The organism is Desulfitobacterium sp. (genome assembly GCF_035539115.1).
Lineage (GTDB): Bacteria > Bacillota > Desulfitobacteriia > Desulfitobacteriales > Desulfitobacteriaceae > Desulfitobacterium_A.
Genome location: NZ_DATLJA010000110.1, coordinates 1 through 44,243 on the forward strand (window position 1 = coordinate 1; position 44,243 = coordinate 44,243).

The following is a 44,243-nucleotide window of genomic DNA, read 5'->3' on the forward strand; positions in this document are numbered from 1 at the left end:
AACAGAACCCCTTTAGCCCAGTAAAATCAATAGTTCGGAGAGGTCATTTTCCAATTTGGGACTACACTTTCGTTGGCAAACCCTAGAAGCCTTGATATTACTGCGTTTGGAATAAATTGTCGCCAAACTTGGGTTATATATTTAATAACCTGTTCAGCCGATTTTTTTATACTTACAAAAGGGGTATTATAAGCATCACCATGCCCATCAATAATCGGTGTAACAATACAATAATCCTTTTGTAATGCTTCAATTTGTGGTTTCCATGACCACCATGACAATCCGCCCCCATGAAGAAGAATAATAACTGGCATATTTTTATCGCCAAATTCTTTAAATATCATTTTATCCTCCATCTATATATCCCAGATTAAATAAGTAATCCTTACTTCGCATTTTCCTACTTAAGTATAGTTTACATATATTTCGATTATAACATCTATTTCAATAATATGTATTTGCTAATAACGTCTTTTCTGTTTAGATACAGCTAAGAATTCTGGGTCTGAAAACAGTTGTGACTTTTGGTTTGTCTTTGATTTTAGACATAAAAAATCCTCCCTTTTCGTTTGTAATCCAAACGGTTAAAAGGAGGATTCTATCGTTTATACCATACATAAATTGCTTCAGGTCTTCGCTGGTTTCCCGCAAGCTCTTGTCCCATAATCCTTGAGCCTAAGCCTGATGAAAGAATGGTGCGGGGGGGGGGATTTGAACCCCCACGGTTTCCCGCTGGTACCTAAAACCAGTGCGTCTGCCAGTTCCGCCACTCCCGCAACTTTGCCAGACTCATAGAGTCGAACAAATGATATTGTACCGCATTTTTTTCAAATTGACAAGTGGTAGTTAATCCCGGTTTCTCTTTTCCTTTTCTCCGTTTTTATTACTCTGATTTCGCTCTTGGTCATTATGTTTTTCAGAAGTAATATTTGCTGGTTGACTTACTTGGGGTTGATGAGTTTGATATTGTTGTTGTTCAGTTTTTTGTTCAGTTTGAGCCGAATCTTCTTTATTTTGATCTTCTTTATTTTGATCTTCTTTATCTTCAGCCTTTTTTAATCCCAAATCAGTCTGGAATTGTTTAAGTGCTTGTTTCGCTTGTTCTTTCAATTGTTCCTGATCCGTTGTTCCTGTAGTACTAGCTGCATTCGTTGTTCCTGTGGTACTAGCTGTATCAGTAGTAGCTGCTGTAAGTCCAGTCGTAGTCGCTGCAGAAGAGGTTTCTTTTGCAGCTTTGTTATCCATCTTGTCCGCTTTAACTACCGCTTTTTCAACCGATCGCACGATATTTAACGCGAGTTTTTGCGCCGCTTGCGGAGGAAGCTTTTCTAAAAGGCCACCGAGAACCACCATATTATTCGTATTGACTTTGGTTAAAGCCGCTTGAACCTTTTGTGCAGTTTCGGAATTTGGGTCCTTTAGTTGATCCAAGAACGTTTGCGCCTGTTCAATCTTGTTGCTATATTCAGCAAGAGACTTCTCTGCTGCTGTTGTATCTCCTTTATTAATCAAGGCCTGCGCTTCAGCCAGATTTTCTAAAGCCTGACTTTCAGTAAGGTCTGCTTTTTTAACCGGATCAAAGGTCAAGGCGACTTGAACCTTTTCAATAAGGGTTTGAAACCAATACCAAGGTGAACCCGGTAAAATCCCAGGATCAACGATATTACCATTCTTATCAGTGATCGTTATCGCTGATGAGGTTGTGGTTGTAGAATCTGTTGGTACACTTGTTGACAAAGTTGTATTCGGTGTCGGTGTCGTCGTGATCGATGTATCAACCGGTTGGGTAGTTGTCGATGTTGTAGTTGTCCCCGTGGCAGTCGTCGCTGCCATGACGAGGCTAGGAGTTACTGGAAATGCTAAAAGGGCTGCCGTTAATGCAAGTGCAAGCTGTTTCTTCAAAATAATATCCTCCTTTTAATTTGTGCTTATGTAACCCAACGGGCACTGGAATTTCGCCCTACATTTATTCAATACGACAAACATTTCAATATTTAAGGGGGGCTACATGAAACTTGAAATTTAACACACAAAAAAGGGCGTGAAATTACTTATTTAAGTAACCTCTCGTCCCTTTTTGGGTTTATCTATTTCTGATCTACGTTAACGTCAATTCTTCGGGATAAATGTCTCTTTTCTCTTACAACTTTATCGTTTCCACGGGAACGGGTCCACAAATACCGATGAACACGAAGCGGTCTTTACCCGTATTACGCATCCCGTGGGTCTGACCTACTTTCGCCAGGACAGCCATTCCTTTTTTAATGTGTATTTCTTGCCCGTCACCTGCAAAATAGAGTCCTGACTCCCCTTCAAGGCAGACCCAGACATCATCAGCATTAGGATGAGCATGCAGAAATACTTCTTGACCCGGCTCGAGGCACCACATAGCGCCTAACGTTTTATCGGTCTGGTAAACTGCTACTTTTTGAGGTGCTTTTTCATCAAAATGAGCCAGCCCGTCAGTCAAATTGAACACTCTGTCTTCCATTGTCCTTTCACTCCTCCAAATTTATGACTGTGCCACTGGAATTTGTGGTACGATTCCTGGCATAATATACGCTTGCAACAAAACAAAAACACCACCCACAAGGTTAGCTGAAACAGTTAAAATAGGGTTTAATCCGAGCTGCCCGGCTGTTACTTGTTGCAGTTTTCCAAACAACGCGGCCGAAGAGGTCACAGAACCTGTTAAGAAGACCCCTAACCAGCCCAGGACGGGTGAGAAGACCGGGAAAAGCACGCCCGTTGAAGCAAACGCTAAGCCCAATGAGAAGGACATCCCTGAATAATTGGCTAAATAAGCAAGACCCAAAACCGACATAATCGTGATAAGCGAATAACCCAGTTGTTTCATCGTGCGGCCAAATACGTTGACCGCTGTTTTAGGGCTAATCCGCAAGATTACCATGGTGATAATCGCGGATAGCAACATCGCTGTTCCAGCATAGCCAAAGAAATCCCATTTAAAGCTCGCAGCATATACCATTGGTTTGGCCACAATCGGTGCCGTTTGCATGACAAGACCATCAAGACCTGGCCAGTGTTTAATATTGACAAACCATTGAAGGTCATTAGCAACCCAGCTCTTGAAACCTGGGCTTCCCCAAAGTCCCATTAAAATCATCACAATCAGGAAAGGTGACCAGGCTTTAAAGATTTTTCCGCTTGTATATTTCGTATCGTTTGCTTTGACCCCCTCCTCATCGGGAAAACGCCAAATCGTTTTTGGCTTCCAAACCATCAGGAAGAGTGCCGTGCAAATAAGTGAAGTAATTAAATCACGCTCCCTTCTATACGAACATTTAAATTCTCTCAATCTATGTCTATAATAAGGCTGGAACTTTATGCTTATATAATTCTCTAATTTCAGGATTAACTCAACATTTTTTGAATTCAAATTGTTTTCCTTCAATATCGAGAATACCCTGAAGTTCTAGAATTATAGAAAGCTGATGTCTTTTTCTTCTTTTAGCGAAAAGAAATTTTTGAATTTAGAGCGCTCCAAAATTGGAACGCTCTAAATTCAAAGCAATATATCTTAGATATTGAGAATCTTACCTGGGTTAAATAGATTTTTGGGATCGAAGGTGTCTTTAATCTTCTTAAAGGCATCGACCTCCACTGGTTTAAATTGAAGATCAAGATATTTCTTCTTTAAGAGTCCGATTCCGTGCTCACCGGTAATCGTACCTCCTAGTCCAAGCGCCATCTTACAGATCTCTAATTCGGCCGCATGAACCCGTTTAACTTCATCTTCATCTCGTTGGTCAAAAATAACCAGCGGGTGGAAGTTTCCGTCTCCAGCATGCGCCAGAATTCCAATCAATAAGTTGAAATCCTTGGCTATTTTAAGGACCTCAGTAACTGCTGCTGGGAACGTGCTCCGCGGTACCGTGATATCCTGAAGGGAATAGGAAGGTTTCACCCGGGCAACTGAGCCGATAGCAACCCGACGTGCGAGCCAGAGTTGATCCACTTCAGCAGCCGTCGTCGCGACTTTGAAATCGCGAGCTCCAGCTTTTTTCGTTATCTCATCAATAACTTGAACTTGCTGATCCATATCCTCAGGCTCTCCATCAATCTCGATGATGAGCAGTGCGCCAGCATCTCGAGGAAGTCCGGCATGACAAGCATCCTCAGATGTATTAATCAAAAGGTTGTCCATCAGTTCCAACGTTGTGGGCACGATTCCGGCGGAAACGATAGCGGCAACAGTTAGCGAAGCTTCCTCAATTGTGTTATAGATCGCTAACATTGTTCTCGTGGTCACAGGTTTTGGCAAAACCCGTACCATGATTTTCGTAATGAAACCTAACGTCCCTTCTGAACCGACAATCAGCCGGGTAAGATCGTAGCCGGACTCACTCAGAAAGTCACGTCCGCCCGTTTCAATAACCTGACCATTTGGCAGAACGACTTCCAGACCTAAGATATAGTCCCGAGTCACGCCATATTTGAAGCAACGCGGTCCGCCGGAGCATTCTCCCAAGTTTCCGCCCATGGTCGAGGCCTTATAGGAAGCCGGATCCGGAGGATAATAAAAACCCTTCTTACCCAGTTCGAGTTGGAGATCAAAATTAACCGTTCCTGGCTCAACCACAGCCACGAAATTTTCTGTGTCAATTTCATGGATTTTAGTCATCCGACCAAAACCAACGATCACGGAATTCTCAGTGGGAATGGTCCCGCCGCTCAAGTTCGTTCCTGCGCCCCGTGGAATGAGCTTTATATTTTGTTCGTTCATGTACTTAACCACTTCCACGACTTGCTCCGTGGTTTGCGGAAAAACAATTCCTAAAGCTTGACCGGCGAGCAACGTAGCATCATAGCCATAAGCAAACAGGCCGACTTGGTCTGTAACCACGTTTTTCTCCCCAAGAATTTCTTTTAAGCGATTAATAACCGTTTGGGATAACATGTTCAGCCCTCCTTATTCTTAAGCCTGTAAGCTCACCCCAGGATTGAGAATCCCTTTGGGGTCAAATTTTTGACGAAGTCCCTGAATCAGTCCGATGGTCTGGTTCCACATTTCGGCATCATTATATACTTCTGATTTGAGATTATTCCCTAGAAGTCCTCTCACATTTCCACCGAAGGACATTGCCAATTTGTTGACATCAACTGCAAGTGCACGCTTATTTGTCCCCTCAGGGAGAGCTAACAGAACATGCCCAAGAAGTCCTTCCACGACCACACCTGGATAGTTTTCCAAGCCTCCCAGGAGCACTTCGAGTTGAGCCAGGGCCTGCGGCATCTTCATTGCACCGATAGTAAATTCCAGGACCGAATCCGGCTTCGCATTGAGCTCAGATCGAACGTTCAACCAACCATCGATGACTTGGTTATATTCCGCCTCATCTTCAATGATTTTCACATTTGTTGCCCCACCCACTGAAAGAAGAGAGGCAACCTTTTGGGCAAAATTAGTGCCCGAGGCTTTATAACCCTGTAAATCGATGAGGACAAGCTGCCCTTCTGTTCCCGGAATGGCTTTTGGGACAAGTGCAGCGTTAAGAAGATTCATCCGAGTCGGCAGGACATTTTGCTGAATCAAGGTATGGAAAACATCATTGGCCTTGCGCAAGGATGAAAACGTACCTAGGACGGCTAACTTAGCTTCTGGTGCCGGTAGAAGTTTGACGATAAGTTTGGTGAAAATTCCAAACGTCCCTTGACCTCCAACTGTAAGGTGAATAAAATCGTAACCTGCTACATTCTTAATGCATTTATTCCCAATCTCCATGATTTCCCCAGTCGGGAGAACCATTTCAAAGCCTAAGAGAAACGTCCGCGTAGGACCGTATTCGAAGGATTTGGAATCTGCATCGCCAATGGCGAAACATCCACCAATGGAGCTAGTTTCAACTTCATACGGTTCTGGAGGGAAGTTCAGTCCAACTTCCGCAACGTTAAGAAGAAAATCCTTATGAAGAAGTCCTGGTTCTACAACAGCTACGAGATTAGCATGATCTAACTCAATCATTTTATTCATGCGTGACATAACCATTGCGATCCCACCTGTGAGACCCTCGGTATCGACAACAGTTCCACCCACTGCTAATTTTACATTTTGCTCATTTGCCAGTTTTACAATTTCTGAGACTTCCGAGGTATTTCCCGGTAAAACTACAACTGCTGGTTGACCTTGTCCTTTGAGAAATTTAGCCATTTCAGAAGAGGTATCGACGACATTGGCATCACCGACGATCCCTTTTAAGTTGCTGATATTGACGTTACTCATGACGACCCGCCCTTCCACTCTGAAATATCATCAGATTAATCTTCGTAAGCCTTCGCTAATATATCGGCAACATGCACGACCTTTTGTTTTTGGCCGGCAGCGTTAATCCCACCTTGGATTCTCAACATGCACGCCGGACAGCTTGTTGCCACAATATCTGCATTGGTGTCGTTAATATTCTGTGTTTTTTGATGCGTAATATCGGTTGATATCTCATGGTAAAAAGCTTGAACTAAACCGGAGGCGCCACAGCAACGGCTGGCTTCATTCATTTCCACATATTCAACCCGAGGAATGATCTGTAATATTTGACGTGGTTGTTGCGTTACCCCAATACCACGCACCATATGACACGGATCATGATAGGTGACTTTGACAGGAATTGAATTTTGAAGCTTGGATTGATCGACGCCAATCTTAGCCATATATTCTGAGAACTCGACTACTTTTTCACTAAATTGTTGAATCTTTGGTAGAAAATGTGGCTCATCCGCAAAAAGCTTGGGATACTCTTCTCTAAGCATCGATGCGCAAGAAGCACAAGCCGTCAAAACAACTTCAGCATCTCTATTTTTATCCAGGAAAGTATCGATCGTCTTGCGGGCATTAGCTTTAGCGGTTTCAAAATCACCATAGGCATATTGAGGTAAGCCACAGCAGACTTGATCCTTCGGAATCGTGATGTCACAATCATTTTTTGTGAGCACTTTAACAACAGAATGAGCAGTACCATCTAAGGACTGATTAAGGAAACAACCTACATAGAACGCCACTTTATGCTTAGGATGCTGAACCGTAATCTTCTCAGGAACTTGTCCCAGAAAGGGCTTTTTCGCAACTGGCATGTTACGAATATCAATCCCGCGGAAGAAATCTAAACCATCAATTTTATTAAGTGTACTTTTTCCCATTCCTCTAAAAACACGAAAACCGCGGTCAAGTTTCTTCGGGTCGGCTAAAGTCTTTAAGGCGAAGGATTTAACAAAAGGTTTGATTCCTTTTCTCAATTTCAGATCGCGTCGTGCAGCCAATACGAGATCATTAGCTCGTACACCGCTCGGACACGCAACCGCACATTCTCCACATAAAAGACAGCTCATAATCGCATCCTCATAAGCTTCATCCGGTTCTAACTTCCCATCGGCAACTGCTTTTATGAGTTGAACCCTGCCCCGCGCAACCCTAGTCTCCGATCCATTCACCTTATACGTCTTGCATGATGAATGGCAGAAACCACACTTGTTACACGTGTTGAGCATTTCATAAACATCTGCCAAAACGCCCATTAAAATCTCCCCCTTCTCTATGTCGGATGGTTAGACCACCTAGGCAGATAATCTTAAATTATATAAACATTTATCTACTACGGCATATTATAACTTCTAATTTTTCTGAATTCAAGACTATTTTAAAAAGGTTTTGTCTTTTACGTAAATCTTCGAATTTTTGGATCTAATGGCTAATTCTTTTCAGGGGATTAGCATAATTCTTACAAAACGAGTTGAACCCAAAAACATAGCTCGCGAGTTTTTCTGGACGCAAATTAAACCACGTCTTTAGATCCACCTGTTCTCCAAATTGGTTTTTCGCAATTCCCTCTCTACTGATCCATCCATGTGGTCCATCTTCACATAGGAAAATCTCCCACCCTGTCGTTTCCTGATCCATTTCAATAGATCTAATATTTAACCCACAGCGAGCGTGAAAAATCTCGATAAGCTTAACCAACATCTGAAACAGCGGATCCTGGATGCCCTTATCTTCTAAATAAGGTAGAGCTAGGTCCTCAATAAGTTCCTCCTCTAGACGGGCTACACCTTTATTTGCATCGTAACGAGAAAGGAGATGAGTTCGTACAATACTATAGGTAAGCACACCTTCAGCAAGTTCAAAGCGAAGTGGAAAATCAACCCCGCATAAATGGATTTCTAGTTCCTCTTGAGTAATCCTCCAGGTTCCCGAATAACGGCGCAATAATCGGTCAGCAAGTTCAAAGGATAAAATCTGCGTGGATACTTTAGCCTCATCTTTTTCTCTACAACCTTGGCAGTCTTTAACCAGATTATCCATGGGTATCATTAGTCTCATTGCTTGCATTCCGTCACTCTCCTAAGAATTTATCTCTCATTTTATTTAAAAGGTCAACGTCCCGTCTGTCGAAACATCGTTTCATTTATATAAGAACAATTATCTATGAAAGTAAGCAAAACGTCAAGTGTGAATTCTTTGAGATTACTGACTTTTAAACTTGCCGACTCGGTTTACGATAATAAGTAAAGCCCAAATTCGCCGATATTTGTTCACCCACTTGTTTTAATGCTTCACCAATACTTTGAATTCCTTTTTCCTCCATGCGACTTGCTGGACCAGAAACACTAATTGCTCCGATGGCTCGCCCTGAATAATCAAAGATGGGTGTTCCCAAGCAAATAATACCTATCTCGTTTTCCTCTTCTTCCACCGCTACTTTGGTTTCGCTAATTTGGCGAAGATTTTCCAGCAGCTTCTTAGGCTCCGTAATTGTATTAATGGTTTGTTGTGGCATTCCCTTTACTTCGAGAATGTGGAGTACTTCATCTTCTGGCAAAGTGGAAAGAATGGCCTTTCCGACCGCAGTACAATGCATTGGAGCTCTTCGTCCAACCTTCGATTGCATGCTTACAACATGAGAGCTCTCCGTTTTATCAATATAAACGACTTCTCCATCGTCTGGTAAAACAAGATTGACGACCTCATCCATTGCCTTGGCAAGATCCACCAAATAAGGAGACGCTACTTTCCTTATTTCCAAATCATTAAAGAATCTGATTCCTAATTCCACAATCTTAATTCCTAAATGATAGTGTTCATTTTCCTTTTCCTTTTCCACATAACCTCGGTAGCATAATGTTTGTAAAATCCGATGAACCGTACTCTTATGAAGGCTAATTCGATTTCCAATCTCGGTTACACCTAACGGTTCTTCGGCCTGGGCCAATACTTCCAGAATGTCTAGGGAACGTTCTAGAGTTTGTACATATTTTTCAGCCACAAAAAAGCCTCCATTTTTGTTATTTTAGTTCCAATATTCAAAACCCTGTTTCAATAAAATAGTATGACTTTTTTAAATTATTTCGTCAAGTTAAATTTATATATAGAAAAAGCATCAAGACTTCTCCTGATGCTACTTCATGCATAATGGGGTGGATGATGGGTCTCGAACCCACGAATGCCGGAGCCACAACCCGGTGCGTTAACCACTTCGCCACATCCACCATGATTAAATTAGATTAAATGGTGCGCCTGGAGAGATTCGAACTCACGACAACCTGCTTAGAAGGCAGATGCTCTATCCAACTGAGCTACAGGCGCAGAGATATCTCCTGAACCCAAACGAACCAAAAAAAGAGTATGGTCGGGGCAGAGGGATTTGAACCCCCGGCCTCCTGCTCCCAAGGCAGGCGCGCTAGCCAAACTGCGCTATGCCCCGTTCAGTGACAATGACAATTGTATCTGATTATGAAGCTATAGTCAAGTTAAAACCGTTAAAAATCTTATATTATCCTGCTAGATCTGTTAGATATTTTTTACTAAATCTTTTAAGATCGGAATTGCTCTTTGAAAGGCTTGAGCACGATGACTAATTTTATTTTTTTGAATCATCGTTAATTCCGCCATCGTTCGCCCAAAATCCGGGATGAAGAACAAAGGATCATAGCCAAACCCTTCCTGACCGCGCGGAGCGTGCAGAATACGTCCTTCCACCGTCCCTTCAGTCAAAAACTCTTGGCCGTCAGGTGTAGCAATCACCAAAGCGCACCGAAACCGTCCCGTTCTTTCTTCATCGGGGAACTTCTCCAATGCATTTATCAGTTTATCATTATTCCGTTCATCATCTTTAGGCTCCCCGGCATAACGCGCGGAGTAAACTCCAGGTGCACCGTTAAGTGCATCCACTTCCAGGCCAGAATCATCTGCTAAGGCGATATATCCCGTCCGTTCCGCAGCAACGTGCGCTTTTAAGGCCGCATTCTCAGCAAACGTCGAACCTGTCTCTTCGACTTCTTCCCAATTCGGGATATCCTGCAAGGAGAGAACCTCAATTTGGGCATCGGCAAGCAGCTCTTGGAGTTCCTTCACTTTACCCTGATTCTGAGTGGCGAGTAAAATTTTCATCGTGTGCTAACCTGCTTTCTCAAACTAACTTTAAAGCAGCTTTTTGCTCGCTTATCAGTTCGCGAATTCCCTTTTCTGCAAGCGCTAAAAATTGATCAAGCTCGTTTCGATCAAAAGGCACTTCCTCAGCTGTTCCTTGGATTTCGACAAACTTGCCTGCACCCGTCATCACCACATTCATATCCACTTCAGCTCGAGAATCTTCCGGATAAGCTAGATCTAGAATAGGAATCCCTTCCACTTTCCCCACAGACACTGCCGCTAGAAAGTCTTGGATTGGGCTCTCTTTTAAAGCTCCTTTTTGAATCAAGTATTGAATAGCGTCTACTAGTGCCACGTACGCTCCGGTGATCGAAGCTGTGCGCGTACCGCCATCCGCTTGAATTACATCGCAATCAATCCAAATCGTGCGTTCTCCAAGTTTTTTAGAATCCACGACTGACCGTAATGCCCGGCCGATCAAACGCTGGATTTCCATAGTCCGCCCTGTTAGTTTCCCCTTCGATGCTTCCCGATGTGTCCGGGTTTGCGTCGCTCTTGGCAACATGGCGTATTCTGCGGTCACCCAACCAAGTCCAGAACCCTTTTGGAAAGAAGGAACTTTCTCCTCGACTGAGGCTGTACAAATCACGCGCGTCATTCCAACTTCAATCAGAACAGATCCCTCTGGGTTCTGCGTATAGCCCCTGGTAATTTTCACCGGCCGTAATTGATCTACTTCCCGGTCATCATATCGTTTCATATATAACCTTCCTTCCAGCCATTTGTATCATAGTGGAGTAGCACCCACCAAAGCCAACGAACGAGACGGAGCTTCCTCCCCTACGATCCCGGCAATCGTATAAAGCTTTTGCAGCGGATCGAACCGGAACTCTTTGAGTAGCCTAAATCCCTTAATCTCTGAGGTTCTCTTGATATGTATACGGGGACCGGTACACGGATAGGGTATTTCACCTACTCGAATATGCTCCTCGTCACAAAAACTAATCGGCAAATCCGCCTGGATTATCTGTCTAACCCGTTCCTCCACGAGATCAAGATCAATATCTGGTTTTCCTGGGAGCTCAAGAACGAAGCCGTGTTTGATCTCGCTATGAACCTCAGGCTTATCGAGCCCCATTTCCTCGAGAATCATCGAGGTAATATCTTCAGCTGAATGAGCCATTCTACGATATTTAATCGATTCGAAGACAATCTCCGCAATCGCCTGCGGTTCCGGGCCGAAAAGCGTAGGACGGGTCACAATGACTTCTTCGCCAACACCAATCAGTACCTCCGCATTTATTCCTAAAAACGGATAGATAAGGTCAAAATGTTCGATGACGACGCGCCGTTCTTTGCTCAAGGCCTTTTTAATCGCTTCTGCTATCCTCCACGGCTGGGTAAAGGCCGATTCAAAGCGTACATCGACATGATAGGTGTGACAACGGAAATGGTCGCGATCAGCATCATCGAGTAGCGGAAGCGGTCGAACATTGATCCCATCATCATCATTGGTTAACTCTAACCCTGGAAACATCCCCCGAATCAAAAGGGACTTTCCGGCACCAGCTTCTCCTAGAAAACCAATTAACTTGTCCTGGGGGCTTAAATACCGCTGTTGCAGGTTAGTTCCCAAAAAAAGCAAGCGTTTCTTCCCGCGTGGAGCAAAATAAACGGCTTGCATAAGATGGTCCTGCACAAGAAACATAGAAATCTTTGCCACCCCCTCTTCTACTATGCTTATTGTAGACAAAAGCTATACTGAAAGCAATTCGAAAGTAATCGACAAAAGGAAATATTTCTGAAACGAAGAGACAATTTCCTCGTTTCACCTTTCAGCTTATAGTATGGCTTTGGGGTCTTTGCTCGGGCAGAACGTCGGTGCCGCTTTGTCCACGGTCGCTTGTGGCGCTCGTAGACCGAACTAGAGCTCAGAATTCGGGCTGCGACGGGATTCCCGGCAAATTCGCCGTGCAGAGCTGCTATGCCATCCATGGCGCACTCTGCACTAGGCACGTCCTGTGCCGTCGCCTTGGCTCACTGCCGGCCGCGCACGTCCTATGCGCGGTCCCGCCTGCGCCCGACTTCTTCGCTAAGTTCGGTTAGCTGCTCGCTTTAAGACACTCCCTTAGGCCAAAGCGGCGCCTGGGATCTTTTGCTGAGAATTGTTTTTGATGTATAACGAGATGCAACCCATTCTTGGCTCAGTGTCGGGGAGTCACCCCTTCGCCGTTGGGGTGTCTTATTGAGTAGGCGACTTCGGCGAAACCCTGTTGCTCTTCCTGCTAAAGTATCTGCTCAAAGTAGAGTCCTCCTTACTGTAATCGTAACTCGCTTCGAAGACTCGCTTAATCATAGACCCGAAAGCGTAGCTTTTCCCCTTCGAGGATAAGTCGACTAAGGCTTGAGTTTTGTACCTCAACTCTAAGCCAGTCTCCTATATCGCGCAGGAGTGAAAGATTTGCGGTGGAGGGGCGCTGAGACGAGCGAGGCTTCCGAGGACGAAAACCCGTGAAGGGGTTTCGCGCTTTAGCTTAGCGGCGCCACTGGTTCACTTCAGGTATTACCCAGAGGTTTGGCAGAGCTCCCTCGGAAGCAAGAGAGTCAGCCCAGAAGACGCTAAGTACGTGAGTCTCCGGTGGAGATTCACGCCCGAAGGTCCGGATGCGCGAAAAGCTACACGACCAAGATCATTTCAACTTCCAAACTTCTACTAATCTAGTCTAGCGGTTCCGAATACTGACCGACAGCCCATCGCCGAACGGGAGCACACTTGTCTGAAAGTCGGGATTTTGGGTTAGATTATTCAGAAACTCGCGCAAATGGGTAACCAGCCGATTATATTTCGGTACAAACTCGCTTCCTGGAACCACCCAACCTCGAAATAGCACATTATCGACAACGAGAATTCCGCCCGGTGCAATCCGTGCCAAAACCAAGCTTAAATAATCCAAATACTCTCCCTTGGCTGCATCCACAAAAACAAAATCGAAGGAACCCTCTAAAGTTGGCACGATCTTCCGGGCATCCCCGAATAAGACCTCAATCTGCTCCTCAATCCCTGCCCTTTTAAAATATTTAATCGCTCGTTTCGCTCGCTCAACATTGAGATCGATCGTCGTAATCTGTCCCTTTCGTCCCTCGAAACCTTGAGCAAGCCATAGGGTTGAATAACCAATTGCTGTCCCGATCTCTAAAATTCGCGACGCCTGGCTCGTCTTCACAAGAAAGGCTAAGAAATTACCCACAGGCGGAGTCACCACGGGAATCGTCTCTTGCAAAGCTTGCGACTCCATTTCCTTGAAGAGTTCCTCTCTTCCCGGTAACAGTTCTCCTAGATATTGTTCCAACTCGAAAGAATAAAACACAGTCCGCCCCTTTCTTTTTGTAATTTGATATAATACATCCAAAGCATAAGCACAAGGAGGATTTACTTTGCTTTCATCAAAACTTCCTCAACCGTTTAAAGAGCGCATGGCTCAAAATCTCAAAGATGAGTTCACAGCTTTTCTCGCCTCTTATGATTCTCCCCGTCTTAATGGCTTAAGAGTAAATACCCTGAAGGTAAGCGCAGAAAAATTTAGCCAGCGCTGGCCCTTTGAACTTGAACCTATTTCTTGGACCAAGGATGGCTTTTATTATCATTATACCACTCATCCCGGACAACATCCCTATCACGCAGCTGGCGTGTATTATTTGCAGGAACCTTCGGCAATGGCCGTTCTTCATTATTTAGATCCTCAACCCGGTGAGCGAATTCTTGATCTGGCTGCAGCCCCCGGCGGTAAATCAACGGGCATTGCAGCTCGCTTAGAACGCGAAGGTCTCCTTTGGTCAAATGAAATACATCCAACGCGAGCCCGAATTCTCGCCCAGAATATGGATCGTTGGGGCGCTCCTAATGTTATTGTGTCCAACGAAAACCCGGATCAACTTGCGAATCATCTTCCAGGATTTTTCGATAAAGTTTTATTAGACGCTCCCTGTTCCGGCGAAGGCATGTTTCGCAAAGATCCTGAAGTCATCGAGGAATGGTCGATCGAGCATGTCCAGTCCTGCGCTCATCGACAAGCCTTAATTTTAGAATCGGCCGCAACTCTGGTTCGACCCGGCGGACGTCTCGTTTACTCCACCTGCACTTTCGCTCCTGAGGAGAACGAAGAAATGATTCTTCGTTTTCTCGAGTCTCACCCCAAGTTTAGACCTCTCTCCCTTCCTGACCCTGCCTCAGGCTTTGTACATCCCTCCACACTTCCGGAGGCCGTTCGCCTTTATCCCCATCGTGTTCGCGGAGAAGGGCATTTTATCATCGCCTTGATTCGGGAGGAACAATATGCTGAGGATGAGGATTCGGCAAGTTACATCACCGGCAAGGTTCGAAAAAGCTCGACTCTCCGTAAGCAAAGCTCTTCTCTCCCTGCGGCAGACTCCAGCTCTGAACTTACTGATTTCCTAACGGGGACTCTGTCCTCTGTAAGCGCCAACGTACTCAAGACTCAACGCTTCTCTTCAGAAAATATTCTAGCCTTTGGAGATCATCTTTACTCCCTTCCAGAACCGAATCTTGATTTTCGCGGGTTAACAATCCTTCGTCCAGGCCTGTATTTGGGCGAAAAAAGGCCCGGCCGTTTCCAACCGGGTCAGGCTCTTGCTTTAGCTTTAACGCCAAATTCCGTTTCTTCCTATCTTTCCTTATCCTTAAATGATCCTTTGCTTGGGCGCTATCTCCACGGTGAAGCTCTGCCCAACGAAGGTCCCAACGGGTGGGTCCTCGTTGGCATCGAAGAATTTCCGCTCGGTTGGGGCAAACGCGTTCAAGGTTTAATTAAAAACCATTATCCCAAGGAGCTACGAAATCGCTAGGGTTATACTCTGAAAAGTGACTTAAGACCTCAGAGCGTAGCTTTCCACTCAGGAATGAACGATTTCGGCGGAGGGGCGGTGAGACGAACGAAGCTTTCGAGGACGAAAGCCCGTGAAGGGGTTTCGCGCTTTAGCTTAGCGGCGCCACTGGTTCACTTCAGGTATTACCCTGAGGTTTGGCAGAGCTCCCTCGGAAGCAAGTGAGGCAGCCCCGGAGACGAAGTTTAACTCAACGCTTTCCAAGCGACTTTCATCAACTCTGGATCCACAAGGGTTCCATTCCCTTTTTCCAAGATACCTAAGGCTACTCCTTCACTGAGTGCCTTTCGATAAGGACGCTCCTCCGTAAGTGCAGCAAAAATATCAGCGATCGTCATCAAGCGAGATCCCGTGTCTAAGTCAGCCTTCGTCAGCGCAAATGGATACCCCTGCCCATCGAGTCGCTCATGATGGTAGGCAGCCCAGCGCACAACGTGCAGTGGAAACCCGGCTTCATTGAGCAAGCGATAAGTATAGTAAGTGTGGGTCCGAATCACTTCGATTTCATCCAGATCCAAGTGACCAGGTTTATCGAGAATCCGTCGCGGAACGGAGAGTTTACCCAAATCATGTAAAAGTCCCGCAACTCGTATCTCCGCTATATCCTTCTCTTCCCACCCTAAAACTTTCGCCAACCGCTCTGCCGTTTCCGACACCGACTGAGAATGTCGAGCCGTGAACGCACTTTTTTGGTCAATCAAATCGGCAAAGGTGTGCGCTAGTATGTTTGTAAATTGATCTTCTAAAGGACTGCTCACAGGGAAATCACCATTTACACCTAACTTTTCAAAAGCAATCTGCATTAAGTTGGCCTGCTCCAGATCGAGCCAAAACGCTTCTTGCTGGGCAATTTCGATAAACGCCGGAACAACCTCGGCAAAGAAGAGACTGCCCTCATGTTCTTTGACCCAAAAAATTAGGTTATCCTTCTCCGCCTTCGTCAACATTCCTCTGCTCAGATGGACATCGATTCTGTCCGCAAGCCCTAATATTTTCGCGAAAAAGGGAACTTCCTTAGGATCCTTTTTCAAGGCACTATGGTTAATATCCGGGGCTTCATGATGGTAGCGAATCGCCGGAGCAAGAATATCCCCGTCCGGGAAAGGACTGACAATCTCCGCACCCAAGATACAATGTTCCCTTATTAACCGACTATCCCCATGAAACTTTCGGAACCCCCCAACTGCCCCAATATCATGAAGTAAGCCCGCCATCGTAACATGAATTAAGTCATTTTCGGAAAGTTTTAGGGCTTTACCCAAACTTAAAGCAATATAAGCAACTCGCTCCCCATGGCGTTGACCCAATGGTGCATGGAATCCCTTTTCAATCTCTTCATCCACCAAGGCAAGATCAAGAGCTTTAGAAAAGCTCCACATCCTTCGAATGAGGGAAGTATATTCTGGACTCATTATTATTTTCCTCCCCTATTCTCGTAATCCCATCTGAGCCAAAGAGGTAGCTGAGTTAGCCACATCTTCAGAAGCTGCTCCAATTTGACCCGCCGTTTGGGTAAGCGCATCAATTTGGCTGGCAATTTCTTGGACTTGCTGAATGCTTGCCGTGATTGCAGACATGATATCTGCAAATCGGCTCACGACTTCACGAGCTTCAGTGGCTGCGCCTTGCATCTCCTTCGTGGTCTCCACAATCGCTTTATTAACCGCTGCCGTGTTTTGTTTCGTAAGCATGATCATCGCACTGATCTCTTTAACCGACTGTTCAGATTTACTCGCCAGTTTTTTTACTTCCTCAGCTACAACCCCAAAACCTCGTCCAGCCTCGCCAGCACGGGCTGCTTCAATCGCAGCATTTAAGGCTAGAAGGTTAGTCTGAGAGGCGATCTCTTTAATAACATCTGTAATACTGGCGATTCGAGCTGAACTTTCATCAAGTTCCAGCATTCTATCCTGCATCTGACCGGTCATATCCGCCAATCCTAGGATACGTTCGGAAATCTGCTGAATCTTTTGCGATCCTTCCTGTGCCAAGGTATCTACCTTATGCGAGAATTGTGCCGCATCCCCCGCATTTTGGGAGATCATTTCTGTAGCTTCATGCATTTGTGCAGCTGAAGCTGCAGTTTCTTCTGAAGTTGCTGCCAAAGCTTGGCTCGCCTCACTGACACGGCGTTGCAGACTGTCAATCTCGACATACGCTTGTTCAAGCTCCGTCTTTTTATCGATTTCTTGCATATAAGATTGAATATAGCTGGCCATAACAACCTGTTGATCAAAACTGAAAATCTTAAGAAGGGCAAGGCTTAAGCGTAAAGCCTGTTCCGGCTTTTTCCGATACTGTTGTTGAATACGCGGTAGAATTTCATCATAGAGCACCTGATAAGAGCTTAGATAATAAAAAGGCGGCAAGTTGATTCGTTTATGAACATTTCCGATCGTGACCCGCCAGGCCATAAATTCTTCATCGATTTTATCGGTGAAAATTGAAAGTATGTACTTCTTCATGGTGACGTAGAGTTTATCTACAGCAGAATACTTGTCAATAATTGCTTTGAGCGCAGGAATGGTCAAAACATGACCATAGAAATGGCGCACGATGTCATCGATATCACGTTCCATCAAGGGGCGTAATTCCTTAAGCAAAGCTAATTGCTGTTCATCCAACCGAAGTAATTGTATAGATTCTTTTAAATCAAATTGATGAAGCTGAATCATAACTAGTCTCCTTCCATTTCGGGTTTATATTTTAGCGTTATTGGGATTCCTGATCTTTATCCGTCTTAAATTCTTTTCCATAGATCAATACACCCAGACCAGTCAAAACAACATTGACTGTACAAAACGAGCCATGTACCCCTACAGGGCAATTATCACAGATGCTTTGCACTTCACTAAATGCATCTAGTAATTCAATCTGATTATAGCGTTCTGGAAGAATCGGGACACTACGATACATGTCTAAGATATCCTTGGGGATCTTATCCGAAAATTTCTCTCCGGTTTTTGCAGCTTCTCCGAGTATTTCCTTCGCCATAAAAAGCTGACAAACGGGTGTACAATGACATTCTGAGTTACAGGCCTTAGTCATTCTTAAAAACGCTTTTAGCGCTGTCAGTTTGCTAAATCCTTGACGTTCCATTGCGCTATCCTCCTCTGCTTTGACTTCTCGACAAACATAGTTGTCTTGATGGACTAATCTCTTTTCCGCACATGGCAAACCTTCCTCATACCTTTCAAATGCAATGCACTTATAAACTATCAAAATTGAATGAATTAGAATAAATATAATTACTTCTAAGATAGTTCTATATTTTACAGAAAAATCCTGCCGAACTTCTACCGTCGACAGGATTTTTTACTAATTTAGCTTACGTTACGCCTTAGATAGTATGAATTGGCTCGTGAACTAGCGGTAGTAGTTCCTATTCCCGTAACTCTGCTTCTTAATCGTGCTACACTCCCATCCATTGCAATTTGATAGATAGCGATTTCACCGTTATCCACGGTCCACTCGTTACAGCATTCTCCACAAAAATAGCGTTCTCGGCTAATCTTTCCAATCTCTCTAGAACCGCAAATCGGACAAATCCACACAGATTCCATCTCCTTTATCTTTCTTTGAACTCAGTTCGAGCATTTTTTGTCTAATTATTTATCAATCTCATAAAGCTTTGCTTTATCGTTTTTAACTAACTAAGATGTAAGACAGTATAACAGGAAAGTATGAAAGTAAGCTTAAGAAATTGTGAACTTATTGTGAACTTATTGTGAAATAATTCTAGACAAAGTTAAAGCCCAATCTCTGCACAAGCAAAGATCGGGGCTAATAAGTATGATCGGAGCGTTGAGTTTAGTACGTCCGATACTGCGCCTTCCCTGTTTCGTAGAGGTTATTCCCCTCCTGGTCAATAATAACCATCACCGGGAAATCCTTGACTTCAAGCCGACGCACGGCTTCCGGACCAAGCTCAGGATAGGCGATAACTTCAGCGGCCACAATCCGTTTCGCTAAGAGAGCGCCCGAACCACCAATGGCCCCAAAATAAACGGCTCCATATTTTTTCATAGCCGCAATGACTTCCTCAGAACGTAATCCTTTACCAATCATTCCGGTTAAGCCCCGTTCAATCAACGTTGGGGAATAGGCATCCATCCGATAGCTTGTCGTGGGTCCTGAGGAACCAATCACCTGACCTGGTTTTGGGGGAGTAGGCCCTACGAAGAAAATGACCTGATCTTTCACATCAAAAGGAAGCGCTTCCCCGCGGGCCAAAGCGTCGACCATTTTTTTATGGGCCGCATCCCGTCCGGTATAAATCACACCGCTAATTAAGACATTATCTCCCGACTTAAGTTGAGCTACCTTTTCATGGGTGAGTGGAGTTTCTAAACGAATGACCTCAGCCATTATTCCTCCCTCCCCTTCAGCGTGATGGTTTTATGGCGTGCTGCATGGCAGTTAATATTGACCGCAACCGGCAGCATGGCGATATGCGTGGGATACACTTCTAAATTTACCGCTAAGGCCGTGTTTACCCCACCAAACCCTTGCGGTCCAATTCCCAGCTTATTGATCCGCTCCAGTAATTCCTCTTCGATCTTCGCTAAACGTTCTTCCTTGTTATGTACACCCACATCGCGTAGAAGTGATTTCTTCGCCAAATACGTAGCCTTCTCCATATTGCCGCCTACACCCACGCCCACAATAATCGGCGGACAGGGATTTCCTCCCGCTTGATCCACGGTATCCACCACGAACTGCATCGCTCCCTCTAAACCATCGGAAGGTTTAAGCATTTTTAAAGCCCCCATATTTTCGCTGCCCGCACCTTTTGGCGCAACGGTAATCTGGAGCTCGTCTCCAGGAACAAGGCCATAATGAATGATCGCCGGTGTATTATCTTTCGTGTTCACCCGATCAAAGGGATCTTTGACTACGGATTTACGGAGATAGCCCTTTTCATAGCCCCGACGCACTCCTTCATTCAAGGCATCGGTTAACGCTCCACCCTCAATATGCAGCTCCTGCCCCAGTTCGACAAAGATGACCGTCATTCCTGTATCCTGGCACATCGGCACCCGCTCCTCATGGGCAATCGTAGCATTTTCAATCAGACGATCAAGCACTTCCCGACCTAGAGGCGATTTTTCCGTAGTTAACGCTTTTTTGAAGCTTAGCAGCACGTCCTCCCCCAGGTCATAGTTCGCTTCGATGCAGAGTTTTTCCACAGCATCAATAATCGCATTGACATAAACGGTTTTCATCGTCTTTCTCCCTCACAATTTATTTTAAAAACTTATTTTCTTGGTTCAAGCAAAGTTACATTATGAAGTTCGCCTTCTTCCTATTTTACTTGAATCAATTTAATAATGGTAGTTTTTATTGGTCCATTACAGCTTTTAATATTCTCCCCACCCGTTGTTAGGTGAACCGAGTATGAATATCGGGACAATTCCAGATGGAGTAAAAACGAACATTGTTAAAGAAAACGACAGAAAGTCAAACACATTTTTTGTGAACGGCTTTCTGTCGTTTTCTTAATTTTATTCTAAACTCTCTCCCCCAAAGGGCGAGGTCCATCACCGCAGGTGAAGTACCAATGCCTGACCCGAGCAAAGACCCCAGGCACGGCTTGGGCATAAGCAAGCGTCTTAAAGCAAGCAGCCACCGAACTTAACGAAGAAGATCGGGACGCCATACGTGGCGCACCGGAGGCGGGGCCGCGCACACGACGTGCGCGGCTGGCAGTGAGCCAAACAAGTGCGATACTCTCCACTGGAGACTATCGAGACGGCGAATTTGCCAGGAACCCCGCCGTAACCCGACTTCTAAGCTCTAGTTCGGTCTGCGAGCGCCACAAGCGACCGTTGCCCAAGCCGTGCCCCTAACTCCAAAACGCCTCTTTCGCATGCGTCTTCGCTTTCTCCTTATGGCGGAGAATCTCTAAGGTTCGATTCATTTCATTATGGACGATCATATACCCTTCGTCGACACCCATCCCCGGCTTAGCCAGCATCAGATCTGGTTGCGTTGCTAGGGCTGCATGTACCGCCGTTCGTCCACCGGAATCCGTCTCATTGCAGGACCCTCCAACATATGCCCCGACTCCAAATTTCTTCGCATAAAGCACTGCTTCGACCGTATTCTGAATTCCTCCTAAATCCGGCGTCTTAATCTGTACCATATCGGCCGCTTGAGTATCAACAAACGCGACAATATCCTCATACGTGTTACACCACTCATCCGCGACAACCTCGACCTTAACTCCTCGTACTTTCAGCGCATCCCGCAAAGCCTTGCTTTGCTCAATCTGTCCTTTCTTACTCCCAGCATCCATCGGCCCCTCAATCCGCAAATGAAGAGGCTCAGCCGCTTTTTCCAAGGCAGCAAAATAATTCACCATGCGCTCAACATTATCCTCAAAGGCCAACCCGATCGTTCCATATACATCAATATGCAACGTCGGACGATAATTTCGATCGCCCAGTTCCAGAACCCGATCCTTTAACCACTTTACATAATCTAAAAGAAGCTCTCCCTCTTTCCCCAGTTTCGTCTCCACATTGTTAATCAGCGCATGCGGTAAAACACCCGCCCGTTTGAGAATCGCCTTATCCGCATTATCATAGCGATCATCCCCCGTCTGAGCAAAGATCGGCACTGGTTCAAGCACAAGCGGCAGATTGTACTCCTCCAGAATCACTTCCGTCATCGTAACCTTCTTCGCCTTCGCTACCGCATCAAGAATCGCCTGACTCACTCCATACCGAATCGCTGTATGATAGCGCTCCCCATTCAGACGAACAGAATGCTCCACCCAATCCGCAATCCGCCGGAACGAATCCAGTTCCTGACCCACCAGCATCGGACGAATCTCCTCCAGAATAATCGAAATAAAATCCTGCGCCAAAAAGAGCGGATCTCTTCCACCTGCCCCAGAATACTGGACTGCAGCACAATCTCCAAATGCCACTTGACCATCCTCAAGCATCAGAATGACCGAGATCGACTCCCCACGCTGACGCACAGCCGTGAATCCCGAAGTCAGCGGCTTACCCGTATAAGCAAAACCATCATGAACCGCCCCAGCCTTAATCGCAGCCTGGTCATCAAAATAAAACCCTGTTAACCCCGGAGAAGCAAGAACCTCTACAATTTTCATGATAAATCCCCTTTCAGGCTCATTCAATTAACTTCATCTATCTACAATTCCAAAAGCCTCCAGGCTCCTAAGAAACGGAGCACCCCAACTCAAATAATTCCAAGCGGGCGAGGCAGACGCACCTCCAGTGCGGATGCCAATGCTCAACCCCAGCAAAGACCCAAGAACAGCGCTAATAGTTCCTCAACAGCCAGCCCCAGGCGCCGCTTTGGCCTAAACTGATTTCTGAGCTCTAGTTCGGTCTGCGAGCGCCCCAAGCGACCGTGGCCAAAGCGGCGCCTCTTAGGAGCGGGGCCGCCCTACGAGCATGCCCTTGCCGATTGCATAAATATCATCAATCACCATCTGAAACGACGGATCCCTGCCCTCATCACGTCCCCTCTGAGCGATCCGTTCCTGATGAAACGCCTTGATCTCCGCATCAAATGGCAAATTCCCAAAATCAAGCATTCGTATCGCTCCCTGTGAATCCCGCGCCGGCAGAATCTTTCCGGCATTAAACCGGCTCGGCGCAAACGGTACATCAATCACTCCCGCTGCGAAAGCGCGAACCGCGCCTACAGCAATATCTCCTTCGCCTAACTCCAAAACCTTGTCCAAAATAGCCCGCGTCTCCCTGAGAATCATTTTCTCCTCAAGCGCTAGCTCCTCTGTCATCGGCAACACCTGATCTCTAAGCATATTGAGAATCTGCTTCGTCGTCCGGATCCCTGCAGCATTCGCCTCCTTCGTCGGAATCCCAAGAGCCTCATGGGGTGACTTGACAATAACCTTCGTCGCTTTCCCGAGAGCGCCTACCGTCGCACCCCAAGAGATAACCCCATAAGCCTTCGCTTCATCCTGCGGAAAGCCCCCCATCCATTGATGAAACACCGTCGTAATATCAAAATTTGAATACCCAAGCTTTCTAAGATATTCCTCTGCAACCACAGGGAGCGTATGCAGCGCAGCTACATCTTGGAGTAAGTTCCCGCATTGTCCGTAACCGAGTGACAAACTCCGTACTCCCTGAGCTACCGCTAGGACACCTTCGATGACCGCTACGGCATGGGAAACGGAAGGTGGAACTAAGGTACCTGTCAAGGGGCCAAACGGCTCTCGGTTAATGCTTACTCCTTTTTCCTCATAGAGACCCACCAGCCGGTCCACGTACTGCCAGTATTTAATCGTGCTTTCCACCGAAATATCTTTGGAATACGGAATATTATAGGAAATACCGCCTCCCTCATAAGCCGTAAACCCGCCTGCAAGAGTTATTTCCGCCAACAAGCGGGCATCCGGAGTTCCGTGCCTAACCTGAACTGGGACTTGCATACTTTCCACAACTTGGCGGCAAGCTGCTACCCCATGATTGACTGCCGGAAAGCCATTAAGCATCGAGCGCCCCACCGCCCGACTTTCTTCGATCCCTGCCTGAGCCTCCGCATAGCGGTTTTGGCGAGTATATGAATCAATAGTCGTCGGTAGGAAGTCAGCGCCACCTTCATCTTGTAAATAGCGCAAAAGCTCTAAATGTTCATGCCGAAGAGCCACTCCCGCACGCGGTTGGGCGAACGTAATTCCTTGGCGTTTCCCCTCTTCCAGTTTATGCGCAAAAACCTTGCTTGGCGGTAGATTTTTATGATATTCAACTGCTTCCTCTAAATCAACCTCTTTACCCGTCGACCATTGACCTAGAACATCTTGCCGCTGATGAGCAAACTCTTCGGGGTCCATCTGTTTAACCGTCAATTCCATGGACTCTACCTCCTATAGCTTAAGCAAATATTTTTTCATCATACGTAGGGCCTTCAAGGGAGCGATTTCCCGTAGCAGCCCCATCGCAGCGAGTATATATTTCTGATCTAAATAAAAAGCAGGTTCCTGGGGTTTGAGTAAGGTTGGCTCTGCTGAATCAAACAAAGCCCCACCTAAAATTTCGGTAGGTCGAGAATGATGAAGTAAAACCCCTCCCGTGCCGATTACTACCGGCAGTTGGGTCAGATCCTTGCCCTGTTGGACATACGAAGCCCCAAAGGGAGTATACACAACCTCTAAGGTTCCTGCATGACGCTTCACTGCAAGCTCGACTGCCATCCGCCCCAGACCTGTATCGAACTGATTTTCCCGCTGATTCTTCGGAACCCACCAGGGCTCTTGCTTACAGATCTTGAGCTGAGCATTAACTTCTTCCGTACTCCATCCTAAATACTGAGTAAGATGATGGCCTGATGCTTCAACCAAAGATTCCGCGCTATAGCGCATTCCCAGATCCCCCTCGACCGTCCGCTTCGCATAAGGCTCAGGCAACCCTTTAAGCATCACGCCAGGCTTGCTTGGATCTCCCTTGGCGATTGAATGAACATCGGTCGTCGCTCCGCCGACATCAATAATCAGGAGCTCTCCCCAACCTTCTTCCTCCCCATAGCCCTTCGCTAAAAGCTCTGCTGCGGAGAGAACCGCTGCTGGCGTAGGCATCAACACCCGCTCAATGAACGCTTCCGCTTTATCCAAGCCTTTAGCTTGAATAATATGGGATAAAAATAAATCTCGAATCGCTTTGCGGGCAGAATCTACGTCCAAGACATTGAGTTCAGGCATCACGTTATCCGCACGAACGACCGGAGCATGATGAAGTTTCAAGATCTCTACAGCTTGCGAGGATACCGTCTTATTCCCAGCGACCACCACGGGCAAGCTCAAGGGAAGTTCACAAAGACGCTCGGCATTTTTAAGAAGGATCTCTTTATTTCCACCATCCGTTCCTCCCGCCAACAGCAGAATGTCCGGTTTTGCCGCAACGATTTTGTCAAGATCTTGAGCGGTTAATTCATAGCTGAAAACCTCCAGAATCCGAGCCCCGGCTCCTAATGCCGCCCGGCGAGCCGCTTCCGCTGTCAGCTCTTTGACCAGACCACTCGCGATTATTTTAAGCCCACCTGCCGCACTCGAGCAGGCCAGTTTCCGGACAAAGTTCCAGCCACCCTCAGGCTCCGGAATTTGTGCTAACGCTTGGTTCAGCCCCTCCATAATGTTGGTATCAATCGTCGTTCCCGCAGCGGCTGTCCCCAGGATCTCTTCACGCTCAAGCTCGACAACCGTTATTTTCGTGTAAGTGCTGCCAAAATCGATCAGAAGGATGTGTTGCATACTATCCCTTCCTTTATTTCTTAGAAATTTAGGTCTTTATGCAAATCCATGATCGCTACCTCGGGCATAATCCCTGGAGGATAAACCCGATCAAAACCCATATCCTTAAAACGTTTCTCCACCATCGAAAAATCCTGTTTACCGATCACCAGATTTCCGCCTACATAAATAAGGATATCGCCAATTCCGGCCTCTTGGCATTTCTCACGGAGTCCACGACAATCGATTTCCCCATGTCCATAAAGTGAGGACACTAAAATCACGTCAGCAGCAGTCTCAATTGCCGCTCGAATGAACTCCTCTTGGGAAGCGAGTACCCCGATATTAATGACTTTAAATCCCGCCTGAGAAAAAACATAGTCCAAGATCCGGTTCCCAACTGCATGAACGTCAGCCCCAATCACACCCAGAACCAAGGTTTTCTGTTCCACGATAATCCCTCCAGCCATTGCCTGTTTCTAATCCATCAAGAAATCCTTAATCTCCCCAGATCACTCGTCTAACCTCCTGAATTTGTCCCGGGAGCAGTGTATTGCCAACACTTTGAAAAAGCTCTGGATCGCCACTCACAAAGAATCGCAGTTTCCAAGATTCTTTGGCTGAGTGGGTCGCGGCCACTTGATTTTGGTCTTGGGCTTGATCCAGTTTCGCTAAGACCGCCTTGAGCTCTTCAACCATCCCCTGCGCCGGATCAATCAAGGCAATGCTTTCGCCCAAGATTTCCCGGATGACCGGAGTAAGAAAGGGATAATGGGTACAGCCCAAGATCAACGCATCCACCCCGGCATCTTCAAATCCAGATAAGTACGTACGAGCAATACCCCGAGCCTCTGGCGTTTTGGCGAGTCCTGCTTCGACCAAAGGAACAAACAAAGGACAGGCCTGGGACTTAACTAAAGCTATCGGTTGCTCTCCTTGCTGCCAACCTTCCCTTAACGCTTGGTCTTCAGGCAGCACCCCTTTAGACAGGACTCGACTGATTGCTGAATTATAAGCTTTGCTGCGGACGGTCGCTTCCGTGGCAATTAGACCGATTTTCCCCCCTGCGGTTTTTTTCACAGCCAAACGGGCTCCTGGCTCAATCGTTCCAATAAGTGGAACATTATAACTTTCTTTAAGCGCAGGCAGCGCATTTGCTGAGCTGGTATTGCACGCGGCAACTACAGCTTCTGCGCCCTGGCTGATTAAAAAGGTAATGATTTCTTCGCCGAAACGGATCAATTCTTCTTTACTTCGATTCCCGTAGGGAACCCGCGCTGTATCTCCTAAGTAGATGATTCGGACCTCGGGAATCTGCTCAAGAATCTCCTTCATCACCGTGAGCCCTCCGACTCCCGAATCAAACATACCAATAACGTGTTGACGTTTCACATCGGACCTCCATCACAATTTAGTCTTTTTAATTGATTTTTCTCGTTCTTCAATTTTCTCCTGAGAAATTCTTTGATTTAAGTTCCAATAAGGTACTTCGTAAGAGGTTGATCGACCCAACATCCGGCTCAAAGCGAAATTCAATCAGCTCCATTTGCTCTGGTCGACAGTGCTCTGTAATTTTTCTCATTCTGGGAGCGATAATTGTTGCACTACACTGGGGAAGAAGCCGCTGAAGTTCCTCCTCCTGGGGTTTTACCCGGATCATCAGCTTCGGAAAGAGTCCCGCTCCGTTTAAGGCTATTCTAACCTTTTCGGCAAAAAGATTGCTTTCACAGATCAAAGCAACATCTCTTTCTACAGGAAGTTGGGCGATCCGAACCATCGTATCGAGTTTCGGTTGTAGGGAAATTCCGAGAATCGCCCGTTCACATCCTGCTAAAGCTTCCTTTACCTCCTGAAGATGATTTACCCCAGTGACAACCATGTTCATGGCTTTGATTCGCTCTTGTCCCTGACGTTCCTTAAGCTCAGAGAGCAGGACCGGGATAATTGTCACACCTGGTCCTATATCCCAACAGGCTCCCGCTAACTGCTCCGGATTACACTCAATAAAGGCCACTTTCATTTTCGCCAGAAATGCTTTCTTCTCCATTCCTCGGACATGAGCGAAAGCAACAAAATCATCAATCGTAAACCCAAGGCTTACCGCGTCTTCCATGGCGACATCAATGATACGAAGAATCTTCTCCTTACGGCTTTCTTGCTGGGTGATGAGAATACTATCCGCAACGAAAGTCCCCCTGCCCTGGATGGACGTGAGTATCCCTTCGCTTTCGAGTTCTTTGTACGCCTGACTTACGGTATTCCGGCTCACTCCGAGTTGTTCTGCGAGTTCTCTTTCCGTAAACAGCTTGGTTCCGGTCAGCCAAATTCCTTGGATAAGATTTTTCCGGATTTGTTCTTTAAGCTGAATATAGTAGGGTATTCCGCTTCTCCGGTCAAGCTCCATAGTCTCCCCCCTTACCACTCTAGACCCTATATTTATTCTCAAGATAGAGTATGTATTGGACTATCTATTTGGCATGGTTAATTAGTCCAATTAGGCTAATGTTATTTGTGTTCGACATACCAAAGAATATTCCTGCTTTCAATTATTCCCCAATTTCATAATTTCGTTCTTCTGTTATCAAAAATCGAGTAGGAGGCGGTGACTAACCGCCGTCCAGTATACGGCGGTTCGGTAAGTAAAGAAAACTTGGCTTGCGCCAAGCCTCTAGCGTAGGCGGAAGCCTTAGTTGCACTTATGCTATCTGCCAAAAATTTATACTTTCTGTTAGTACAAAAAAGCCTCTCAAACTTTTATGTTTGGGAGGTTTATACGGAGGGTCATCATAAGTTATGTAAATAATCAACATCATTACAAATTTAAGGACTTTTTATACATCTCCTGAAATTCAGTATAAAGCTCTTCCTTTAGTTTCTTGCACATGTTTGACTTTTTTTATCTCTAAAAGTGTTTTTTGCAGCACTGGACTTTGCTCCAATTCCTCTTTAGCACCTAATGGTACTTTACCAACCAGATTGAAAAGGATATTTTCATCAACGTTAAAAAAGTTCGCGATATTCCGAAGAAGCTTATCGTTTGGTATTCTTACCCCTCGTTCAATCTCAGATAAGGCCATCGGGTTAATACCAACGTGGATACTTACTTTTGCTAAAGACAAACGGTTTTGTAGGCGTAGTTCGAAGAGATATTTGCCAATTCCCATTTTACCTTGTATCATCACTTTAGATTTAACCCTCCTTAAGTGTATACGTCTGGGAAAAAGTATAGTTTCAAAAAAGGGGCTCTGATTTTCAGAGCCCCCAACCACTATTGATTAGCCCTGAGAAATTTATAAACCCTTGTTCGTTAAGTATCTTACCTTTTGATAAGAACTACAACGACTTACCTATCCCAGCAACGGTCGTTTTACCCACTATCACACGCTGTACAATTCCCGGCAGGATAAGAATAAGAATGGCGGCAAGGATAAGAAGTACGCTAACCGCGATCCATGCACTGGTTTCACCAAAGGTATACATCAATGTACCCGACAGAGGTAGCTCTTCCCCACCCGCCACAATATTATAACGGAGAGCGAACACCCCGATGAGACTCAGGACCCCTGAGATCCCTAGAGCTTTTGCTGAGCGCTTACTCAAAAGCAGGATTGCCAAAGGCACTAACATCCCGATAATCACCTGAACAAAAACGAAAGAAAACTGTTTTTGTCCAGTAAGCAAGTGTTTCACCAAGGCTCGTCCGGCATCGTTCAACATGAATACTGCTAGCAGATGAAAGGCTAAAAGTAATACTTCTAAAGTAACCATCCAGATCTTCATGGAATGGATAGCTTCTCCTGTTCCTTCCCCCGCGAGTTTAGTTGTTTTTGCAAAGAAGGTTTGAGCAACGCTGATTAGGCTTAGTCCAGCAACAGCCCCCGAGATAAGGAATAATACCGGAAGCAACGCAGAATTCCACAAGGGGCGCCCGGGAACAGCGGCCAACAAGAAACCCGTATAAAGTCCTAAGGCAGCGGCAAAAACAACACCCACTTGACCCCAACCCTTACTCCGAGCATCTTCTTTCCAGACAAACCAGGTATAAACTAGACAAACAAATCCATAAATCAGAAGGATAAAGGAACCCCAACTCATGACCGAGGACAGATTGACACGGAAGAATACCGTAGGTGCCCGTAAAGGTTGCCCTAAATCCACAACCAAAGCCAACAGCCCTGGGATCAAAGTCGCTAGAGCCATTACACTCGCTGATTTTGCTAAAGGGTTTAACTTTTTCAGGCCAAAGACCGGGCCCAAACTAGAAATAAGGAAAAGTCCCGCACTTAAGCCTGCTAGGAAAAAGTAGACGACAATCAGTGGCCCAAAGGCTGCATGATGCTGAACTTGATACACAAATGTCATGTCCACAGTTCTTACCTCCCTTTCACAAGGTTGGCATAATCCACGCCGGCTAACGCATCATCCAACCCAATATAATATACGCTGGGCTTTGTACCCAGCTCCGGTCGTAAGACTTGAGCCGGATGCTCATTTAATAATCGGCTCACGTCACTGTTTGGATCATTAAGGTCCCCAAAGAATCGAGCATGAGCAATACACGTGCTGACACAAGCCGGAAGAAGCCCTCCTTTGACTCGATCGAGACAAAGATCACATTTTTCCGCCGTACCCTTCTTCGGATTCAAAAAGCGAGCATCATAGGGACAGGCTGACATACAATAGCGGCAACCAATGCATTTCTTTTGATCCACTACGACAATGCCGCCTTCGTCACGGTGTGTCGCTTTGACTGGACACACTTGTTCACACGGTGCCTGTTCACAATGGTTACACAAACGGGGTATTTTAACCCTCGTTACATTCGGGTAATTCCCTTTATCCGCCTCGACCACCCAAGAACGAAAGAATTTCTCTGGAACGTTGTTTTCCATTTTACATGCCGCCGTACAAGCATGACAACCCACGCATCGGCGCAGATCAATCACCATCCCGTAATGCGGTTTTATCTCGGTGCTCATTCGTTATCCCCCTTTGAATTCAAACCAAATCATCGATGTGACTTACGCCTTTTCCAACCGATACGCGCCGCCATTTCGACTGGGAATGCCCGTACTCATCTCGCTAAAGCCAAAAATCATCTTTATCGTAGGATCTATCAAACTGATTCCGCTTAACAGGACACCCGTTCCCAGTGAAGCGTCCCCTCCAACGTTTTTATCCCCAACTTTGTGCGCCCGCGTCCCATACTCCCAGTGGCCATAACCAAACGCAACGCCAACTGTACCTTCAGCAACACCCGGCCGAACTTTCAGGATACCGATCGCTTCTCCGCCCGTTGCCGAAATAAGCTTGACCTTTTCTCCATTCTTTAACCCAAAACGTAAAGCATCGTTGGTATTAATATCGATTGAGTTGGTCGGGTTTAAATCGCGTAGCATAGAATTCACTAACATCGTTGCGCTCCTGAACTTTGCTTTATACGAAGCTCCTTTTAAGGGCCATTGTTCTTCTGGGAATGCTTTTCTCAACGGTGTGCCATCTGCAAAGGCTTCCGGGTTCCAGCCCATGACACCCGAGAACTGTTTGCCTGTAATTGTATTCCTAGCGGTTGCCAAGGCTTCCGTGTAAATCTGGAAACATCCGGAATTTGCATATTTATAATTGTCCCCTACATAGCCCGCTCCATACGATTCAAACCGTCCTCCTCTAGACAGGACATACGCGACCTTCGACCATTCTTCCGTCTTAACACTGTTTTTCCACGTCGCAGTAATACCATCCAAATCTTGCATCTCGCCCTCTCCCGCTGAAAGATCCGGCACGGGAGTCTCATCAAACGCAACATTAGCAACGGCTTTAAGGAAAAAGTCTTCTGGTTTATTCAAAGGATACATCTTTTGATCGGGGCCCGGGATCGCTTGATCTCCATACCCAGGAATGCCAATCTTTTTAGCGACATCGATTAAATAGTTTTCATAACAAGCAAAACGTCCATCTTCCAGTTTAGCTGTCATCGGTTGTACGACAGGCCAACGCAGTGCGGTTCCCTTACCTGCAAAATTCCCCCAAATGAATGGAAGTCCCCAACTTTCATATTGGGTCGTATCCGGAATAATATAGTCCGCTAAGGATGACGTTTCACCCATATAGGCATCAAACGCGATAAAGAGCGGGATCCGTTCCACGTTCTTCATCTCTTTGGCGACTTCATTGCGTGCCGCTCCCGGTGTCGAATGTAGTGGATTAGCCATCCAGACCATTAGAATTTTCGCTTGGTACGGATAGCTATTAACCATGGAATAAATGGCTTGATTATCCGAATTTCCTCCGACAAAACTCATGGTTCCGAAAGCGTACCAAGGAAGTTTTGACGGGTAGGGATTTTCACCTTTAGCCACTTTATCTTTATACTCCGTGGTATTTTCATAAACTCCAGTACGACAAATTGGCACTCCTTGAGAAGGTAATGCCTTGGGAAGCCCGAGCAATTTGTATTGATTCATCAATAAATTATACGATGCCCCGCCAACACCGGGAATCATTCCACCTTTTTTATAGAAGGCTCCCACTAAAGTCGCTAAGACATGGTGCGCCATAGCTCCGTCCAAACCATTAGCGGCTGCCGTGTTACCCATGCCATCAATCCCGACTTTGGTCCCATGGGACGTAAATTCTTTGGCAATCTCAATAATCGTATTCTCAGGAACCCCACAATCTTTAGCATAAGCTGAGATCTCTTGACTGAAAGCACTCTCTTGTAAGAATAAGAAACCGGTTTGCACTTTAATCGCTTTCCCGTTTTTATCCTTAACTTCCCCACTAAAGAAAAGATCGCCTTCCGTTGACTGAGTATAGATCACCGGTTTACCTTCCGCTTTATCTATCACGATAAAATAGTCCGGTTTCTGGGGAGGCGTTCCAGCTGGTTGCAACGGATCGGGTTCGGGAAGAGGAGGCAATGGAAGCCCTAAATCTTCTGCTCGAAGTACTTTTCGATCATGCGGATGACTTGGATCATTAATCACAAGGTGACTGGCATTGGTCCAACTGTTAAATCCTCTTTCTTTCGCCACTTTAAGATTCGGTGCCGTGAGGTAAGCTGCATTAAAGCGCTTGTTCTCAATAATCCAGCGAATCATCGCCATAGCAAAAGCACCATCTGTTGCGGGTTTAATAGGAACCCATTTGCCACCATCCCCGATTGGGGCGACTGCTCCACCCTGCATCACAGGGTCAACGACAACAAACTTCAATCGTCCTTCGGCCGCTCCGGCTGTCACTTGTCGGGCAAGCGCCTGAAATGGAGATCCGCTGTGTCCCGGAAACAAACCGAGATAGAGAATGAACTCTGCATTTTTTACATCCGGTTTAACGAGGTTACCGCTAGCTACCTGCGCCGCAGGTATTTTGGCGCCCCCTCATGAGTATCCATGGGTATACATATTACGGGTTCCGAAAGCACCGGCGAAGCGGCCGCTAAAGACCGTACGACCATCAAAGCGGCCACCGAGCATCACCAACTGATTCGTTTTAGGACCCAAATCCGGTTGTTTTGGGTCAATGAGCGTCTTGGGATCGTACACTTGTCTTAACCCTTCAATCGGCGTTGTCTCTCCAAGATGTTGAAAGGGGGTTCCCCCTTCCACGGTTTCTTGTACAGCTTGCTCCCAAGAGATCGGCTGCCATTTTCCTTCCCCACGCTTATCTGCACGTTTAAGGGGAACAAGCACCCGATACGAGTCATAATGGGCTTGAAGGGTCGCATTTCCACGGGCACAGAGCGTTGCTCGAGCCTGATGGCCTTTATCTTTATAGCGACTAAACGCAAGATAACTTTCTGTTAAGGGATCTTCAATCGCTAGATGAGGTTCCGCGTTTGTAGGATTATACGGATTTCCAAAGACCCGCATAATCTGCCCCGTCCGTTTGTCAATCTTAACTCGATTACCACAGGAACTATAACATCCTAAACAAGCACTGTTGCGCATAACAATATTTGGATTGAGCTCAACCTCCCCCGTCTTCGGATTAATGCGGGCCTCGAGTTCTTGCCCTCCTCCTGTCGCGGGTATAAATTCCGGGGGTTGACCTGCAAAGCTTAGATTCTCAAATCCTAAACCGGTAACTGCTACCGCACCGACCACTGCAGAGAATTTAAAAAAGTCACGACGTTTCATGAATTGCTTTCACTCCTTCTTTCAGATTTTTAACGATGAGAATGGAAAGATTAAATCAAAGAACAATCCTGAAATTAATTCGGCATCTGCATCCCCCCCCCTCACTTTAATGTCAGCATGACGTCATTTTAATGCTCCTTCATCTCCCCTTGCTTCACGTTAGTTTCAATCTCTAGTAAATCTAACGCGACCCAATTTTCAGCAGTCCGAGCCGCTTGTGCATAATAACCCGGCGCGAGGTCTAGTAAAGCCTGGGCAAAATTTTCTAACCATTGGCTGAGGTGTTCACGTAAAAATTGGAGTTCAAACGTCTGCCACTTTAAAGCTTCAACCGGGTTTTTTTTATCCCAAGCCACTTGTTCAGCAGCACAAAGCATCGCCATAAACGCGAGTTCAAAACCCACGTGATCCGGCAAGTGAATATCCTTCAACGGTGCAAATACATGAAGCATTTGAGGGTGAAAGTTCACGGCAGCGTAGCATGCTGCGACATGGCTCGCCTCCATACTATTCAAAATTCCAAAAGGTTTACGTTCTCCGGCTCTATAATTCAATAAAGCGGATTCATAGGGAGGAACATACTTCCCAGACATTGGAACAAAAAAACAGTCAAAATAATCTTGGCGAAGTCTCTCTACAAAAGCATCATCATCCTCCGGGATACCCACATCAACCTTGCCCGGATAAGTTCCTACCTCCTTTAATAAATCTCGTAGAGCCTCAATGTACTGTGGAAATTGAGAAGCAGTCGGTTCTTGAAGAAAAATGCTAGCTAAAAGAGTATAGATATTTTCCCGAGACTGGGCGTTCATTACCTTATCCTCGAACATAAAGCCACCTATATCCTTTCTAAGCGCAACACGCTATTTATTACTCGTAGGCTACCCGTTGATCCAATATCATGGAATCAGCTGAGTCTTTTGGCTTATAAAAGAGTACACTTTCACTAAGATCCCCAAGATTATTGACTATACAGCGTTATCAAGCCTTGGCTTTTTTATGCAATCAGCTACCCCCTTGTTCAACAATTCGCGGCTTTACGATCTACAGGTTTAGTTAATTTGGTCAAATACTTAATATTGGTTTTAAAAAAATTGGGGCTTCCCTTTTTTACCGGTTTGTAGTTACCTGTCGGGCAGCAACATTTGAACCTTGGTGTAATATAGTTTAACTTTTTCTTAATACTTACATTTTAGTTCTGCGGAAATCTTTAAATTCCTTCAAGAAAATTTATAAAAGAATAATTTATTTTTATACATTATCAAAAGATCGCTGTCAGGTCTAAAAAAGAAAAGCGCCCGTTAAATATTGACGAGCGCTAGATTTTTAATTTTTTAAGCAACATCTTATTATATAAGCGAACGATTCCGCTTATAAAACTGAATATAATTTAGAATAAATTTTAAATCTCCAGCATCCAAGTCGCGTACTGCCCTAAGAACGGCCTGGACACGAGGATCACCCAGAAGAGCTATAACCTCTGAATTTAATGAACCGAGCAAATTTTCAACATCCTCTTGCTCCAAAAGAAAATAACAGACCGAGACTCCTAGTTCCTTGGCCACGTTTTCCAGGGTGTCCAATGAAGGCTCAGATTGGTCATTTTCAATCTGGCTAATCATTGCCGGAGTAACTCCTGCTTTGTCTGCCAAAGCGACCCCCGTAAGCCCTTGCTTTTCTCGCTCGGTGCGCACTTTTTTTCCGATTGATAACGTACCTGCAGATTTTTCCAGAAAGTATCGCACCGTAACACCTAACGTCTCTGCGAGCCGATCTAATGTCTCTAAGCCAGGTTCTTCTGTCCCATCTTCATAAATCTGAATTCGTTCCGCCGGAATCCCGGAGAGTTCACTTAGTTCTTCAATACTCAAGCTTCGCCCTTTACGTATAAAGCGAATTTTTTCTCCATGTACCTCTTCATTTTCAGGGCTAAATAGATAAGTTGGGGAAATATTTAGTACATCTGAAAGTCTTTTTACCATTGCTACCGAAGGTTTTTTAACTCCACGCTCAACCGCACTTAAAAAAGAACATGAAACTTCTAACTGATCGGACAAGACTTGAAGGGTCATCCCCCGTTGTTTCCGAAAATTCCGTATAGTTGCACCTAAAGCCATGACTCAACCACCTTTGTTATTAGAAAATTTGGGACGTTAAAGTTTATGAATTCATTATAAATATATCATATCATTCAAAAGTAATCGAGTAGGAGGCGGTGACTAACCGCCGTCCTCTCACGCTATCGTACGTACCGTCCTGTATACGGCGGTTCGGTAAGTTAAAAATAGGACTGGCAAATGCGAGTCCTTTTCCTTTGGTGTATGACCGTTACTCAGCACTTCCGCATTACCTCAAGGTTCTAACAGTACTACGATCTGAACTTACTTCTGGATGTTCAACCATACCTCTCGGCATAGCGGACTTTCACCGCCAAGTTATTGCCCATGTCGGACAAAGCAAAAAAGAGGGCCACACCTTTTTTCAAACGTGAGGTCCTCTTCTTGGAAGAAAAGTTCAAAACTCCCTCTGATGATCAATTCCTTTGATGTTTCTTTATCTTGCTAAGATCTGATTCAATTGTGCTTCCACCTGATAACTGATCGCCGAGCTATTCCCCACAACTGTACCAGAAGGAATATAGACTTTATTATAGAGGAGGAAAGTGCTGATCGAAGACGGAATCTCATTAGGCGGTAGCGTAATGACAAAGCCATTGTTCTTGGCTGCTAAAGCAGCGGTAAACAACGCATCCCCATAAGGCATGCCACTTGTTACATCACTAGGTGAAACGTAAGCTGAAGCGAAATAGGCAGGGAACTTACTCGAACCCAGTTGTTTATTAAAGTAATTCTGGAAAATGATTTGTTCCGTCGCATAGCGGTCTAATCCGCCCCACCGCTCAACTGCGTAACTATTGACCAGAGATTGCTCCAGTCCGGCGCTAATGACACCCGTTCCTCCCAACAATATGAGGTTACGCGGAGCCAACTTTGCCAACTCATTTTTGGTGCTATCCGGCAAAACATTGGTATCCGTTAGCAAAATGGGAATTCCCTGTTCAGCCGCCAAGGCACTTGCAGCTAAAGCATCGGGTTCTCCGTACCCATAGGCTAAGTAGACCGTTCCCGGTGAACCAACTAAAGCGGCTATCTTCGCTGCAGTCTCATAACGATCACTACCTGCGACACGAATTGTGGAAATGCCATAACCTTGAAGTTGGCTCTCAACTGAGCTGGAAATAGCGCCTTCGCCACCAATAATATAGACGGTTTTAGCATTAAGCTTGAGAATCTCACTGGCCACACTCGCCTTGAGTGCATTGGAAGACGTCATTAAAATCGGAGCATCTTCTTTTTTGGCCAAGGGTACAGCAACCATAGCATCTGCCACAAGATCATCGCGCGTCAAGACCACATTATTCGCAGTAGCCCATCCTTTTTCAGCGACCCCCACCGAACGGTCTGCATTATCGGCAGCACTATTCCCAATTCGGCTTGCTGAAGAATAGGCTGAGGTAATATTAAGAGTTCCAATATCATGCAGCCCGTGCTGCACGATTACTTTACCCGGCTTCGTGGGCGTTAGCGTCACATTAAAAGTTCCGTCATAAAGGGTGTTATAAGTCGAAATTGTCCCTCCAGCATCAGTCGCGTCAACGGTCACCGATTTGCCGGACAGTATCGTCCCATCGCTATCCATGAGGGTAACTTTGACTGTATTACTATAATTTAGAGTTAAGTCGCCCGAAGCTGAAATCTTGGCACTCCGCACATGGATGGTGCCAGAAGCAACACCGAGCGATTCTGTACCTGCAGCTAACCCCAGAGTATTGGAAGTCGCTGTCACATAGAGCGTATAATCACCAGGTGTATCAAAAGTTACACCAGACAAAGAAGAACTACCACTTAAAGAATACATGGTTTTATTTCCATTGGGATCAAAAATCGTGGCTGTGAATGGGCCGTTCCCACTATAAACTTCCATATTGTTATCGAGCAGACGAAAATTGATTGTATTGGTTTCGCCCACAATTAGATTACTATCCTTATCAGAAACAAACTGAATATAATTTAAGAAACCAGTGTAATTACCAGTGGAGTCGTAAGTTGAAGTTGAACCTGAAGCCAAAACAGTTTGGGCACTGGCCCCAAATAAGAGCATCAGGCTTAGCGCAATTGTCCCTAAAATCTTCATCGAACGGTTTAATAAAAACTTCACAAAAAGTCTCCTCTCCTTTTACTCGTACCTCAAAGCATCGATCGGGTCCATACTCGCCGCCTTTTTCGCTGGGAATACCCCGAACAGAATCCCGATCCCTGCGGAAAAGCCAAAAGCTAAGAACACCGAGGTCATGCTTACACTCGTGGCCATACTTAGCGCTTTTCCCGCTAAAATCGAGCCCCCCCAGCCGATCAGAATCCCAATTCCTCCCCCCAGGATACTCAGAACGACCGCTTCAATGAGGAACTGAGCCAAAATATCTTTGCCTTTAGCCCCAATCGCCTTACGAATTCCGATCTCCCGAGTCCGCTCCGTCACTGAGACAAGCATGATGTTCATAATCCCAATCCCGCCCACTAAAAGTGAGATGGCAGCAATTCCCCCCAGCAACATGGTTAACGTCTTCGTGACGTTTTCCATGGTTGCCAGAATATCAGCCTGATTGGTAATGGTAAAATCATTGGCCTTACTCGTTTGGAGATTGTGCGAGCTGCGTAAAGCATTGGTCACTTGATCTTGGGCCGTGGTCATCATATCCGCGCTTGTTGCTTCAATAAAAATCTGCCGCAAATACTTATTCCCAATGAGTCGATCTTGGGCCGTCGTAATCGGGATATAAACCACATCATCATTGTTAGTCATCCCTGACGTCCCCTGACTTGCCGTTACCCCCACAACGAGGAACGGAATGTTCTTAAGCTTAATGGTTTTACCGATAATCTCGGCATTCGCGTCTCCCATTAAGTTTTGCACAACACTGGGCCCAACGACCGCCACACGCGTATAGGAATTAACATCATCTGACGTGATAAACCGTCCTCGTGCCAAGGTCACATTCCGAATCTGGGCATAGGCATCTGTGGTTCCGGCTATACTTGTCGACGTATTGCCACTCCCATATACGACCTGAGTATTGGTGCTCACGAACGGCGCCACCATTTTAACCGCTGGACTATTGGTCTGGATCTTTTGCAAATCATTCATGACTAGCGTGTTCGAACTTCCCGCTGCTCCTTTGACCCCGCCGGAGTTAGTTTGACTCGGTGTAACAATCAGTAAATTGGAGCCGAGCCCCTTAATTTGATTGGTAATGTTAGCTGTCGCTCCATTGCCAATCCCAACCATAGCAATAACCGCAGCAACGCCGATAATGATTCCCAGCATCGTTAGAATCGACCGAAGTTTATTCGCCTTCAAAGCCCTGATGGATATCCGGATTAATTCGAATAAATTCAAAACTGTCCCTCCTTTCCTGCACGATGACTTAATCGATATTCTTAGATTGCGACATTCATTTTTTGGATATCGAGTGCAGCATCTCGCGGGTTTTCCACCTTATCATCCTCCTTGACTGATCCATCTCGAAAGTAGATCACCCGACGGGTGTACTGCACAATTTCTGGTTCATGCGTAATAATAAGAATTGTATTTCCCTCTTGATGGACCTTCTGAAAAATCGCCATGACTTCAATACTCGAGCGGGTATCCAAGTTTCCTGTCGGTTCGTCCGCCAAAATGATGGCGGGTTGGGTGACCAATGCCCGAGCGATCGCCACACGTTGCTGCTGACCTCCAGAAAGTTCCTTCGGACGGTGATGAACACGATCCCCAAGACCCACGGATTCCAAAGAATGGATCGCTCGGTCCCGTCTTTCTTTAGCAGGCACTCCAGCATAAAGCATCGGTAGTTCCACATTTTCCAAAGCGGTCGTACGAGGAAGCAGGTTAAAACCTTGAAAGACAAAGCCGATTTTCTGATTGCGGATTATTGCAAGTTCGTTCCCCGTGGCTCGCGCAACATCTGCTCCGTCCAAAAAATACTCGCCAGCAGTGGGTCTGTCTAAACACCCCAAGATATTCATCATCGTCGATTTACCCGAACCAGAGGGCCCCGTGATGGCCACAAACTCCCCCTCATCAACCTGCAAATCCACACCACGCAACGCAGCCACCTGAATATCTCCAGTTGCATAAATCTTGGTAATTCCCTTTAATGAAATCAATATATATCCTCCTTTACCCTGGAACGGATAGGTTCAGTACTTCAACTCAACATGCTCAGTTACCAGGTCGAGGTCCGCCCCCTGTACTGGTCGCCCGATTTAAGGCCCCCATATCAGCCCCTCCAGATCGGCTACTTGTACTACTACCTGATTTTTGGGTAGAGGTTGTAGTCGAAGCGGCACTCACTGATAGAACAATTTCCTGTCCTTCACTCAAACCACTCTTAATCTCGACATTACTGCCGTCGTTAAGTCCGATTTCAACTGGAACTGAGCTTGTATTAGCATTATTACCTGCCGCACTGCTCTTTTTCGTTCTCGAGCTTGAAGCTGAGCCTGCTCCTGTGCCTGCACTCGATGCTGCTCCTCCAGAAGCATTCGGGATGAGCACATAATTCTTCCCATTATCAGTTTTCAATGCTTCACTGGGTATCGTCAAAACATTTTTCGCTTGATCCAAAATGATATTAACGTTGGCATTCATTCCGGCCTTCAAGATCGTACCCGTTTGATCGACAGTCACCGTCACCCCAAAAGTGGTTACATTCGAAGCCGTTGTCCCTTGAACCGCAATCGCACTCACTGTTCCCGGAATTTTTGTATTCGCTTGCGTATCCAGCGTAATTTCTGCCTTCTGACCCACTTTAATGTTATTCACATCCGCTTGACCTACCGTCGTATCAATTTGCAGAATATCTGGATTAGCAGCCAAAGTAACCCCTGGTTTCGAGCTTGTCGTCGAAGTTGATTCCATAACTTGCCCGACTTGTCCGGTTACGGCTGTAATCACACCATCAAAGGGAGCCACCATGGTCGCTTTTCCTAAATTCGTTTGTGCCGTTTCCAGTTGAGCCTGAGCTTGCTCAACCGCGGTTTGCGCCGATAAGATATCGGCCGAAGTTTTGCCTTGTTGTAATTTATTCACTTTATCCTGGGCCAGGTTTAGATTTTGTTGGGCAACATCGAAGGCTGATTGAGCCACATTCAAGGTTTGCGCCGCGCCTCCATTTTGAGCCGTCTGAGCAGTGGTAAGAGCCTGCTGGGCTTGGGCCAGAGCTGTTTGGGCGGATTGGATTTTCGAATTGTCCCCACTCGCCATGACTTGAGCTAACGTATTACTCGCCAAAGTCACATTCTGATTGGCGAGATTCACTTGGTTCGTCAAATAAGCGGAATCCGCGTTATTTTTCGCTGTCGTTAAGGCTGTTTGCTTCGTGTTGAGGCTTTCTTGGGCCTGTTGTAAAGCAGTCATTGCATTGGGCAAAGAGTCTTCCTGAGCCTGCTGCAATTTTGCCTGAGCCGAAGCGAGATTCGCTTGTTGTTGATTGACCGTTTGCTGTAAATTACTCGGATCAATTTGCATCAGGATTTGACCCGCAGTGACGTGGTCTCCTACAGCCACATTCTTAGCCACCAGCTTCTCCGTCTGCACAAACGTAAGATTAACGAGCGTCGGGTAACTCACCGTTCCCGTCGCCGTAATGACTTTACTCACATCACCGCGCACGACTTTTCCGGTAACCGTAGTCGCGATCACAGCTTTCGGAGAAAAAGCTTTATAAGCCCAGAACCCTCCTCCGATTAGGACGACACCAAGAACGCCTAGAATGATCCATTGCTTTTTAGGTAGCTTAATTTTCATACCTTATCTCCTCGTCTCCTTTATCTTTCTCAAAATCAATCGGCAGAAACACCCTAAAACACGTTCCGCTGCCCAATTGACTTTCGACCTGAATCTCTCCACCATGGGCCTGCACATACTCTTTGGCAATGGCTAAGCCTAAGCCCGTACCCCCGGTTTCGCGATCCCGCGATTGATCCACCCGATAAAAGCGATCAAAAACATGGTCGAGCTCCTCGGGTGGAATTCCTTCTCCTGTGTCTTCAACACTGATGCGGATCCACTCCGTCTGTTTCTCTTTATTCTTCTCCAAATGCTCTGAAGGATCTCCTCCCGTGGCTAAACGGGCTATCCGTCCCCCCGTTTTTTTCCCGTCTTTCCCCGGTGAGACTTTCGGTTCCCACGAATCCACGCTGACTTTAATTTTTCCACCAACCGTTGTGTGGATGAGTGCATTGCCAATCAAGTTGACAAAAACTTGGGTCAGTCGGTCAGAATCGGCTTTAATCATTCGACTTTCACTGAATAGCTCGCCTTGGATTCCCCGCTCTTCAAATTCAAAGGCGAATTGTTCAAAAATCCGTCCCAAAAGTTTAGAGATGTCCATAGGCATTCGATGAAGCGGAAGTTTTCCGGCCTCAGCCAAACTCAATTGTTGTAAATCTTGAACAAGGCGACTCAAGCGAATCGTTTCGTCCTGGATGGGAAGCAAAGTTTCCGGTGCCAGAGGGAGCACTCCCTCTTGCAGCAATTCCAGCTTACCCGAAATAACGGCAAGCGGAGTTCGAAGCTCATGCGCAATATCGGCAACCATGTTCCGGCGCACTTCTTCATTGCGCGCTAATTGTACCGTCATCTGGTTAAAGGCATGCCCAAGCATCGCAATATCATCACGGCCTTGAACTTCAAGGTGGGCCTTAAGATCTCCCTTGGCCACGCGACGTACCGCCGAAGTCAAATCCTTAAGCGGACCAGTTATCCGGCCCGTCAAAATACTTCCCAAAATCAACGCTAGCAGTGTCGTCAAGATCAGTCCGATTAACATCGAACGGATAATTGATACTCCGATCGTTTGCGCTAACCGGTCTTGGCGTGGAGGGGCTTTATCATCCACCCAAAAATAGCCCACCGTCTTGCCACTCACGATAATTTCCGACCACTCTTGCGTCAGTTTATTATCGTGAGGAATTTGCCCTAAATTCTTACCCAGATCCTGGGGCTTGGAACTCGCCACGATGGTCCGATTCGCATCAAAAATGTAAAATTGCTCGTTTCCCCGGGGGGCCGCCACATCAGGTCGGGGTGTATTCTCCAAAATCTTACTGAGATGATCTTGAACGCCTTCCCAGCTCTGATGTTCAATATAATAAGTCGTCAGAGTTCTATTCCATTGCTGACTAAAGCCCTGTTGAACATAGCTAACAGCATGCCCGAGCAAGTACTGAACCGAACTCAGAGCAATACCTGCAAAGACGATCGCCATAAGGCAAACTAACCCAACTAAAGCCATCAAAAACTTTCGTCTTAAGGTCATGAGGGATCACCAAAGCGGTACCCCACTCCGAAAACAGTTTGCACATAAATCGGTTCTGCCGGATTATCCTCCACTTTCCTACGAAGATTCGAAACATGGGTATCGATTGAACGTTCATAGTAGAGGTACTCTTCTCCCATCGCCTGGCGTAAAAGTTGCAATCGGCTATATGCGACACCTGGGCGAGACGCCAAAAGCTGTAGGATCTTGAATTCCGTTGGGGTGAGTTGAATTTCTTCACCCTTTTTCCACACCCGATGACCGAGTCCGTCAATCGTCAGCTCTCCTCGACGGATAACCCCGCCATTAGGGTCCTGAACTCCAGATAGTGTTCGCCGTAAAACTGTCCGAATCCGAGCAAGCAGTTCACGTAAACTAAAAGGCTTAACCATATAATCATCGGCGCCAAATTCCAAACCTAAAACCCGATCCACTTCTTCTGATTTAGCCGTCAACATGATGATGGGAATTGAGCTTGTCTGGCGAAGCTTTTTACATACTTCAATCCCACTCATTCCCGGCAGCATCCAATCCAAAAGAACTAAATCGGGTTTTTCTATTTCGATCCGCTTTAATCCGTCTATGCCATTCATTTCTGTAAGGACGTTAAACCCTTCGCGAACTAAGTAGTCACGCACAAGATTGAGAATCTCCGGTTCATCATCCACTAAGATAATCTTCGGTTCCATATTTCACCCTCTCCATAATCTATTTATTTTACTCATTAATTATAACGAGTAGGTATTAGTAATATCTCAGGAAGTTAATAAGAATTTGTTAAGAGTTTATCTTTATAAATAAAGAAAACCCGGCTTTCGCCGAGCTTGGCGATAAAGAAGACTTGGCCAGCGCCAAAGCGCTGGCCTTAGTCGCCTTATCCTGCCGGACTTAACTACTTGCATCGTAGGATAAAGAAGACTTGGCCAAGCGCCAAAGCGCTGGCCTTAGTCGCCTTATCCTGCCGGACTTAACTACTTGCATCGTAGGATAAAGAAGACTTGGCCAGCGCCAAAGCGATGGCCTTAGTCGCCTTATCCTGCCGGACTTAGCTACTTGCATCGTAGGATAAAGAAGACTTGGCCAAGCGCCAAAGCGCTGGCCTTAGTCGCCTTATCCTGCCGGACTTAGCTACTTGCATCGTAGGATAAAGAAGACTTGGCCAAGCGCCAAAGCGCTGGCCTTAGTCGCCTTATCCTGCCGGACTTAGCTACT

General features: G+C 46.0%; 39 protein-coding genes, 4 tRNA genes and 1 pseudogene. 2 read left to right on the forward strand and 42 right to left on the reverse strand.

The features are described from left to right. Window positions 1–26 precede the first annotated feature (26 nt). The 17 genes and pseudogenes from VM640_RS16840 to VM640_RS16920 all read right to left on the reverse strand — a co-directional run bounded on the left by VM640_RS16840 (window position 27) and on the right by VM640_RS16920 (window position 13,749). Complete coding sequence (locus VM640_RS16840) at window positions 27–344, reverse strand: alpha/beta fold hydrolase (protein ID WP_325394328.1); 318 nt, start codon at window positions 342–344, stop codon at window positions 27–29. A gap of 349 nt (window positions 345–693) precedes the next feature. Next, a tRNA-Leu gene (locus VM640_RS16845) sits at window positions 694–776 on the reverse strand. A 70-nt stretch (window positions 777–846) separates the two neighbouring features. Beyond that, complete coding sequence (locus VM640_RS16850) at window positions 847–1,902, reverse strand: DUF5667 domain-containing protein (protein WP_325394330.1); 1,056 nt, start codon at window positions 1,900–1,902, stop codon at window positions 847–849. Between the two features lie 238 nt (window positions 1,903–2,140). Then, window positions 2,141–2,491 carry a cupin domain-containing protein gene (locus VM640_RS16855; protein ID WP_325394332.1) on the reverse strand — a complete coding sequence of 117 codons (351 nt, stop codon included), beginning with the start codon at window positions 2,489–2,491 and terminating at the stop codon, window positions 2,141–2,143. 21 nt (window positions 2,492–2,512) lie between these two features. Continuing rightward, window positions 2,513–3,271 (reverse strand): annotated as a pseudogene (locus tag VM640_RS16860) (L-lactate permease); the annotation flags it as partial. Between the two features lie 270 nt (window positions 3,272–3,541). After that, window positions 3,542–4,921, reverse strand: coding sequence for an FAD-binding oxidoreductase (locus VM640_RS16865; RefSeq protein ID WP_325394334.1), 1,380 nt, complete (start codon window positions 4,919–4,921; stop codon window positions 3,542–3,544). Window positions 4,922–4,939: 18 nt separating this feature from the next. Beyond that, window positions 4,940–6,244, reverse strand: coding sequence for an FAD-binding oxidoreductase (locus VM640_RS16870; protein WP_325394336.1), 1,305 nt, complete (start codon window positions 6,242–6,244; stop codon window positions 4,940–4,942). A gap of 35 nt (window positions 6,245–6,279) precedes the next feature. Further along, window positions 6,280–7,530: a (Fe-S)-binding protein gene (locus VM640_RS16875; protein ID WP_325394338.1), complete on the reverse strand. Its 1,251-nt coding sequence runs from the start codon at window positions 7,528–7,530 to the stop codon at window positions 6,280–6,282. Window positions 7,531–7,696: 166 nt separating this feature from the next. Then, window positions 7,697–8,341, reverse strand: a complete 645-nt coding sequence (locus tag VM640_RS16880) for a hypothetical protein (protein ID WP_325394340.1) — start codon at window positions 8,339–8,341, stop codon at window positions 7,697–7,699. 145 nt (window positions 8,342–8,486) lie between these two features. Further along, window positions 8,487–9,275 (reverse strand): IclR family transcriptional regulator, encoded by a 789-nt coding sequence (locus VM640_RS16885; protein WP_325394342.1) that lies wholly within the window; start codon window positions 9,273–9,275, stop codon window positions 8,487–8,489. 147 nt (window positions 9,276–9,422) lie between these two features. Beyond that, a tRNA-His gene (locus tag VM640_RS16890) sits at window positions 9,423–9,498 on the reverse strand. A 20-nt stretch (window positions 9,499–9,518) separates the two neighbouring features. Further along, a tRNA-Arg gene (locus tag VM640_RS16895) sits at window positions 9,519–9,595 on the reverse strand. Between the two features lie 40 nt (window positions 9,596–9,635). Further along, a tRNA-Pro gene (locus VM640_RS16900) sits at window positions 9,636–9,713 on the reverse strand. Between the two features lie 86 nt (window positions 9,714–9,799). Continuing rightward, complete coding sequence (locus tag VM640_RS16905) at window positions 9,800–10,399, reverse strand: XTP/dITP diphosphatase (RefSeq protein ID WP_325394343.1); 600 nt, start codon at window positions 10,397–10,399, stop codon at window positions 9,800–9,802. Window positions 10,400–10,418: 19 nt separating this feature from the next. Further along, on the reverse strand, window positions 10,419–11,141 hold the full coding sequence (rph, locus tag VM640_RS16910) for a ribonuclease PH (protein ID WP_325394345.1): 723 nt from the start codon (window positions 11,139–11,141) through the stop codon (window positions 10,419–10,421). Window positions 11,142–11,168: 27 nt separating this feature from the next. Beyond that, a complete protein-coding gene (locus VM640_RS16915; RefSeq protein WP_325394347.1) occupies window positions 11,169–12,089 on the reverse strand; it encodes an alanyl-tRNA editing protein in 921 nt (306 codons plus the stop codon). Between the two features lie 1,015 nt (window positions 12,090–13,104). Further along, the gene (locus tag VM640_RS16920) at window positions 13,105–13,749 is read right to left on the reverse strand and encodes an O-methyltransferase (RefSeq protein WP_325394349.1); all 645 of its coding nucleotides are present in this window, start codon (window positions 13,747–13,749) and stop codon (window positions 13,105–13,107) included. Window positions 13,750–13,816: 67 nt separating this feature from the next. On the opposite strand from VM640_RS16920, the gene VM640_RS16925 reads away from it, so the two are divergent. After that, on the forward strand, window positions 13,817–15,244 hold the full coding sequence (locus VM640_RS16925) for an RsmB/NOP family class I SAM-dependent RNA methyltransferase (protein ID WP_325394351.1): 1,428 nt from the start codon (window positions 13,817–13,819) through the stop codon (window positions 15,242–15,244). Window positions 15,245–15,468: 224 nt separating this feature from the next. Here the strand turns inward: VM640_RS16925 and VM640_RS16930 are convergent, their stop codons facing one another. From VM640_RS16930 to VM640_RS17020, 19 genes are all read right to left on the reverse strand, one after another. After that, a complete protein-coding gene (locus VM640_RS16930) occupies window positions 15,469–16,695 on the reverse strand; it encodes an HD domain-containing phosphohydrolase (protein ID WP_325394353.1) in 1,227 nt (408 codons plus the stop codon). Between the two features lie 15 nt (window positions 16,696–16,710). Further along, window positions 16,711–17,958 (reverse strand): globin-coupled sensor protein, encoded by a 1,248-nt coding sequence (locus VM640_RS16935; protein ID WP_325394355.1) that lies wholly within the window; start codon window positions 17,956–17,958, stop codon window positions 16,711–16,713. A gap of 37 nt (window positions 17,959–17,995) precedes the next feature. Next, on the reverse strand, window positions 17,996–18,382 hold the full coding sequence (locus VM640_RS16940) for a nitrite reductase (RefSeq protein ID WP_325394357.1): 387 nt from the start codon (window positions 18,380–18,382) through the stop codon (window positions 17,996–17,998). A gap of 224 nt (window positions 18,383–18,606) precedes the next feature. Beyond that, entirely contained in the window at window positions 18,607–18,837 is a 231-nt protein-coding gene (locus VM640_RS16945; protein WP_325394359.1) for a hypothetical protein, read from the reverse strand. Between the two features lie 256 nt (window positions 18,838–19,093). Continuing rightward, entirely contained in the window at window positions 19,094–19,651 is a 558-nt protein-coding gene (locus VM640_RS16950; RefSeq protein WP_325394361.1) for a Fe-S-containing hydro-lyase, read from the reverse strand. After that, window positions 19,651–20,508, reverse strand: coding sequence for a fumarate hydratase (locus VM640_RS16955; protein ID WP_325394363.1), 858 nt, complete (start codon window positions 20,506–20,508; stop codon window positions 19,651–19,653). The genes VM640_RS16950 and VM640_RS16955 overlap by 1 nt, the downstream gene beginning before the upstream one ends. 620 nt (window positions 20,509–21,128) lie before the next feature. After that, on the reverse strand, window positions 21,129–22,406 hold the full coding sequence (locus VM640_RS16960; RefSeq protein WP_325394365.1) for a methylaspartate ammonia-lyase: 1,278 nt from the start codon (window positions 22,404–22,406) through the stop codon (window positions 21,129–21,131). A 282-nt stretch (window positions 22,407–22,688) separates the two neighbouring features. Continuing rightward, window positions 22,689–24,143, reverse strand: a complete 1,455-nt coding sequence (locus VM640_RS16965; protein WP_325394367.1) for a methylaspartate mutase subunit E — start codon at window positions 24,141–24,143, stop codon at window positions 22,689–22,691. A 12-nt stretch (window positions 24,144–24,155) separates the two neighbouring features. Beyond that, window positions 24,156–25,535 carry a methylaspartate mutase accessory protein GlmL gene (gene glmL, locus VM640_RS16970; RefSeq protein ID WP_325394369.1) on the reverse strand — a complete coding sequence of 460 codons (1,380 nt, stop codon included), beginning with the start codon at window positions 25,533–25,535 and terminating at the stop codon, window positions 24,156–24,158. A gap of 20 nt (window positions 25,536–25,555) precedes the next feature. After that, window positions 25,556–25,966 (reverse strand): methylaspartate mutase subunit S, encoded by a 411-nt coding sequence (gene glmS / locus VM640_RS16975; protein ID WP_325394395.1) that lies wholly within the window; start codon window positions 25,964–25,966, stop codon window positions 25,556–25,558. A gap of 46 nt (window positions 25,967–26,012) precedes the next feature. Then, on the reverse strand, window positions 26,013–26,906 hold the full coding sequence (gene murI / locus VM640_RS16980; protein WP_325394370.1) for a glutamate racemase: 894 nt from the start codon (window positions 26,904–26,906) through the stop codon (window positions 26,013–26,015). Between the two features lie 49 nt (window positions 26,907–26,955). Then, window positions 26,956–27,918: a GntR family transcriptional regulator gene (locus VM640_RS16985; protein WP_325394372.1), complete on the reverse strand. Its 963-nt coding sequence runs from the start codon at window positions 27,916–27,918 to the stop codon at window positions 26,956–26,958. Window positions 27,919–28,363: 445 nt separating this feature from the next. Beyond that, window positions 28,364–28,693 (reverse strand): helix-turn-helix domain-containing protein, encoded by a 330-nt coding sequence (locus tag VM640_RS16990; RefSeq protein ID WP_325394397.1) that lies wholly within the window; start codon window positions 28,691–28,693, stop codon window positions 28,364–28,366. A 154-nt stretch (window positions 28,694–28,847) separates the two neighbouring features. Next, on the reverse strand, window positions 28,848–29,876 hold the full coding sequence (gene nrfD, locus VM640_RS16995) for an NrfD/PsrC family molybdoenzyme membrane anchor subunit (protein WP_325394399.1): 1,029 nt from the start codon (window positions 29,874–29,876) through the stop codon (window positions 28,848–28,850). Window positions 29,877–29,887: 11 nt separating this feature from the next. Further along, on the reverse strand, window positions 29,888–30,493 hold the full coding sequence (gene dsrO / locus VM640_RS17000) for a sulfate reduction electron transfer complex DsrMKJOP subunit DsrO (protein ID WP_325394374.1): 606 nt from the start codon (window positions 30,491–30,493) through the stop codon (window positions 29,888–29,890). A 42-nt stretch (window positions 30,494–30,535) separates the two neighbouring features. Continuing rightward, the gene (locus tag VM640_RS17005; protein ID WP_325394401.1) at window positions 30,536–32,881 is read right to left on the reverse strand and encodes a molybdopterin-dependent oxidoreductase; all 2,346 of its coding nucleotides are present in this window, start codon (window positions 32,879–32,881) and stop codon (window positions 30,536–30,538) included. Window positions 32,882–32,893: 12 nt separating this feature from the next. Next, window positions 32,894–33,652 carry a twin-arginine translocation signal domain-containing protein gene (locus VM640_RS17010; RefSeq protein ID WP_325394376.1) on the reverse strand — a complete coding sequence of 253 codons (759 nt, stop codon included), beginning with the start codon at window positions 33,650–33,652 and terminating at the stop codon, window positions 32,894–32,896. A gap of 128 nt (window positions 33,653–33,780) precedes the next feature. After that, window positions 33,781–34,482 carry a TorD/DmsD family molecular chaperone gene (locus VM640_RS17015; RefSeq protein ID WP_325394378.1) on the reverse strand — a complete coding sequence of 234 codons (702 nt, stop codon included), beginning with the start codon at window positions 34,480–34,482 and terminating at the stop codon, window positions 33,781–33,783. 519 nt (window positions 34,483–35,001) lie between these two features. Further along, complete coding sequence (locus tag VM640_RS17020; RefSeq protein ID WP_325394380.1) at window positions 35,002–35,769, reverse strand: helix-turn-helix domain-containing protein; 768 nt, start codon at window positions 35,767–35,769, stop codon at window positions 35,002–35,004. Between the two features lie 98 nt (window positions 35,770–35,867). Between VM640_RS17020 and VM640_RS17025 the strand changes: the two genes are divergently transcribed. Next, complete coding sequence (locus VM640_RS17025; RefSeq protein ID WP_325394381.1) at window positions 35,868–36,143, forward strand: hypothetical protein; 276 nt, start codon at window positions 35,868–35,870, stop codon at window positions 36,141–36,143. Window positions 36,144–36,205: 62 nt separating this feature from the next. On the opposite strand, the gene VM640_RS17030 is transcribed toward VM640_RS17025, so the two are convergent. The 6 genes from VM640_RS17030 to VM640_RS17055 are packed head-to-tail and all read right to left on the reverse strand — an operon-like array spanning window position 36,206 to window position 43,720. Beyond that, window positions 36,206–37,870, reverse strand: coding sequence for a cell wall-binding repeat-containing protein (locus VM640_RS17030; protein WP_325394383.1), 1,665 nt, complete (start codon window positions 37,868–37,870; stop codon window positions 36,206–36,208). 18 nt (window positions 37,871–37,888) lie between these two features. Continuing rightward, on the reverse strand, window positions 37,889–39,109 hold the full coding sequence (locus tag VM640_RS17035; RefSeq protein ID WP_325394385.1) for an ABC transporter permease: 1,221 nt from the start codon (window positions 39,107–39,109) through the stop codon (window positions 37,889–37,891). A gap of 41 nt (window positions 39,110–39,150) precedes the next feature. Then, window positions 39,151–39,876, reverse strand: coding sequence for an ABC transporter ATP-binding protein (locus VM640_RS17040; RefSeq protein WP_325394387.1), 726 nt, complete (start codon window positions 39,874–39,876; stop codon window positions 39,151–39,153). Between the two features lie 55 nt (window positions 39,877–39,931). Continuing rightward, window positions 39,932–41,518, reverse strand: coding sequence for an efflux RND transporter periplasmic adaptor subunit (locus VM640_RS17045; RefSeq protein WP_325394389.1), 1,587 nt, complete (start codon window positions 41,516–41,518; stop codon window positions 39,932–39,934). Further along, window positions 41,508–43,031, reverse strand: coding sequence for a sensor histidine kinase (locus VM640_RS17050; protein ID WP_325394391.1), 1,524 nt, complete (start codon window positions 43,029–43,031; stop codon window positions 41,508–41,510). Before VM640_RS17050 ends, VM640_RS17045 begins: the two co-directional genes overlap by 11 nt. After that, the gene (locus VM640_RS17055) at window positions 43,028–43,720 is read right to left on the reverse strand and encodes a response regulator transcription factor (protein WP_325394393.1); all 693 of its coding nucleotides are present in this window, start codon (window positions 43,718–43,720) and stop codon (window positions 43,028–43,030) included. The genes VM640_RS17050 and VM640_RS17055 overlap by 4 nt, the downstream gene beginning before the upstream one ends. Between the last annotated feature and the right edge of the window lie 523 nt (window positions 43,721–44,243).

Excerpts from the sequence above, each read along its gene's own strand:
- VM640_RS16840 (WP_325394328.1), bottom strand. The coding sequence starts at position 344 with ATGATATTTAAAGAATTTGGCGATAAAAATATGCCAGTTATTATTCTT.
- VM640_RS16950 (WP_325394361.1), bottom strand. The coding sequence starts at position 19,651 with ATGGCTGAGGTCATTCGTTTAGAAACTCCACTCACCCATGAAAAGGTA.
- VM640_RS17020 (WP_325394380.1), bottom strand. The coding sequence starts at position 35,769 with ATGGCTTTAGGTGCAACTATACGGAATTTTCGGAAACAACGGGGGATG.
- VM640_RS16870 (WP_325394336.1), bottom strand. The coding sequence starts at position 6,244 with ATGAGTAACGTCAATATCAGCAACTTAAAAGGGATCGTCGGTGATGCC.
- VM640_RS17010 (WP_325394376.1), bottom strand. The coding sequence starts at position 33,652 with ATGAAACGTCGTGACTTTTTTAAATTCTCTGCAGTGGTCGGTGCGGTA.
- VM640_RS16990 (WP_325394397.1), bottom strand. The coding sequence starts at position 28,693 with ATGATACAAGGTAAAATGGGAATTGGCAAATATCTCTTCGAACTACGC.
- VM640_RS16855 (WP_325394332.1), bottom strand. The coding sequence starts at position 2,491 with ATGGAAGACAGAGTGTTCAATTTGACTGACGGGCTGGCTCATTTTGAT.
- VM640_RS17015 (WP_325394378.1), bottom strand. The coding sequence starts at position 34,482 with ATGTTCGAGGATAAGGTAATGAACGCCCAGTCTCGGGAAAATATCTAT.
- nrfD (WP_325394399.1), bottom strand. The coding sequence starts at position 29,876 with ATGACATTTGTGTATCAAGTTCAGCATCATGCAGCCTTTGGGCCACTG.
- VM640_RS17045 (WP_325394389.1), bottom strand. The coding sequence starts at position 41,518 with ATGAAAATTAAGCTACCTAAAAAGCAATGGATCATTCTAGGCGTTCTT.
- VM640_RS16940 (WP_325394357.1), bottom strand. The coding sequence starts at position 18,382 with ATGGAACGTCAAGGATTTAGCAAACTGACAGCGCTAAAAGCGTTTTTA.
- VM640_RS16985 (WP_325394372.1), bottom strand. The coding sequence starts at position 27,918 with ATGGAGCTTGACCGGAGAAGCGGAATACCCTACTATATTCAGCTTAAA.
- VM640_RS17050 (WP_325394391.1), bottom strand. The coding sequence starts at position 43,031 with ATGACCTTAAGACGAAAGTTTTTGATGGCTTTAGTTGGGTTAGTTTGC.
- VM640_RS16880 (WP_325394340.1), bottom strand. The coding sequence starts at position 8,341 with ATGCAAGCAATGAGACTAATGATACCCATGGATAATCTGGTTAAAGAC.
- dsrO (WP_325394374.1), bottom strand. The coding sequence starts at position 30,493 with ATGAGCACCGAGATAAAACCGCATTACGGGATGGTGATTGATCTGCGC.
- VM640_RS16865 (WP_325394334.1), bottom strand. The coding sequence starts at position 4,921 with ATGTTATCCCAAACGGTTATTAATCGCTTAAAAGAAATTCTTGGGGAG.
- rph (WP_325394345.1), bottom strand. The coding sequence starts at position 11,141 with ATGAAACGATATGATGACCGGGAAGTAGATCAATTACGGCCGGTGAAA.
- VM640_RS16905 (WP_325394343.1), bottom strand. The coding sequence starts at position 10,399 with ATGAAAATTTTACTCGCCACTCAGAATCAGGGTAAAGTGAAGGAACTC.
- VM640_RS16915 (WP_325394347.1), bottom strand. The coding sequence starts at position 12,089 with ATGTTTCTTGTGCAGGACCATCTTATGCAAGCCGTTTATTTTGCTCCA.
- glmL (WP_325394369.1), bottom strand. The coding sequence starts at position 25,535 with ATGCAACACATCCTTCTGATCGATTTTGGCAGCACTTACACGAAAATA.
- VM640_RS16960 (WP_325394365.1), bottom strand. The coding sequence starts at position 22,406 with ATGAAAATTGTAGAGGTTCTTGCTTCTCCGGGGTTAACAGGGTTTTAT.
- VM640_RS16965 (WP_325394367.1), bottom strand. The coding sequence starts at position 24,143 with ATGGAATTGACGGTTAAACAGATGGACCCCGAAGAGTTTGCTCATCAG.
- VM640_RS17055 (WP_325394393.1), bottom strand. The coding sequence starts at position 43,720 with ATGGAACCGAAGATTATCTTAGTGGATGATGAACCGGAGATTCTCAAT.
- VM640_RS16930 (WP_325394353.1), bottom strand. The coding sequence starts at position 16,695 with ATGAGTCCAGAATATACTTCCCTCATTCGAAGGATGTGGAGCTTTTCT.
- VM640_RS16935 (WP_325394355.1), bottom strand. The coding sequence starts at position 17,958 with ATGATTCAGCTTCATCAATTTGATTTAAAAGAATCTATACAATTACTT.
- VM640_RS16955 (WP_325394363.1), bottom strand. The coding sequence starts at position 20,508 with ATGAAAACCGTTTATGTCAATGCGATTATTGATGCTGTGGAAAAACTC.
- VM640_RS16875 (WP_325394338.1), bottom strand. The coding sequence starts at position 7,530 with ATGGGCGTTTTGGCAGATGTTTATGAAATGCTCAACACGTGTAACAAG.